The following is a 55,871-nucleotide window of genomic DNA, read 5'->3' as shown; positions in this document are numbered from 1 at the left end:
CGTCCTGAGCCGCCGGATCTCGACGCCTGACGGGCGCTTCGCCGGGGTCGTCGCCGGCTCGATTCGCCTCAGCTATTTCCGCGACCTGTTCGGGAGCCTGACGCTTGGCCCCGGCGACAGCATCACGGTGTTCAGACGCGACGGCACCCTGATCGTCAGCGCACCGTTCGATCCGGACGCGATCGGCCGCAACCTGGCGCGGGCCCCGGCCGTGACCCGCGCACTGACCGAGCCGACGGGATGGTCCAGCAGCTACGGCGCGCTCGACGATCTGCCGCGGCTGCTGGTCTGGCGCAACGGCACCGAGCCGCTCGTGGTGGTGGCCAGCAAGACTTGGGAGAGCGTCTACGCCTATTGGCGCCACGAGGCCATGCAGATCGGCGCGATGATGCTGGCGCTGATCGTGTTCGTTCTGGCGGCCACGCAGGTTGCCGCGCGCGAGATCCAGCTGCGCACCAAGGTCGAGGCCCGGCTGGAGCAACTCGCCACGACCGATCCGCTGACCGGCCTGAAGAACCGGCGCAAGTTCGACGAGACGATCGAGATCGAATGGCGGCGGGCGCTGCGACACCGGGCGCCGCCGGGGCTGCTGATGATCGATGCCGACCACTTCAAGAGCTACAACGACAATCATGGGCACCAGGCGGGCGATCAGGTGCTGGTCGGCATCGCCGTCTGCATTTCCGATTCGGTCCGCCGGGCCGGAGATTGCGCGGCGCGCTATGGCGGCGAGGAGTTCGCCGTCCTGCTGCCCGGGACATCGGACGCCGATGCCCTTCACGTCGCCGAGACGATCCGCAGCAAGGTCGCGATCTGGGCGGGCGAGGCAGGCAACACCTCGGTCAGCATCGGCGTTGCCAGCATGACGCCATCGCGCGATGCCGACTGGACCGCGCTGATGAACGCGGCCGACAGAGCGCTGTACATGGCCAAGGCCGCGGGCCGGAACCGCTGCGTCGCCGTGGCGGTGCCCGGCGTGTCGTCAGCAGCCTCGCTGGCGGCGTGACGCCGCCAACCGCTGCGATGCATGCGCCCGATCCCTGACGGCGTCGGTCAGCTCTTGCCTTCGAGGTACCGCTTCATGTCCGCGCGCAGGCCGTCGCGCAGATCCGCACGGGCCATGGCGAAGGCGATGTTGGCCTTCAGGAAGCCGGACTTCGAGCCGCAATCATGCCGCTCGCCGTCGAAGTCGACGCCATAGAACTTCTGATTCTTCGACAGGCCGATCATCGCGTCGGTGAGCTGGATCTCGCCGCCGGCGCCACGCTCCTGCGTCGCCAGGATCTTGAAGATCTCCGGCTGCAGAATGTAGCGCCCGGTGATCGAGAAGTTCGACGGCGCCGTGCCCTTGGCGGGCTTCTCGACCATGCCGTCGACCTCGAAGATCTTGCCGTCGCGCTTGCCGACGCCGCAAATGCCGTATTGATGGGTCTGGTCGGCCGGCACCTCCTGCACCGCGAGCAGATTGCTCTTCTCAGGCAGTTTGTTCGCCGCAGCGATCATCTGCGCGAGACAGCCGGGCGTGTTCAGCACCAGCTCGTCCGGCAGCACCACCGCGAACGGCTCGTCGCCGACGATGTCGCGCGCGCACCACACCGCGTGGCCGAGGCCGAGCGGTGCCTGCTGACGGGTGAAGCTGACGGCTCCGGCCTCCGGCTGGTCCCGGGCCAGGATCTCCATCTCGGTCTTCTTGCCGCGCGCCGCGAGCGTCGCGTCGAGCTCATACATGCGGTCGAAATGGTCCTCGATCGCGGTCTTGTTGCGCCCGGTCACGAAGACGAAATGCTCGATGCCGGCTTCCTTGGCTTCGTCGAAGACGTACTGGATGAGCGGCTTGTCGACGATCGTCAGCATCTCCTTCGGCATCGCCTTGGTGGCAGGAAGGACGCGGGTACCGAGACCGGCGACCGGAAATACGGCTTTGCGGATCTTCATGGGGGATGACTAAACCTTGTGACGAATGAATGCGAAATCGATCGCATGTTGGTAGCTCGTTTGCAGCCGAGAACAAAGGCGGATGTTGGTCGAGCGTTCCCTCCGACCCGGTCAGGATCGCCATATTTCGCTGCCGAGAAATCGTTAACCTTGTTAATCTTGCGTTAAGCCGGAGCGGGCCTCCTGGTGCCCTTTCCTGCGATGGACGAGATCACGATGCGACGGAACGTCATGCTTGCAGCTTTGAGGACCGGGACGAGGGCCGCGATTGTCGCATCCGCCCTGGCGGTGTCGGGTTCCGCCGAGGCCCAATCCGGCAATCCGCTGAACTTCCTCGACAGCCTGTTCACGGGCACGCTCAGCAATGGCAACCCAGGCTCGTCCGCGCCGGCGCAGGCCCCCTCGGCCGCCGGTCCGCAACCCTGGAGCGGCGAGGACGGCGCCTCGGGCCACCCCTTGATGACCGCCGCCGCGATCCGCGAGGCCGCCGGCAATTTCGACGGCTGCGTCGCTGCGATGTGGCCAGATGCCGCACGCCGCAACATCACCCAGGACAATTTCCAGCGCTTCACCGCGGGCTTGACGCCGGATTTGCGCATCATGGACCTGCTCGATGCGCAGCCGGAGTTCACCAAATCGATCTGGGACTATCTCGACATCCTGGTGAACGACAATCGGCTCGCCAAGGGTCGCGAGGTGCTGGCGAAATACAAGGCGCAGTTCGATGCCACCGAGCGCTCTTATGGCGTCGATCGCTACATTATTGCGGCGATCTGGGGCATCGAATCCAATTATTCCACCCAGATCGGCGATCGCAGCGTGCTGCAATCGACCGCAACGCTCGCCTGCATCGGCCGGCGCCAAGCCTATTTCAAGGACGAGTTCCTGTCGGCGCTGGAAATTCTCAACCGCGGCGATCTCCGTCCCGAGCAGTTGCGCGGCTCCTGGGCCGGCGCGTTCGGACCGACCCAGTTCATGCCGACCGCGTTCAAGCGCTTCGCGGTCGACGCCGATGGCGACGGCCGCCGCGACGTCGTCGACAACCCGGCCGACCTGATCGCCTCGACGGCCAACAATCTGAAGAAGGACGGCTGGCAGAGCGGCCAGAGCTGGGGCTACGAGGTCGTGCTGCCGCAAGGCTTCAACTTCATGCTGGCCGACCGCTCCAAGACCATGAGCTTCGGCCAGTGGGAGCAGCTCGGGCTGAGGCGGGCCAACGGCCAGCCGTTCCCGGCCACGGCCGAGAAGGCCTATCTGCTGGCGCCCGCAGGCGCCCAAGGGCCGGGCTTCCTGATGCTGCAGAATTTCCGGGTCATCATGAAATACAACCCGGCCGAGGCCTATGCGCTGGCGATCGGGCATTTTGCGGACCGACTGCGCGGCGCGCCACCTTTCGTGCAGGCCTGGCCGCGCGAGGAACGCACCTTGTCGCGGGCCGAGCGGCTCGAGCTGCAGCAGCTGCTCGCCGAGCGCGGATTCTACCGCGGCACGCCGGATGGCCAGTTCGGCGGCCAGACCCGGGAGGCGCTGCGGAACTTCCAGGCCTCGATCGGCGCCCCCGCCGACGGCTTCGCAACCACCGACGTCCTGGAACGGCTACGCAGCCGCTGAGCAGCGGCATTTTGAGCCGTCCCGGTAACCTTCTGTGGCGTTTGGCGACGGACATCAACACCATCCAGTGAATGCCCGTTTGCGGCCTGATTCGGCTCCTATTATATGGACGGTCACGATTTCGCCGCGCGACGGGTGCGGACGGGTGCGCATGTCAAAGCTGAAGTCCCTCCTCAAGCTGTTGAACGAACCCGGGCCGATGGTGGTGCTGGCGGTCGTCATCGCCATGCTCGTCGGGATTGCCGGACCGGCCTCGGCCCAGTTCTTCAATTTCAACCCGTTCGGCTCGCCCCGTCCCGCCCCACGCGGCGGCGGAGGTGGCGGTGGTGGCTGGTTCGGCGGCGACTTCTTCGCTCCGTTCCAGCCGCAGCAGCCCAAGCGCGCGCCCCAGGATTACTCCAAGGCGCCGCCGCCGGAGAAGCGCGACGGCACGCCAGAGCGCTATGTGCTGGTGCTCGGTGACGGCATGGCCGACTGGCTCGCCTACGGCCTAGAAGACGCCTATTCCGAGCAGCCCGACATGGGCGTCACCCGCAAGATCAAGACCAATTCGGGTCTCATCAAGTACCAGCCCAAGGGCGAGCCGTCCGATTGGGCCGCCGCCGCCAAGGGCATCCTGGCCACCGAGCGGGCCGACGCGATCGTGATCATGCTCGGCCTCAACGACCGTCTCCCGCTGCGCGAGCCGGCCGTGGACAAGACCAAGGACGACAAGGCCAAGAAGGACGCCAAAACCAAGCCAGGCGAGACCAAGCCGGGAGACGCCAAGGCGGGAGACGCCAAGCCTGGCGACACCAAGCCTGGCGAGGCCAAACCGGGGGACGCCAAGACCGCTGACGGCAAGGCCGCCGACCCCAAAGCGGCCGAGTCCAAGCCGGACGGCAAACCCGACGCCAAGACCGACACAGCCGCCAAGCCCGCCGACAGCGATTTGCCGCAGGACGAGGTCGACAACGACACGCCCGCGACCGGGGCACCGGAAAAGACCGCGCGATCGCCCAACGGTATCTACGACTTCCGCGACGAACGCTGGATCGAGCTCTATTCGAAAAAGATCGAGGAGATGATCATGGTCGCCAAGAGCAAGGGCGTGCCCGTGCTCTGGGTCGGCCTGCCCGCGGTCCGCGGCCCGAAGGGCACCGCGGACACGCTGTTCCTGGATTCGCTTTATCGAGATGTCGCCGGCAAGGCCGGCATCACCTATGTCGACGTCTGGGACGGTTTCGTCGACGAAGCCGGGCGCTTCCTGCAGAAGGGCCCAGACTTCGAAGGCCAGATCCGCCAGCTGCGGTCCTATGACGGCGTCTATTTCACCAAGGCCGGCGCGCGAAAGCTCGCCCATTACGCCGAGCGCGAGATCAACCGCCTGCTCGCCGCCCGCTCGTCGCCGCTGGAGCTCCCGACCGAGCCGGCGACGCCAGACGCCAATGCAGTCCCGGGTCAGCCCGCGCCGCGACCGATGGCCGGGCCGATTCTGCCGCTCGTCGCGTCCTCGGTCGGCACCGATCAGCTGCTCGGAGGCCCTGGCTCGCGGCCTGCGGCCGTCGATCCGCTGGCGGCAAGAACGCTGGTCAAGGGCGAGGCCCTGAGCCCGCCGGCAGGGCGCGCCGACGATTACGTCTGGCCACGCCGCGAGATCGGCCGCGAGCAGGCCAAGGAGCCGCCGAAAGAGCAGTCGAAACCTGATACGCCCATGGCCGCGACGACCCCGGGCACGGCGCCTGGCGAGCCGGCCGCCGGTGCGCCTGCGGCTCCGCAGCGGCCGAAACGGCTGACCACGCCAAGCGCGACGTCGCCCACCCAGGCACCGCAACAGCCGAGCCAAGGGCCGCGCGACTTCTTCGGCTTCGGGGCGCCGCAGCAGGCGCAGCCGCCGAGGCCGCCGGCCGCGCGCAATCCCAACGCCCCGCCACGGCCACCGGCGCCGGTCGGCCGCGCCGCAGCGGTGCTCGATTCGCCCTGGCGCTGACGCGATCAGCCGCTCGCGGCGCAGCCATCAGCGAGCGGCGATCCGAAGAGTCGACAGCAATGAGAGTCAAAAGCAATGAGGCCCGCACCGATCAACGGATGCGGGCCTCATTTTATTCGGTCTTATTCAGTGATCCGGAGAGGCCGGATCACTGGAGTCCCGTCTCAGGAGCGCCAGCGCTGCGGCTGAGGGCGGCTCGACGGACGCATCAGCATCGCCAGCAGGAAGCCGATGCCGCCGGCGACCAGCAGCGCGCCCACCGGATTGTCCTGGACCCGCTTGGTGAGGGCCTGGGTGCCGTCGCGCAGCGTGTCGGTGCTGCCGCCGAACGTATCCTTGGCATAGTCCATCGCGGCATCGCCGGCCTCGCGCGCGGCGTCCTTGGCCTGGCCGTAGAGATTCTGAACCACGCTGGAGGCCTCGCGCGCACGGCCCGAGGCCTGCGTGCTCTTGTCGCCGGTCATCTCACCGATGCCGCCTTCGACCTTGCCTGCGACATCCTTCGCCGTTCCGGTCAATCGATCCGTATCCATCGCCGCCTCTCCTTGTCTCGCGTTTGCGGGCTTTCCGCTGTGCTAACCGGCTGAGGCGGCGCCGGTTCCGACGAACTACAAAATCAAGCCGCCATCGACGACGATGGTCTGGCCGATGATGTAGGACGACAGCGGCGAGGCCAGGAACAGCGCCGCGCCGGCCATGTCCTGCGGCGTCCCCAGGCGCTTCAGCGGGATGCGCTGCAGGGCACCTTCGAGGCGCTTGGGATTGGCCGTCGTCACCTTCGTCATCTTGGTATCGACGAGACCGGGCGCGATCCCGTTGACACGGATGCCATCCTCGGCCCAGGCTTCGGCGAGCGTCCGCGTCAGCCCGACGGCGCCGGTCTTGGAGGCATTATAGGCCGGGTTGCCCATGGTCGAATGATAGGCTGCCGTCGACGAGACGATGATCAGCGCGCCCCTGGCACCCCGCAAGAGACCGTGAAATTTCGTCGCACAGGCCATCAGGCTGATGAGGTTGATCTCCACGACCTTGCGAAAGCCGTCCATGGCGAATTCACCGCGCCGATACAGCACCGCCCCCTGGGCCAGCACCAGAATGTCGAGCCGCTCGAAGCGCGGCACGAACGCCTCAATGGAAGCGGCATTGCCGACGTCGAGTTGCTGATAGTCCAGCCCGGTGAGATCGCAGCCTTCCTCGATGGAATAATCTGCTGCCGTCACGCGCGTGCCGCAGACCGCGACGCGCGCGCCCTGGGCGCGAAACGACTGGGCGATGCCGTTGCCGATGCCGCTGGAGCCGCCGATCACCAGCACCTGCCGTCCCGAAAAATCGAGCGCGTTCATCTCCCCTCCTCCTGTCGTTGTTTGTTTGACCTGTGTGCGGATCGGTGCCAGCGTTGTCAACGGCGCGACACAGCGCGCATTTTTCGCAGGCCGCAATATGCAGAGCTACAAACAACTGAGCCGCTCGGTGAAAGACCTGACCGTCCTGGTCACGGGCGCGGCCTCGGGCATGGGGCGTGCCACGGCGCGGCTGTTTGCTGACGAAGGGGCGCAGGTCGCCGTCACCGACATCGATGAGGATGGCGTGCGTGCCGTGGCCGCGGACATCGTGGCGGCGGGCGGAACCGCACAGGCCTGGCGGCTGGACCTGTCTGATCGCGATGCGATCGCCGCCGTCGTCGGCACGGCGGCCACGCAATTCGGCGGTCTCGACATCGTCGTCAACAATGCCGGCATCTCGGTGCGGGTGGCAATCGACGACGCAAGCTATGATGAGGCCTGGGCCAAGGCTCTGGCAGTGATGCTGACGGCGCAGCAGCGCGTGATCCGCGCTGCGCTGCCGCATCTGCGCCGCTCGCAAAGCCCCCGCATCGTCAACATCGCCTCGACCGAAGCGCTCGGCGCCACCGCGCTGCACAGTGCGTATTCCGCGGCCAAGGCCGGCGTGACCGGGCTGACGCGCTCGCTCGCCGTCGAGCTCGGGCGCGACCGCATCACCGTGAATTGCATCTGCCCAGGGCCGATCGCGACCGCGATGACCGCGCGCATTCCCGACGAGCAGAAGGCGATCTACGCCAGGCGGCGCACCGCGCTCGGACGTTACGGCGATCCCGAGGAGGTCGCGCATATGACGTTGAGCCTGTGCCTGCCGGCGGCCTCGTTCGTCACCGGCGCCGTGATCCCCGTCGACGGCGGCCTGATGGCGCGCAACGCGTGACGTCTGCCACACGGGAATGACAGCCGTGCGGGCCGCGCTTCCCAGCGCGCGTTGACTTCGCCTTGCGGCAGCGTAGCTTCGACACCGACAAGCGGACGAGCGGGCCGCGACGATGAGGACATCAAGGAGGACGCCATGGCGATCGCCATCCGGCAGCTGCATCCTTTTTTCGTTGGCGAAGTCTCAGGCGTCGATCTGCGCAAGCCGCTGACGCGCGATGAGACCGCGGAGCTGCAGACCGCGATCGATCACTACGCGGTCCTGGTGTTCCACGACCAGGACATCACCGACGAACAGCAGCTCGCTTTCGCGCTCAGTTTCGGCGAGCGAGAACAGGCCCGTGGCGGCACCGTCACCAAGCAGGAGGACTACCGTCTCGCCACCGGCCTCAACGACGTCTCCAATCTCGGCAAGGACGGCAGACCGCTGCCGCGCGATCACCGCACCCATCTGTTCAATCTCGGCAATTGCCTGTGGCACTCCGACAGCTCGTTCCGGCCGATCCCGGCGAAATACTCGATCCTGTCGGCGCGAATCGTAAATCCGAAGGGCGGCAACACCGAGTTTGCCGACATGCGCGCCGCCTATGATTCGCTCGATCCGGAGACGAAGGCCGAGATCGAGGATCTCGTCTGCGAACATTCGCTGATGTATTCGCGCGGCGCGCTCGGCTTCCTCGACTACAGCGACGAGGAAAAAGAGATGTTCAAGCCGGTCAGGCAGCGGCTGGTGCGCACCCATCCCGCGCATGGCCGCAAGTCGCTGTACCTGTCGTCGCATGCCGGGGCTGTGGTCGGCATGAGCATGCCGGAGGGACGGCTGCTGCTGCGCGACCTCACCGAGCACGCCACGCAGCGGGAATTCGTCCATGTGCACAAATGGGCGCTCCACGACCTGATCATGTGGGACAATCGCCAGACCATGCATCGCGTGCGCCGCTACGATCAGTCGCAGCCGCGCGACATGCGCCGCGCCACCGTCGCCGGCACCGAGCCCACCATCGCGCAGCAGGCGGCGGAGTAGATCGGCGCTCGCGCGTCGAACCGCTTGCTGGATGCCGGAGACACGGAATCCAGAGACACGAATGGCCGGGACGAAGCCCGGCCATGGCGAAGTGGAGCGATGGCGGCGGAAGAGCCGGTGGCATCAAGACCGCCTGGTCAAAACCGCCTAAGCGTGACCCGCAGCGTTGGAGAGCATCCCGGGATCGATGCCGATCTTGCGCAGTGCCAGATCATATTTGTCCTCGACATTGTCGCCGAAGATCAGCTCGGGATCGGCATCGCAATGCAGCCAGCCATTGTCCTGGATCTCTTCCTCCAGCTGGCCGGCTCGCCAGCCGGCATAGCCGAGCGCGAGCAGCGCGTGCTTCGGACCATTGCCTTTGGCGATCGCCTTGAGGATGTCGATGGTCGTGGTCAGGCAGACGCCATCATTGATCTTGAGCGTCGCATTGGCGATGAAGTAGTCGCTCGAATGCAGCACGAAGCCGCGCCCGGTATCGACCGGGCCGCCGCTCAGCACCTTCATGGTCTCGGCGCTGTCCGGCAGGCTGATCTGATCGCCCTTCTCGATGATGTTCAGTTGCATCAGGAGCTGCGGAAAATCGATGCTGCCGGCCGGCCGGTTCACCATGATACCCATGGCTCCCTCGGCTGAGTGCGCGCAGAGATAGATCACGGAGCGTTCGAACCGCGAATCCCCCATGACGGGCATGGCGACCAGCAATTGGCCATCGAGATAACCGCCGTGAGAGGTGTGATCCCCGATCCCGGTCACTTTGCGGCGAACGTCGCCGAGCCGTTTTGCGTCAGGATTCATCCGCGAGGACTCTCATGATGGTTGATATCCTGATATTGGGATGAGCATCTGTCAATCAAGGTTCAGGCCTCCGCCGCGGAATCCGCTCACAAGCAATTCAATGGTTTGCGCCCCAACCAAACTTTAAAGACGTCTCATGTCCGCCTTGGTTCCTCGTCCCTCCGCCACACTTCTCACCGCGGCGTTGCTGTGGTCCTGCGCCTCGCTCGGCGCCTGGGCGCAGGACTCTTCGCCCTGGCAGCGTGATGGCCATTCCGCGGTCCGCCTGCTCGCCGGATCGCGCAGCGGACCGGTTGTTCTCGGCGGTGTCGCGTTTCAGCTCCAGCCGGGTTGGAAAACCTATTGGCGCACCCCGGGCGACTCCGGCGTGCCGCCGCGATTCGACTTTTCCCGGTCCGAAAATGTCGACGCGGTGACCGTCCTGTGGCCGGCTCCGACGAAGTTCGACGACGGCGCCGGCGGACACTCGCTGGGCTATCACGATCAAGTCGTGCTGCCGCTGCGCATCGTTGCCAAGAGCGCCGACAAGCCGATGACCTTGCGCGCCGACATCAGCTACGCGGTGTGCGAGAAGATCTGCATCCCCGTCGAAGCGAAGGTCGAGCTCGCCTTCACCAGCGTGGCAAGCACCGAGGACACCTCGCTGTCGGCGGCGCTTGACACCGTGCCGACGCCCGCCAATGTCGGCGATCCCAATCCGTTCACAATCCGCGACATCAAGCGCGACGGCAAGAAGGATGTCATCGTCGACGTCGTCGCGCCCGATAAACGCGGCGTTCATCTTTACGTCGAGGGTCCGACACCGGACTGGTCGCTGCCGATCCCGAGCCAGCGTGACAGCGGGACGCCTGGCATCGCGCGCTTCGCCTTCGAGCTCGACGGTGTCCCGCCGGGCGTCAAGCCCGACGGCGCGGCGCTGAAATTGACGCTGGTCGGCCCCGACAAGGCCTATGAGTTCAACGCCAACCTGCCGTAAGCGGGGCCGACCCAACCGATTCTTAACGTTGCGTTGATAGGAGGGCATGACGGCCGCCCTCCGCGCGGCCCGAGAGCCGGACTTGCCCCGTGGCCGTGATGGATGCCCGCAACGACACCACATCGACAGGCCTCGCAGCCCGGCTGAAGGCGCGCGTCGCGGCGCTCGCGGGCGGCGGTGAAGCATCGCTGACGCAGCGGCTGGCGGCGCTGATCTTCCTCATCCGCGTGCTCAGCGCCGGCCTTGCCTATCTCAGCCAGATCCTGCTCGCGCGCTGGATGGGCGGCTCGGATTACGGCGTCTATGTCTATGTCTGGACCTGGGTGCTGCTGCTCGGCAGCATGCTCGATTTCGGCATCGCCTCGTCGGCGCAGAAGATCATCCCCGACTATCGCACGTCCGGCCAGCACGCGCTGCTGCGCGGCTTCCTGTCGGGCGGCCGCTGGCTGAGCCTGGCCACCTCCGGCATCGCCGCCCTGCTGCTCGCCGGACTGATCGCGCTGCTGGCGCCATGGATCGAGGAGAGCGAGCGCCTGCCGCTCTATATCGGTTGCCTGACCTTGCCCGCTTTCGTGGTCGCCAACACCCAGGACGGCATCGCGCGCTCGCATGATTGGATGACGCTCGGACTGATGCCGCAATTCATCATCCGCCAGGGACTGATCATCGGCTTCACCGCAGGCGCCCTGGTGCTCGGCTTTCAGCTCGGCGCCAGCGCCGCGATGGCCGCCAGCGCCGCCGCGGTGTGGATTGCGATGCTCGGCCAGATGCTGGTGCTGAACCGGCGGCTCGATCGCCACGTCGAGGTCGGGCCGAAGCAATATGATCTGCGCGGCTGGCTCGCGGTGTCGCTGCCGATCCTGCTGGTCGAGAGCTTCTATCTGCTGTTGTCCTACACCGATGTCCTGGTGCTGCAGCAGTTCCGCTCCTCCGAGGAGGTCGGCGTCTATTTCGCGGTGGTGAAGACGCTTGCGCTGGTGTCGTTCATCCACTACGCGATGTCGGCGACCACGGCGCATCGCTTCGCCGAATATCACGCGCTCGGCGACAAGGCACGGCTGTCGGCCTATGTCGCGCATGCGATCCAATGGACGTTCTGGCCGTCGCTCGCGGCGACCCTGGTCCTGCTTGCGCTCGGCAGGCCGCTGCTGTGGCTGTTCGGCGCTCAGTTCACCGCGGGTTACGACATCATGTTCATCGCAGCCATCGGCCTTGTCGTGCGCGCCGCGATCGGCCCGGTCGAGCGCCTCTTGAACATGCTGGGCCAGCAGCGCGCCTGCGCCTCCGCCTATGCGGCTGCCTTCGTCATGAACCTCGTGCTGTGCATCGTGCTGGTGCCGCGCTTCGGCGGCCACGGCGCCGCGGCGGCGACCTCGCTGTCGCTGGTGTTCGAGACGGTGCTTTTGTTCCGCATCGTCAAGCGACGGCTCGGCCTGCACGTTCTCGCCTTCGGCAAGGCGTCCTGACGCAGGTTCCGTGACGGACCCGCGACATCAGATGTTCATGCTCGAACCGGCGCGCTGCCGTCGCCTCTCGCTCGCGTAGCGATCACGCAAGTGTTGAGTGCAGTGCCATGATTTGGGCGCGATCCTCCGGACACATGGTTCCATCGCGCGGGGGAGATGAAGATGTCGAGACTGGGGCTCGCACTATCGCTGGCTGGATCATTGCTGCTGTCCGGCTGCATGGAAGCGACGCTGTCGCCGACGACTGATGCCGCCCTGACACCCCGCGACAAGCAGTTGCTGGCGCGCGCGCCCTATGCCGAAGCGCAGATCCCGGAACAGTTCCAGCGCCACATCGTCGACTTCTCGCGTCAGGAGCAACCGGGCACGATCATCGTCGATACCGATGCGCGCTTCCTCTATTATGTCCTGCCCGACGGCAAGGCGGTCCGCTACGGCGTCGCCGTCGGCGAGGAAGCGATGGCGTTCTCCGGCGTCGCCACCGTCGGCAAGCTGGCGGAATGGCCCGACTGGGTTCCGACCGCCGATATCCAGGCCCGCCTCGGCCCCTATCCGAAGCGCGTACCAGGCGGTCCGGCTAACCCGCTCGGTGCCCGCGCGATCTATCTCTACGAGGGCAACAAGGACACGCTGTATCGGATCCACGGCACCAACCAGCCGGAATATATCGGCCAGGCCATCTCGTCCGGCTGCATCCGCATGACCAATACCGACGTCGCTGACCTCTACAACCGCGTGCAGATGGGATCGACCGTGGTCGTGCTGCCGCCCGGCCAGAGCGTCGCCTCCACCAATGCCAACATCTTCGCGCGCCGCAGCTGATTCTAGCCGTAGCGCAGCTTCAGGCCGAGGATCGTCGCCACCAGGGCCAGGGTGATCAGGTTGGCGACGACCAGCGGCAGGTCGCTGATCAGCGCCCCGTAGAGCAGCCACATCGCGTTGCCGGTCGTCAGCAGCACGAACATGCCGGCCGAGATGTCCTGGGTCGAGCGCGACCGCCAGGCCTTGATGACCTGGGGCAGGAACGAGCATGTGGTGCAGGTGGCGGCGCCGAGGCCGATGATGGTGGTCAACAAGATGGAAGGTCCGTGCCGCTGGTCGTGGAAACGCACGCTTGTAGAATGGCGCGCGCCGAAGCGAAACCCGCTTCGGCGCAAAACTGGCCATTTGCTTGAGCGCACAGCGTTGCCACATCCTGCGTCATTCCCCGCGAACGCGCGGATCCAGTACGCCGCGGCCTCTCGACCCATCACAGGCGCCGGTGGTTACCGGATCGCCCGGTCGAGCCGGGCGATGACAGCGGGATGATCGGCGGGCGACGTCTTACGCGGCGGTCCAGCCGCCGTCGATCGAGAGGTTGGTGCCGGTGATCTGTGACGCCTCGTCGCTGCACAGGAACAGCGCCAGCGCTGCGACCTGATCGACCGTCACGAACTCCTTGGTCGGCTGCGCCGCCAGCAGCACGTCGTTGATGACCTGCTCCTTGGTGAGATTGCGCGCCTTCATGGTGTCGGGGATCTGCTTCTCGACCAGCGGCGTCCAGACATAGCCCGGCGAGATGCAATTGCAGGTGATCTTGAAGGTCGCGAGTTCCAGCGCCACGGTCTTGGTGAGACCGGCGATGCCGTGCTTGGCCGAGACATAGGCCGACTTGAACGGCGAGGCGACCAGCGAGTGCGCCGACGCGGTGTTGATGATGCGGCCCCAGCCGCGCTTCTTCATGCCGGGCACGGCGGCGTGGATGCCGTAGAACGCCGAGGACAGATTGATCGCGATGATCTGCTCCCATTTCTCCGGCGGGAAGTCCTCGACCGGCGAGACGAACTGGATGCCGGCATTGTTGACCAGGATGTCGACCGAGCCGAACGTGCTCTCGCCGAGCGCGATCATGCCGGCGATCTCGGCCGGCTTGCTCATGTCGGCCGGCGAATGCACGGCCTTGACCTTGAACTCGCTCTCGATGGCGGCGCGCTCCTTCTCGATGTCGGCGGCAGCGCCAAAGCCGTTGAGCACGATGTTCGCCCCGGCACTGGCAAAGCCGCGCGCAATGGCGAGTCCGATGCCGCTGGTCGAGCCGGTCACCACGGCGGTCTTGCCCTTCAAGTTCGTCGTCATTGCTTCACTCCTTCTTGGCGGCTGCGAGGCTGCCATCCTGCGTGAGATCGTAGGTGACCATGGTCTCGCCGGACTGCGGCCGCTCCAGCCAGTCCTTGTGGCGCATCGACTGGTGGACGTCGCGCACGCCCGCGTCCCAATGCTCGACCATCGCGACATGGGAAAAGTCGTAGTCCTTCGAGGAGGTCTCGTAGGTCTTGCTACGGTAGATCAGGTGCACCACCGTCACGGTGTTCTCCTGCGCCGCCTTGCACAGGATTTCGAGCGCGGGATCATTGCGCAGCTCCTCCGGCAGCTTGGCATAGAGCTCGCGGAACGCCTTGCGCGTGTTGTGGATCATGCGGTTCTTGTCGGTATTCATCCGCGTCCGGCTAGAATAGCGGATGTCCTTCTCGCGCTCGGCCGCCTCCAGCAAGGTGCGCGGCAGCTCGCCGCGCGCGGAGAACAGATCGACCTGGAAGATCAGCAGGTCACGATCGGTCTCGGTGTCGAGCACGTAGTCGAGCGGCGTGTTCGAAGCGATGCCGCCGTCCCAATAATGCTCGCCGTCGATCTCGACCGGCGGAAAGCCCGGCGGCAGCGCGCCTGAGGCCATGATGTGCTCGGGGCCGATGCGCTTGCCCTGCTTCTTGAATTCGACATTGTCGAAATAGGTGAAATTGCCGGTGGTGACGCCGACGGCGCCGACCGACAGCCGCGTCTTCAGGTCGTTGATGCGATCGAAATCGACCAACCGCTCCAGGGTCCGCTTCAGCGGCGCGGTGTCGTAATAGCTGACGGATTGCAGGCTGCCGGCCGGCCACAGCGGCGCCGGCGGAAAGCGTGGCGTGAAGAAGCCGGGCACGCCGAACGCGGCGATCAGCGCCGCGCTGGCCTCGTTGAACGCCGAGCGGTGATGGTCGCCATTGAGCAGCGGCTTCCATGGCACCGGGGAGGACACCATCTCCCAGAATTCCTTGAGCCGGCCGACGCGCTTGTCGCGGTCATTGCCCGCGATGATCGCGGCGTTGATGGCGCCGATCGAGATACCCGCCACCCACTCCGGCTCGAAGTCGAAGTGACATAGCGCCTGATAGGCGCCGGCTTGATAGGAGCCGAGCGCGCCGCCGCCCTGCAGGACGAGGACTCGTTGCGACTGGGTGGGAGTGGCCGGCTGCGGGGGAAATGGATGTTGCGTCATTTACGGCGGTCATTAGCAAAACATGGCGCCAGCGTGGCGTCACTTCGCGGTGACGTCAATCCATCCCAAGGAGAGGTTCCTGCTCCGGACGATCGCTGCGCAAGGCGGCAGCGAACTTGCCTGTCAGGAGGGCCTTTTACCATCGGGCGCGGCCAGGATCATGGTCCAGAAGACCTTGTACTTGGTATTCGGAGCATAGCTCGCCGCGATGCCTATTTTTGTGACACCCGTCTTCAGCATGTTGGCCCGATGCGGTGGCGAGTCGCGCCAGCCGGAAAACGCTTCCGCCAAGGTGTGGTAGCCGGCCGAGACGTTCTCCACCGCCACCGTCGCATCATAGCCCACATTGTTCAGCCGCTTGGCCAGCGGGGCCCGGACGTCGTGATCGAGCTTGTTCTTGTCGGCCATCGCCTGCGACTGCGACTCCGCCAGCCGCATCAGTTCCGGATCGACCTCGACCATGCCGAGCCCGTTGTTCTGACGGTATTGCGAGATCATCGTCGCCGCAGCGGCCGCGTCGAGCTTGGCCCCGGCGACCGCCATGTCGGCATACATGGTCGGCGCCTGCACGACGGGCGTTTCAGCCGCGCAGCCGGCGAGCAGCGATGCGATGGAAAGAGCGAGAGCCAGACGCTTCAATGAACCAGTCCCTGTGCGGAGAAGAGAGGCGGGTTGTTGCACATCAACCGTGGCTGAAAGGTGAATCGACGGTAAGTTCCATTGGTGCAATTCGAGCCATTTCGGCCGGCAACGGCTCGTCACCCCTATGGGCGGGGCGGTCAAGCAGGCTTGGACGATGGCGATCCTCAGTCCGATCCGCGGTCCCATCGCGCTCGCTTAGGCTGGGTGCCGGGCACGACATCCAGCAAACGGTGTCGTCCCGGCCCCGCGCCGGGACCCATACGCCGCGGCGGTCGTGGTGAAGCACGGTGCCGACAGAACGGGCTCAACAATCAACGTCACGGCGTATGGGTCCCGGATCGGCGTCCGCCAACGCTTTCGCGTTAGCGGACTTGTCCGGGACAACACCGGTGTCCTGATCGGCAATATTGGCCAGCGACCTGTCTTCGAGCCTGAGCTCGGCCCGCCACTAACCGCCCGCAAAGATCCGATAATGCCGCGGCTTGAGGCCGATGCGGTCGCCGATCTTGAGTTCGCGGTCGCGCGGGGCGTCGATCTCGATCGTGGAACCTTCGGTCAGCGCGATCTCGGCGCGCTGCACCGGGCCAAAGCTGCGGACATGGGTGATGGCGCCATGCAGGGTGCCGCTGTCAGCCGGGCCGATCACCATGTCGTGACGGCGCACGAACAGCGTCGATGCCCCGGCTGCATCGCCGGGCGCAGCCAGATCCAGCGGCCGGCCGTTGAGATGCACGGCGCCGCCGGAGACCTCCACCGGCAGCATGATCGACTCACCGATGAAGCCATGCACAAAGGCCGTGGCCGGAGCGTCATAGACGTCGTTCGGCGAGCCGACCTGTTCGATGCGCCCCTTGTCCATCACCACAACCCGATGGGCGACCTCGAGCGCCTCCTCCTGGTCATGCGTGACGAAGATTGAGGTGACGTTGATCGAGTGATGCAAGGTGCGCAGCCATTGCCGCAGCTCCTTGCGCACCTTGGCGTCGAGCGCGCCGAACGGCTCGTCGAGCAACAGGATGCGCGGCTCGATGGCGAGCGCACGCGCCAGCGCAATGCGCTGGCGCTGGCCGCCGGAGAGCTGGCTCGGATAGCGGTCGGCGAGCCAGTCGAGCTGCACGAGGTCGAGCAGCTCCTTCACGCGGGCACGGATCTGCGCCTCGCTCTTGCGGATGCGGCGCGGCTGCACGCGCAGGCCGAAGGCGACGTTCTCGAACACGCTCATGTGTCGGAACAGCGCATAGTGCTGGAACACGAAGCCGACATGGCGCTCGCGCGCGCCGCGGTCGAGCGCGTTCTCGCCGTCGAACAGGATCTCGCCGGCATCCGGCCATTCCAGCCCGGCGATGATCCGCAACAGGGTCGTCTTGCCGGAGCCGGACGGGCCGAGCAGCGCCAACAGTTCGCCATTGGCGACCTTCAGGTCGACGCCGTCGAGCGCCTTGAAGGTGCCGAAGGTCTTGACGACGCCCCTCGCTTCAATGGTCATGAGGCAGGTCCCCGTCGATGTTGCGTTCGAGAATGGTCTTGGCGACCAGCGTGATCAGCGCGAGCATGGCGAGCAGCGAGGCGATCGCGAACGAGGCGACCATCTGGTACTCGTTGTAGAGGATCTCGACCAAGAGCGGCATCGTGTTGGTCTCGCCGCGGATGTGGCCGGAGACCACGGAAACCGCGCCGAACTCGCCCATCGCACGCGCATTGCAGAGCAGCACGCCGTACAGCACGCCCCATTTGATGTTGGGCAAGGTGACGCGGAAGAAGGTCTGCAGGCCGGAGGCGCCGAGCGAGATCGCGGCCTCCTCCTCCTGCGTGCCCTGCTCCTGCATCAACGGGATCAAAGCGCGGGCGACGAACGGGAAGGTCACGAACACGGTGGCCAGCGCAATGCCTGGGAAGGCGAACAGGATCTGCAGACCGTGGCTCTGCAGCCAGGGCCCGAAGAAACCTTGCGCGCCGAACAGCAGCACGAAGACGAGACCCGAGATCACCGGGCTCACCGAGAACGGCAGGTCGATCAGCGTGATCAGGAAGGTCTTGCCGGGAAAGTCGAATTTCGCGATCGCCCAGGCGGCCGCGAGGCCGAACACCAGATTGGTGCCGACCGAGACCGCGGCGACGGCGAGGGTGAGGCGGATGGCGGACCACGCCTCGGGGTCGGCCAGTGCGGACAGATAGGCGGCGATGCCCTTGCCGAACGCCTCCACGAATACGACCACCAGCGGCAGCACGACGAACACCGACAGGAAGCCGATCGCCAAGGTGATGAGGGCGATGCGAACCACGGTCGGCTCGGCGCGCGGATCACGCCGGGCGGCAATCTCGACATGGCTGGGCTGCGCCGGCCGGTCCGGCGCCCGTTGCAGGGTCATCTCGATGCTCATGGCGCGGCCTCAACTGGACGCCTGGGCCTGCGCCCAGCGCTGCAAGCGATTCACCGCGAAGATGATCACGAATGCCACCACAAGCATGACCACCGCAATGGCCGTCGCGTCGGCGTAGCGGAACTCGGACAGGCGGATCACGATCAGGAGCGGCGCGATCTCCGACATGTTCGGCAGATTGCCGGCGATGAAGATCACCGAGCCGTACTCGCCGACGGCGCGGGCGAAGGCGAGCGCGAAGCCGGTCAAAAGCGCCGGCATCAGGCTGGGCAGGATCACCTTGGTGACGATGTGCCAGCGGTTGGCGCCGAGGCTGGCGGCGGCCTCCTCGATCTCAGGGTCGAGATCGATCAGCACCGGCTGCACGGTGCGGACCACGAAGGGAATGCCGATGAAGATCATCGCGATGAAGATGCCCAGCGGCGTGAACGCCACCTTGATCCCCATCGCCGCCAAGGGCGCGCCGAGCCAGCCCTTTTGCGCAAACAGCGCGGTCAGCGCCACGCCGGCGACCGCCGTCGGCAGCGCGAACGGCACGTCGACAATGGCGTCGAACAGCCGGCGGCCCGGGAAGCGGTAGCGCACCAGCGCCCAGACCACGATCATGCCCATCACCAGGTTGACGAGAGCCGCGGCAAAGGACAGTCCGAAGGAGATCTTGAGTGCGCTCAAGGTGCGCCGGCTGGTGACGATGCCCCAGAACTGATCGAGGCTGAGCTCGGTCGAGCGCACGAACAGCCCGGCCAGCGGAATGAGCACGATGAGAGACAGCCAGGTCAGCGTCAGCCCCATGGTGAGACCAAAGCCCGGCAAGGTGCTGCGTCGTGGTGCGAGAACGCTCAAGAAGCCACCTGGCTCATTCCCACCTGGCTCATTTCCATGGGGCTCATTCCCTTATTGTCCGCCTCGGTCCTCAAATCAGTTCTTGTAGATCTGATCGAAAATCCCGCCTTCGCCGAAGTGATCCTTCTGCGCTTTGGTCCAGCCGCCGAACACGTCGTCGATCGTGAACAGGTCAACCTTGGCAAACGCCTCGCTGTACTTCTTGGCGACGTCCGGATCGCGCGGACGGTAGAAGTTGCGTGCGGCGATTTCCTGGCCTTCCTTCGTATACCAGTACTTCAAATAGGCCTCGGCGACGGCCTGAGTGCCCTTTTTGGCCACGACGCTATCGACGATGGCAACTGGCGGTTCAGCCAGGATCGACAGCGACGGCGAGATGATCTCGAACTTTTCCTTACCGAATTCTTTCAGCGCCAGATAGGCCTCGTTCTCCCAGGCCAGCAGCACGTCGCCCACCCCCCGCTCGACGAAGGTGACGGTCGCGCCCCGGGCGCCGGTGTCGAGCACGGGAACGTGCTTATAGAGGTCCGCCACGAACTGCTTGGCCTTGTCGGCCGAGCCGGTCTTCTTCAGCGCATAGCCCCAGGCGGCGAGATAGTTCCAGCGGGCGCCGCCGGACGTCTTCGGATTCGGCGTGATGACATCGACGCCGGACTTCAACAGATCGTCCCAATCCTTGATGCCCTTTGGATTGCCCTTGCGGACCAGGAACACGATCGTCGACGTGTAGGGTGAGGCGTTCTGCGGCAGGCGCTTCTGCCACTCCTTGTCGAGCAGCCCCTTGCCCGCGATCGCGTCGATGTCGTAGGCCAGCGCCAGGGTGACGACATCGGCCTGCAGGCCATCGATCACGCTTCGCGCCTGGGCGCCGGAGCCGCCATGCGACTGCTTGATCTCGACGCTCTTGCCGCTCTCCTTCTTGTAGGCCTCGGCAAACGACTTGTTGAACTCGACATAGAGCTCACGGGTGGGATCGTAGGACACATTGAGCAAATTCACATCGGCAGCAACGGCCGATCCCACCCACGCCAGGCCCGCGACAACCGCCAGAACACGCCGCATCATCCAAGCTCTCCATTTCCAGGCCCGCAATGTTGCAGGCGCGCACCGCAGATCGCCGCATGTGCCGTTCAGAGTCAACGAAACCGGATTTTCTTGTTTCCGACCGGACGTGGGCATTTTGCTACGAAGCGCCCGGCATTGGGATAGCTGTTCTTTGCCGCGACACTATGCCGTCTTGGGCGTCCAAGCAGCCGGCAGGCGACGTCCCAACTACACCGACGACGTCGCCACCGTATGGATGCCGCACTCGGTCTTGCCGCGGCCGCGCCAGCGGCCGGCGCGATCATCCTCGCTCTCATCCGAGCGGCTGGTGCAGGGCATGCAGCCGATCGAGCGGAAGCCGGAGGCCACCAGCGGATGCTGCGGCAGATTGGCCGAACGATAGATCTCGGCGATGTCCTCGCGGGCGACATTGGCGAACGGGTTGAACTTCACCCGGGCGCCATCCTGCTCGACGACCGGAATCGCCGCACGCAAGCCGCCCTGGAAACGCTTGCGGCCGTTGATCCAGGCGGTGAAGGGCGCGAGCGCACGCGCCAGCGGCTCGACCTTGCGGATGCGGCAGCAGGCGTCGGGGTCCGAGAACCACAGATCGTTGTCGGCATCTTCGCGCGCGAGCGCCGTGGCGTCGGGCGCGACCGAGCGCACGTCGCGCAGGCCGAGGATCTCGATCAGCTGGTCGCGATAGGCCAGCGTCTCCGCGAACATGTGCCCGGTGTCGAGGAAGATCACGGGGATCGCGGGATCGACATCGGCCGTGACCTTGAGCAATGCCGCCGATTCCGTGCCGAAGGACGACACCACCGCAAGCCGCTCGCGGCCGATCGCCTGCAACGCGGCGGCGATGACCTGTTGCGGCGAGGCCGTCCGCAGCGTGGCGTCGAGCGCCGCGACCGGCGTGTGCCCGACCGAAGGTGATACAGCCAGCGTGCTCACAGCCCGGCACTCTCCGAATGACGCAGTTGCAGGCGCTGATGCAGCGCCGAGATCCGGCCGTCGCCAGCCGGCTGATAGAACACCGAATAGCGCTTCACGGTCTCGCTGAACGCCTCGGCATCGGCCTGCTTCTTGACATCGAAGGCGTCGAAGCCGGCCCGCAGCATGAACACGAACTGGTCGCGCAGCACCTGTCCGGCGGCGCGCAGCTCGCCGCGGAAGCCGTAGCGTTCGCGCAGCAGGCGCGCCTGGGTGTAGGCACGGCCGTCGCGGAAGCTCGGAAACACCAGAGCGATCAGCGCCAACCGGTCGAGATAGGGGACGAGATCGTCGACGTCACGATTGTTCGGCCAGGTCACGCCGAGCTTGCCGCTCGCGCGGCTCACCAGCGCATCGGGACCTGCGAGGAACCGCGTCTCGGAGACGAGGATCGCGCCCTGCGCCGGCAGATCGGCATCGTCGGTGATACGGACGAACTCGTCCGTGATGATGTGTCCGCCCTTAACGAGTGGCATAAACCCGCTCCCTGAATGGTTCGACCCCGAGCCGCGTCACCGTGTCGACGAACAGCTCCTCGGGGCTCGCGCGCAGCGCAAGATAGGCCTCGACGATGTCCTCGACGACATCGGCGACTTCGGCATAGGGCACCGCGGGTCCGATCAGAGTGCCGAGCACGGCGCCCTCGTCGGCGCGGCCGCCGATGGTGATCTGATAGAATTCCTCGTTGTTCTTCTCGACGCCGAGGATGCCGATATGGCCGACATGGTGGTGGCCGCAGGCGTTGATGCAGCCGGAGATGTTGATGTGCAGCCGGCCGATCAGATTCGCCGTGTCGTGATTGGCGAAGCGGCGGGTGATCTCCTGCGCGATCGGGATCGAGCGCGCATTGGCGAGCGAGCAGTAATCGAGCCCCGGGCAGGCAATGATGTCGGAGACCAGGTTGACGTTGGGGATGGCGAGCCCGATGGCGTCGAGCGCCTTCCACACCGCCGGCAGATCGCGCTTGCGGACATGCGGCAGCGCCAGATTCTGCTCGTGGCCGACGCGGATCTCGCCGAACGAATATTTGTCGGCGATATCGGCGAGCGCATCCATCTGGTCGGCGGTCGCATCGCCGGGCGGCTTGCCGATCGGCTTCAGCGACACGACCACGATCGCATAGCCCTGCACCTTGTGGGCGAACACCGAGTTCTTGCGCCAGGCCTCGAACTTCGGATCATGCGCGGCCTGCCGCAGCTCGTCCGGCATGTGCGGCAGCGTCTCATAGGCCGGATAGAAGAAGCGCGACCGGATGTCCTCGACGATGCCATCGTCAAGCTTGAGCACGCCGTCGCGGATCTGCTGCCACTCCTCCTCGACCTCGGCGGCGAACGTCTCGATCCCGAGCTCGTGGACCAGGATCTTGATGCGCGCCTTGTAGATGTTGTCGCGGCGGCCATACTGGTTGTAGACGCGCAGGATCGCCTCGACATAGCTCAGGATGTCGTGGCCATGGACGAACGGCTTGATCGTCTTGGCGATGAAGGGCGAGCGGCCCAGGCCACCACCGACCAGTACCTCGAAGCCGGTCTCGCCCTGCTCATTCTTCAGCAGACGAAGGCCGATGTCGTGGATCTTGATCGCGGCGCGGTCGTGCGCGGACGCCGTGATCGCGATCTTGAACTTGCGCGGCAGGAACGAGAATTCCGGATGCAAGGTCGTGAACTGGCGCAGCAGCTCGGCCCAGATGCGCGGGTCCTCGACCTCGCCCGGGGCGACGCCGGCCCACTGGTCGGAGGTGACGTTGCGCATGTTGTTGCCGGAGGTCTGCATCGACTGGATGCCGACCTCGGCGAGGTCGGCCATCGCATCCGGCAGCTCGGCGAGCTTGATCCAGTTGAACTGGATGTTCTGCCGGGTCGTGAAGTGGCCGTAGCCGCGATCATAGCGCCGCGCGACATGCGCCAGCCGGCGCAGCTGCTCGGACGACAGCGTGCCGTAGGGAATGGCGATGCGGTACATGTAGGCGTGGAGCTGCAGATACACGCCGTTCTGCAGCCGCAGGATCTTGAACTCGTCCTCGGTGAGCTCGCCGGACAGGCGGCGCTTCACCTGGTCGCGGAATTCGGCGACGCGCTCATTGACCAGGGTGCGATCGATGTCGTCATAAGCATACATGAGAGGGCCTTCAGGCTTGAGCCGGGAGCGCGATGGTGGTGCCCGTCAGCCGGATGTGTTCGCGCATATTGCCGGGCTTGACCGCGCCATCCGCCGCGACCTCGACCGGAGCGATATAGGGGCCGATCGCGTTGAGATCATCGGCGACCGCTTCCGACAGCAGCGCGCGCGCGTCGTCGGCGGTGCGGACGATCGCCGCATCGGTCAATTCGTCGGACCAGCTCTTGGTGCCGGTGCGGTAGATCACGGCGCCGTCCCAGGTCCGGTTCGCGGTGATGATCGAGGGACCGGTGATCTTGATCTTCTGTTGCAGCGGGGAGGTCATTCAGACGGGTTCCAGGAGTTTTGCAATCACGCCACTGAGGTTCTGCTGACGCCACGGCGCTGAATGCGCCACGACGTCACCGATGATGAGGATGGCCGGGCCGCCATCGATCTGGCCGACCAGATCCGGCAGCTGATCCAAGGTGCCGACCGCCGCCTGCGCATCCGGCCGCGTCACGCGCGCGAACACGCCGACCGGCGTCTGCGGCGAGCGGCCGGCCGCGAGCAGGCCGGCACGCACGGCGGGCGCCGCCGTCATGCCCATGTAGACGACGACCGTCATCTTGGTATCGGTCAGCGCCGACCAATCGACCGCCTCGGCGTCGCGCTCCTTGTGCGCGGTGAGGAAGGTGATGCGCAGCGCCTTGCTGCGGAACGTCAAGGGCACCTCGAACTGCGCGGCGGCGCCGATGCCGGCGGTGATGCCGGGCACGATGGTGTAGGCAACGCCGGCGTTGCGCAGCGCGTCGACCTCCTCGCCGCCGCGGCCGAACACGAAGGAGTCGCCGCCCTTCAGCCGGACGGCGCGCTTGCCCTCGCGCGCGGCATCAATGAGCAGCTTGTTGACGGCGTCCTGGCCGATGCCGGGCTTGCCGACGCGGCGGCCGACCGGCACGCGCGTGGCGTCGCGGCGGATGCGGTCGAGAATCTCGGGCGTCACCAGTTCGTCATAGTACACGACGTCGGCGTCCTGCAGCGCGCGCAGCGCCTTGATGGTGAGAAGATCGGGATCGCCGGGACCGGCGCCGACCAGGGTCACATGACCGTCGCTGCGGCCGGCATGATCGGCGCCCGCGAACGCGACGGGATCGGCGATGCCGTGCAGCGCCGCCTCGGCTTCGTGCTTCCGCCCCGCCAGCACCAGCGCGCCGATCGGGCCGTCGACGATGCGCTCCCAGAAGCGGCGGCGCAGCGGCATCTCGGGGATGCGCGGATTGATGGTCTTGCGGAAGTCGCCGATGAAGCTCGCGAGCTCGCCGATCCGCGCCGGCAGCAGCGCCTCGATGCGCTCGCGCACGCGGCGCGCCACGACCGGCGACGAGCCGCCGGTGCCGATCGCGACCACGACATCGCCGCGATCGACGATCGCAGGGAAGATGAAGCTGGAATGCGCCAGATCGTCCATCACATTGACGGGCAGACCGACCGCGCGCGCCCGCGCCGACATCGCCACGCCGATATCGCCAGCGCCCGCGCACAGCACTGCAATGACTCCAGAGAGATCCGCGCTCAGCGGATCGCCCTCGGCGCGCGCGATCTGGCCATGATCATCGCGCAGCCCGCCGAGTTCGAAATCACCATCGGTCGCGAACCAGCGGATGCGAGCGCCCGCCGCCAACAACACCCGAAGCTTGGCGCGCACGAGCTCGCCCGCGCCGATCAGCAGCACGGGGCCGGTCTTCAGATCGAGAAACACCGGCAGATATTGCATTGCGCTCTTCGGTTTCGACTCTTCGGGGTTGACTGGAATTATTTTCTATATAAGTGTCCCCGTCGGAACGTAAAGAGAAAAATATTCCTTGGCTTCGCCATAGAATTTTCTCCCAAGTAGGCGAAGGCTCGCAGCATGCACATTCTCACAAACGACGTTTCGAGAGATCGGTTGCCCTCCTCTGAGCTCGACCAGGCATCTTCCATGCCGCGCGCCCTCAGCACCGCGCCGACGATGGATCATCTCGACCAGCTGGAGGCGCAGAGCATTTACATTCTCCGCGAGGCCTTTGCACGGCTGAAGAAGCTCGCTTTGCTGTGGTCGCTGGGAAAAGATTCCAATGTGATGATCTGGCTCGCGCGCAAGGCCTTCTTCGGCCGCGTGCCGTTTCCGGCCATGCATGTCGATACCGGCAAGAAGTTTCCGGAGATGTACGCCTTCCGCGACACTTATGCGCAGGAATGGGGCCTCGATCTCCGCGTCGAGCCGTGCCCGCCGATCGACGCCGTCGATCCGACATTGCCGCCCGCGGCGCGCTCGGCCGCCCGGAAGACCGAGGGCCTGAAGATGGCGCTCGCCAAGCACGGGTTCGACGGCCTGATCGCCGGCATCCGGCGCGACGAGGAGGCGACCCGCGCCAAGGAGCGCGTGTTCTCGCCGCGCGGCGCCGAGGGCCATTGGGACGTGCGCGACCAGCCGCCGGAATTCTGGGACCATTTCAACGCCTCGCCGCCGCCGGGCGCGCATCTGCGCATCCATCCGATCCTGCATTGGACCGAGGCCGACATCTGGGCCTACACCGCGCGCGAGAACATTCCGATCATCCCGCTGTATCTCTCCAAGAACGGCAAGCGTTATCGCTCGCTCGGCGACCAGGACATCACCTTCCCCGTCGCCTCCCACGCCTCGACCATCACCGAGATTCTGGCCGAGCTCGAAAGCACCAAAGTGCCGGAGCGCGCGGGACGTGCGCTCGACCACGAGACCGAGGACGCGTTCGAGCGGCTTCGCGTCGCCGGCTATCTGTGAGCGGAGTGAGGCAATGAACATGCGCGTCCCCGCCGCTGCCCCCGCCACGCCGAACGGCACCACCCGTCCGCAGGTCAGCATCGTCATCGTCGGCCATGTCGACCACGGCAAGTCGACCCTGGTCGGCCGCCTGCTGCATGAGACCGGCAGCCTGCCCGACGGCAAGCTGGAGATGCTGCAGGCCGTCTCCGCCCGCCGCGGCATGCCGTTCGAATGGTCGTTCCTGCTCGACGCGCTGCAGACCGAGCGCGACCAGGGCATCACCATCGACACCACCCAGATCCGCTTCCGCACCAATGCACGCGAGGTCGTGCTGATCGACGCGCCCGGCCACGCCGAATTCCTGCGCAACATGATCACCGGCGCCTCGCAGGCCGACGGCGCGGTGCTGATCATCGACGCGCTCGAAGGCGTGCGCGACCAGACCCGCCGCCACGGCTATCTCTTGCATCTGCTCGGCGTGAAGCAGGTCGCCGTCGTCGTCAACAAGATGGACCGCGTCGATTTCGGCCAGGACCGTTTCAACGAGATCAAGACCGAGATCTCCGCCCACCTCGAAGGTCTCGGCGTCAAGCCGGTCGCCGTGATCCCGATCTCGGCGCGCGACGGCGATGGCGTCGCCCAGCACACCTCGCGCATCCGCTGGTATGACGGCCCGACCGTGGTCGAGGCCCTCGACGGCCTGGAGCCAGCCAAGCCGCTGTCGAGCCTGCCGCTGCGCCTGCCGGTGCAGGCGATCTACAAGTTCGACGACCGCCGCATCGTCGCCGGCCGCGTCGAGGCCGGCGAGCTCCAGACCGGCGACGAGATCGTGATCATGCCGGCCGGCAAGATCGCCAAGATCAAGACCGTCGAGGGCTGGCCGCAGACCCCGGTCACCACGGCACAAGGCGCGGGCCGGTCGGTCGGCATCACGCTCGACCGCGAGCTGTTCATCGAGCGCGGCGACGTCATCGCCCATGTCGGCCGCGAGCCGCAGGCGGCGCGCCGGCTGCACGCCCGCATCTTCTGGCTGCACGACCAGCCGCTCGCCAAGGGCGACAACATACTGGTGCGGCTCGGCACCCGCGAGGCGCGCGGCAGCGTGGTCGCGATCGAGAAGGCGGTCGACCCGGGCTCGCTGTCCAATGAGGAGAACGCCGCGATCGCGCGCAACCATGTCGGGGAGATCGAGATCGCGCTGACCCAGCCGGTCGCTGTCGATCCCTACACCGAGAACGCGCGCACCGGCCGCCTCGTCATCGAGGTCCAGGGCCGAATCGCCGGCGGCGGGCTGGTGCTGTCGATCGCGGCCGGCAAACGCGCCGCGCCGGTCGACATCATGCCGGTGGAGTCGGCGCTGCAGCCGCAGGAGCGCGCCGACCGCTATCGCCACAAGGGCGCCGTGGTGTGGATGACCGGGCTGCCCGGCGCCGGTAAGTCGACCTTGGCACGTGCGCTGGAGCGGCGGCTGTTCAGCCGTGGCGGCAACCCGGTGCTGCTCGACGGCGACACCCTGCGCGCCGGCCTCAACAAGGATCTCGGCTTCACGCCGGAGGACCGCGCTGAGAACATCCGCCGCCTCGCCGAGGTCGCGACCCATCTCGCCCGCAACGGCCAGATTGCGATCGTCGCCGCCGTGTCGCCGGCGCGCGACGACCGCGCCGCGGCCCGCCGCATCGCCGGCGATCTGTTCCGCGAGGTCCACGTCGCAACACCGGCCGAGATCTGCGAAAGCCGCGACCCCAAGGGCCATTACGCCAAGGCGCGCGCCGGCGCCTTGCAGAACTTCACCGGCATCGGCACCGACTATGAGCCGCCGCTCGACGCCGAACTCGTGATCGACACCGCCACGCGCGGAATCGCCGACGCCACCGACGAACTCGAGGCGCTGCTGTCGCGGACCGGCGTCCTGTTCGACGACATCGCCGATCTCGGCGCCAACATCTGAACGCGACCAGCGTCTCCCCCGGAAATGGGGATTGTTTCCGGGGTGAGCTCTCGCCGTCTCCACTGCTGTCATGCTCCGCGAAGGCGAAGGCGGAGCATCCAGTACTCCGCGGCAGAAGACATTGAACCGAGATGTCGCGCGGCGTACTGGATCGTCCGCCGGAGCCTGTCCTCGGGCTCGCCAGAGGCGAAACCCGGGGGCAGACGACGACAGCAGAGGCGAAAATCTCCAGATCAGCTTCACCACGACCTTGGAGCCGGTCGTGCAGGACTTTGCTTCTGTGTCGCCGCGTCAGAGCGCGCCGACATAGGCGGTGAGGTCGTCGAGCTCGGCGTCGGTCGGCTGCCGCGATTCCATCTTCTTGGCGTAGACCTCCCACATCATCTTCACCGCCTCGCGCAGTGAGCTGGTGCGGCCGTCGTGGAAATACGGCGCGGTCGACGCCACCGCGCGCAGCGCCGGCACCTTGAACTTGCCGCCGGTGCCGATGTCGTCGCGGCTCTTCTTGTCGAAGCTCGTCAGTTGATGGCAGGTGCCGCAGCCGCCATCGCCGAGATAGAGCTCGTAGCCGCGCTTCACCGCCGCGCTGGCCTCCGCCGTCGGCGTGCCATCCTCCTTGAGCTGCCAATTCGCCGGATATTTCAAGGTGCGCACATAGGCGACCAGGGCCGCCAAGGTCTCCTTCGACGGCTCCGGTCCCTTCATACGGTTGACGATGATGCCACGAATGCTGTCCTCCAAGGTCGCAGCCTGGCCGGCCCAGCCGAACACCGAGCGCTCGCCGACGCCCCAGAGCGTCGGCGTGTTGCGGCCATTGGGATCGCCATCGGCGACCACGTCGAGCCCGACATAGGTCTTGTTGTTGGTATGCCCGGTCGAGAAATGGCAGGTCGCGCAGGACGCCTTGCTGCCGCCTGAGAGGCTGGCGTCGTTGAACAGTTGCAGTCCCTTGGCGGCAAGCTCCGTCTCGGACAGCGGCGCTGGCGGTGTCTCGGCGGCAGCAGCGACATGCGGCGCCGCCTTCGGCTTCTCCGTCGCCGCAGCCGCATGCGGCGGCTGATGCGGAGCCCGGTGTGGATCCCGATTCGCGTCCTTGGGCTTTTGCCCTATCGCCGCAGCGAGCAGCGACAAGGGCTTCCCCACAATGGCAGCAAAATGCGGCGGCGTCGGCTTCGGCTCTGCCGCAGCAAGGTATGGCGCAACGGACTTGTCGGCCGCTAGTGCGGGCAGAGCGAGCAGGCCAAGACACAACACGACCGACCGCACTCCAGTCACCGACATGACTCGCCTCCCCCAACCCTCTACATGCAAATCATTGTTGATAGCTTTTACGTCCGAAGTGGGACTGTGCGGCGGCGATGAATCGACGCGCGAGTGCCGGCCGGCGCACAACCGATAGAAGTCGGCCTCAATCGCGCTTAGCCATCGGCGCGACTGCGGTCAGCGTCGCATCCGTGTGATGGGCGTCACGGTCAATGCAGGCGGGGCGTCCTAACGATACGCGCACGGCCAGCGCGCTGAGCAAGCCGCGCAGCGGACACGTCGTCCAGGCCGACGGCCATCCATCCTCGGCGCTCATTCACACACTCAAGAAGAGGTCACCATGTCGCGCTCCACCGTCACCAAGATCGGTTTCGCTCTGTCTCTCATCATCACCAGCCTCGGCGCGAAGTCGCAGGCGCAGGCCGGCGGCGCCTACGGACCCGACACCTGCAAGGTCGGCTATGTCTGGCGCGAAGCCTATCCCGGCGACCACACCTGCGTGACACCGGAGCAGCGCGCCCGCGCCGCGCTCGACAACCGCCAGGCCGGCAACCGCGTCAGCGCCACCGACCGCACCTATGGCTCCAGGACCTGCCGTCAGGGCTATGTCTGGCGCGAGGCCTATGTCGGCGACACCACCTGCGTCACCCCCGAGCAGCGCACCCGCGTGAAGTACGACAACGCCCGCGCCAACGGGCGATATCAATAAGGTCGTTCGAGACTGCTGGCAGGGCGGATGAGGAACGCGTCACCCGCCCTTTTCAGCTGCTGCACCGACGCCGCATGCATAGGCGTTGTGAGATTGACGAAATTTGGGGCGAGCTAGGCCGCACCGGAAGTCGACGCGTCTTTGCCATCGCATGAGCTGTTCACGCCGGCTCCGTCCGCGGCCTAAGTCCAAACATCGTGCCGCGTCGATCCATCGACGGCAGGCGAAGCGACGTTGCCGCGGCGGTTGCCAGCACGGCAACGACGATCCCGGCGATCACATCGATGAAGTAATGCCCTCCCACCAGCGGCGTGACCACCAGCATGCCACCATTGGTGACGATCGCGATCGGCCGGCTCCACCACACGCTCCAGCATCCCCACAGCGCCAGCGCCGCCGCCGCTGCATGGAAGCTCGGGAAAGTCACGATGCCTCCCAATTGCGTCACGTTGAGCGCCCGCAGCGATCCGTCGCGCACGAACGGCAGACGATCGAGCTGCACCAGATAGCCCGTCGCCCGGAAGTCCGCCGTCTCCGGTGGCAGGCCGTAATGCTGGTAGGTGCCGACAGCCGGAAACAGCGCCGACACCAGCGCGGTCACGAATACCGCAATCACGCAGGCCAGCGTGAACTGCTGAAGACGGAGAGGGTTCTTCGTCAACCCGAGCAACAGCGGGACGCCGAGGCCGAGCCAGCCGATCATCGCATAGAACATCGGAACGTAGCGCAGCAGCTCCGGTTGCGAGACGAAGTAGCGATAGTAGCCCGGCCAATCCAATCCGAGCAGCTCGTCGAGCCGGGCAAGGCTGTGGTCCTGCAGCGGCAGAGCCGCCGATGCCGCGATGTAGGAGAGCGGCGTGCCGCAGAGGAAGAGGATGTTGAGCTGGGCCAGCGCGAGCAGCACGAAGGCCGGCCGCAGGCCCCACGACCACCTGGAGATGATATAGCCGACCGCAGCAAACGCGGCCGCCGTTTCGACCGAGGCCAGCAGGCCACTCTCGACGACAAACGAGAACCGCGAGCCCGCCATGCAAAGTGCCACGATCAGATAGATCGCAACGAGTGCCAACCAGGTGGCGACATGCAGGCGCCGCGCGTGATTCAGCTCCGTATCAGCGTTCATCATCCCCACCCCGGTGACATCCGTAATTATACGGTAACAATCTAAGGTGAGGTTAATTGCAGTTGCACAACTCTATGCAACGCACGTTAGGGCTGAGAATATGCGATCGCGCGCAATGGGCGCGGCGCTGCTGCTTCGGCCTGGCATCCGTCGTGAAAGACAGCACACGGGTGGCATGACGCACCTGGGCGATGCGCGGACGCCGTTTCTCACCCTACGAACTACGAACTAATGACGAAGCACAGGCGTGCGTTCGTAGAGATCGGCGATACGGCAGCCGCGGTGAGGCTCAGACGATCCGTCGGCCCGGCGAAGCCGCCCACGCGGAAGAACCGAATTCTCTCGCCTGATCAAGCTGATTTGCCCTGTCCAGTCCCGCGACTAAAAATATTCCAGTTTCTTTTTTTCGGAAATCATGGTCTTCTCTCCGCATCCCGTCCCACACGAGGGACGTTTCGCGACCGTCACGGACGTCGGGTGCGGGATGCGGTGGGCGCCTTGGGCCGCGGCGTGAGCGATCATGCTGGCGGACAGCCTTAAGGCGCACGGCCAAGCCGTGGGGTCCTGGCATCCCGATGCTGATGCCACGCAAGCGACGACGCTGGCGCGTCGCGCAGGCAACGGTGACCAGAAAGCCCGGCGCACCGGGGAGACCACGGAGCAACCGTTAAAGCCATCGCGCAGGGAAGGCCGGATGTCCGGCTCGTACCTGTGGCGACTGCCGCCTGCTTTTTTGTCTGCAGGCGGGCCATGGGTGCAGCCTGCACCCGGCCTTCCCTGCGCCTCTCGTGTTCGAGAGGCGGCAAGCAGCAAAGCTCGGACGCGATCAGGCGTCGCGAGACCGAAGTCGCATGAGCCACGTCAATGTGTTGGACAGCGCATTCCCCACTCACCGCCGTCATCGCCCGGTCCGCGGGTGATGACACCGTCTTTGTTACAGTTGTCTTGAACAACTCGGCGATCAACGCCGCATGGAAGCGGAGCATCACCCGCCAGCCCGAGCAGGACGCTTGCGAGAGCCATTTCGCGTAAGGGGAACACCATTTGTTTCAAACCGCTCGCTGTCCACCCTCCCCTGGAGGGGGAGGGTCGGCGCGCGTCGCGACAGCGAGGCGCGCCGGGGTGGGGTGGCGCCACGGGCACCGGCGCCTGCGGAGAGATCACCCCACCCCGCCTCGCATCTCGCTTCGCTCGTTGCGAGCCGACCCTCCCCCTCTAGGGGAGGGTGGCAGCGGGGCGCGCGAACCGAAGCGTCTTGCATGGTCAAGGCTCGGCCCAAGCTGCACTCTTCACAGCGGCCTCCTTGCTCGGAGTCCGCCCGATCGCCCGCCCGGAACCACCTCGGCCCCAGACCAACGGCGATACCCCTCCCCCCCTTCCTTGGACCCCGCTTTGGCGCTAAATGCACTGCACGCGCCGCCCCCGAGGTGGCCATTTCAGCACGCCCAAAACACGCGCAACGTCGCTTTGACCCGAGAGAAACGTCTCATCATGACCCGTATCGACGCCCATGGACTGAAGATCGCCCCGGTTTTGTTCGACTTCATCGCCAAGGAGGCGGCACCCAAGACGGGGATCGATCCGGACGCGTTCTGGGCCGGCGTTGCCGCCATCCTGCGCGATCTCGCCCCGAAGAACCGCGCGCTACTTGCCTACCGTGACGCCCTGCAGGACAAGATCGACGCTTGGCACCTCGCCAACAAGGGCAAGGCCTTCGACCTCGGCGCCTATACGGCGTTTTTGAAGGAGATCGGGTATCTCCTGCCGGAGCCGGCGACCCACAAGGTCGAGACCGGCAATGTGGACGAGGAGATCGGCAAGATCTGCGGCCCGCAACTGGTGGTGCCGCTGACCAACGCCCGCTACGCGCTGAACGCCGCGAACGCACGCTGGGGCTCGCTGTACGACGCCTTCTACGGCACCGATGCCATCCCGCATGATCCGAGCGAGGGCGGAAAGGGCTACAACAAAGCGCGCGGCGACAAGGTGATCGCCAAGGCCAAGGCGTTCCTCGACGCGGCTGTGCCGCTCGCCACTGGCAGCCATACCGACGTGACCGCCTATAGCGTGATCGCGGGGCAGCTCTCGGCCAAGCTGAAGAGCGGCAACGCCACGGCGCTGAAGGATGCCGCGCAGTTCGCGGGCTACCAGGGCTCGGCGGAAGCGCCCAGCGTGATCCTGCTCGCCAATAACGGCCTGCACATCGAGGTGGTGATCGATCGCAGCCACGTCATCGGCAAGGACGATGCGGCCGGCGTCTCCGACATGATCCTGGAGGCCGCGGTCTCCACCATTCTCGACATGGAGGACTCGGTCGCCGCGGTCGATGCCGAGGACAAGGTGCTGGTCTATCGCAACACGCTCGGCCTGATGAACGGCACGCTGTCGGCCGATTTCGAGAAGGGCGGCAAGACGCTGACCCGCGCGCTGAACAGCGACCGCAGCTACACAACGCCGTCGGGCGGCACGCTCACCCTCCACGGCCGCAGCCTGCTGCTGATCCGCAATTGCGGGCATCACATGTTCACCGACGCGGTGCTCGACGACAAGGGCGAGGAGGTGCCGGAAGGTATTCTCGACGCTGCCGTGACCGGCCTGCTGGCGATCCACGACCTCAAGGGCCATTCCAAGGTCAAGAACAGCCGCACCGGCTCGATCTACATCGTCAAGCCGAAGATGCACGGCCCGGACGAGGTCGCGCTCACGGTCGAACTGTTCGCGCGCGTCGAGAAGCTGCTCGGCCTGCCCGAGAACAGCATGAAGGTCGGCATCATGGACGAGGAACGCCGCACCACGGTGAACCTCAAGGCCTGCATCCAGCAGGCCTCCAAGCGCATCGTGTTCATCAATACCGGCTTCCTCGACCGCACCGGCGACGAGATCCACACCTCGATGGAAGCGGGTCCGATGATCCGCAAGAACGAGATGAAGGCGCAAGCGTGGATCAAGTCCTATGAGGATTGGAACGTCGACATGGGCCTGACCTGCGGCCTCCCCGGCCATGCCCAGATCGGCAAGGGCATGTGGGCCGCGCCGGACAAGATGGCGGACATGCTGGCGCAGAAGATCGGCCACCCGCAGGCGGGCGCGACCACCGCCTGGGTGCCGTCGCCGACTGCGGCGACACTGCATGCCCTGCACTATCATCAGGTCAACGTGCACACCCGCCAGGCCGAGCTCGCCAAGGGCGGCCCGCGCGCCAAGCTCGACGACATCCTCACCATCCCGGTGTCGCAGTCGAACTGGGCGCCCGACGACGTCCGCCAGGAGATCGACAACAACTGCCAGGGCATTCTCGGCTATGTCGTGCGCTGGATCGACCAGGGCGTCGGCTGCTCCAAGGTGCCGGACATTCACGATGTCGGCCTGATGGAGGATCGTGCGACCTTGCGCATCTCCAGCCAGCATCTCGCCAACTGGCTGCATCATGGCGTCGTCACCAAGGACCAGGTGATGGACTCGCTGAAGCGCATGGCAGTGGTGGTCGACAAGCAGAATGCCGGCGATCCGCTCTACAGGCCGATGGCGCCGTCATTCGATGGCGTCGCGTTCAAGGCGGCGTGCGATCTGGTGTTCGAAGGTCGCACCCAGCCCAACGGCTACACCGAGTACATTCTCACCGCGCGGCGGCGCGAGGCGAAGGCCCAGGCCTGACGAAAAAGCCCCGGCTCGGCCGGGGCTTTTTTTATCCGCGATGAGGTATCATGATCCGCATCATATCACCGCGATGTAGCGCAGCAGCGAGATCACCCCGAGCACGATCACGATGACCCGGCAGATCTGTTTGGCCCGTCCGTCGAGCGGCAGCAGATTGATCAGGTAAAGGATCAGAATGACGACGAGGAAGGTGACGAGAGCACTGATGAGCATGAATGAGCCCCTGAAACGAGAGGAGGATGCGCTGGCGGTGATCAGCTAACCCGCTCGACGGCTGGCAGTTCCATTGTCGGAACCTGAGCGCTCAACGGTGCATCCGTAATTCCACGGAGCCAACCCTGATCCAGATTTTTACGGGTTTGCGGTCGAATGCCGAGAATCGGAGATCAACATGCTGAACCGCCTGACCATTTCCACGACGCTGAAGAGCATCATCCTGGTGACGGCATGCCTGTTTGTCGCGCTGTTCGCCTCGCGGGCCTACAATTCGTGGCAGCAGCTCAAGCTGACCGCGCGCATCGCCTCGATCGTCGATGCCTCCGAAAGCATGTTCAAGGCGATGGACAAGCTGCGGGCCGACCGCTCGACCTCGAACCGCATGGTCACCGTGGACGAGAAGGTCGAACCCGAGACCGAGCGATACGTCCGCGCGCTGCGGGACGTCGCCATGCCGTCCATGGGCCGCGCCCTGAACATCCTGCCGGGCATCGACTTTGCCGACAAGGCGGCGCTGCTCTCGCAGTTCCAGCAATTGCTGACGACGCTGAGCGATCAGCAGAAGGAATTCTGGCAGGAGGTCGCCAAACCGAAGGCGTCACGCCGGTTGGCGCTCGGCAAGGAATACATGCAGACCGAGGACAGGCTGCTGGAGACGCTCGAGAAGATCCAGGCCATTCTCGCTGCCGAGGTCAACCATGCGGATCCGACTATCGATCAGTTGCTGCAGATCAAGCAGATCGCATGGTTGCTGCGCAACACGGCCGGCGACGCCTCCTTCCTGGTTTCGAACGGGCTCGCGGCAGGCAAGATCACGCCCGAGGCGCGGCTGAACTATACCAAGGCGGTCGGCGGCGCCGAGGCCGCGTGGAAGGCGCTGGAACTGGTGACGACCGGCGCAAAATGGCCGGCGGCGATGACGACTGCGCTGGAAGCCACGCGCAAGGCCTATTTCGACGCGGAATACACCGCGCTGCGGGATCGCCTCGTCAACGCGGTCGCAAATGGCGAGACGCCGGAGATGGTGGCCAACAAATGGAGCCCGTTCACGGTTGGGCGCCTCAATGCCGCGGTTGCGGTCGCCGAGACCGCGCTTGAAACCGCAAGGACCTATATTGAGGAGCAGCATGCGGCAGCCTTGCGGACCCTCGGCGTCGAACTCTGCCTCCTGATCGCGGCAACCGTGATCGGCGGTGCCGCCCTGACGCTGGTGAGCCGTCGGGTGATCCGGCCCCTCAACAGAATGCGAGATGCCATGCTGGCGGTTGCTGGCGGCGACCTCAACGTCGAGACCGGCTACGTGCAGCGCCAGGACGAGATCGGTGCGCTGGCAGGCGCGCTCGAAACGTTCAAGCAGCAGGCCAAGGACAAGCTCGCGATCGAGGCCCAGGAGCGCCAACGCAACGAAACGACGGTCGCGCGCCAGCGGGCGATCGAAAGCTATGTGAGCGAGTTCGAGGGGCTGGTGCGCGAGTCGCTCGAACAGCTCGGTCGCGCTTCCACCGACATGCAGGCGACGTCGTCGGGCCTGACCAATGTCTCGCGGCAGACCAATGCCCGCGCCGAGGTGGCCGAGAAGGCCTCGAACGATGCTTCGATGAGCGTACAGACGGTCGCCTCCGCGGCGGAGGAACTCAACGCCTCGATTGCCGACATCAGCAAGCAGGCTTCGCATGCCGCCGGCATCGCCAGCCGCGCGGTGGAGCAGGCGCGCATGACCGACGGCACCGTGCAGGGCCTGTCGCAATCGGCCAACCGCATCGGCGAGGTGGTGGGCCTGATCAACAGCATCGCCTCACAGACCAATCTGCTGGCGCTGAACGCCACCATCGAGGCGGCGCGTGCCGGCGAGGCCGGCAAGGGCTTTGCCGTCGTTGCCTCCGAGGTCAAGACCTTGGCGAGCCAGACCGCCAAGGCGACCGACGAGATCTCCGAGCAGATCGCCGACATTCAGCGCGTCGCCAATGATGCGATCGATGCTATCCAGCGCATCGGCGGCATCATCGGCGAGGTCAACGAGGTCGCCACCGCGATCGCCGCCGCCGTGCAGGAGCAGGGCGCGGCAACGCAGGAGATTTCGCGCAGCACCCAGTTTGCCGCCGACGGCACCAAGAATGTCTCCGACAACATCACCGGGGTGAAGTCTGACGCCGACGCCGCAGCCGCCGCGGCCGAGAACGTCCGGCACGCCTCCGAGACGCTGGAGAACCAGAGCCGAAATCTCGGTCACCAGGTCACGGACTTCCTCAGCAAGATCCGAGCGGCATGAGGCGCCGGGTCAGTCGGCCGCCATCACCGGGGCCCGCTCATACTTCGCGCGCAGCGACGCCGGCGCCGGCGCCGGCGAGAAGTTGAGCTCCGCGCTCTTACGGCCGGCGCCGCGGTTTGCCACCTTGAGGCCGTCGTCGCTGGCCACGACGTCGCCCTTGCGCAAGGTCGGGTCGTTGTCGATCGACACCTGCGCGAGGCCGAAATGGTCCTTGCCGTTGCAGGTGCAGCTGTCGACCACCTCGGTGCGATAGCGGAAGGCGTTGGGCAGCGCCGAATAGGGCTTGCCGCTCTCGGTCTCGGCGCCGTCGATCGAACTGCCATAGACGATCTCGGTCTTGGCGGCCGGGCAGAAGCTGTTGCAGGCCGCTTCCTTGCTCTGGTCGCCGGTGGCGCCGAGCGGGAAGTAGCGGCCATCACAGGTCCGGACGCACCATGCGACACTGCCGCCGCCACCGCGGTAGGTGACCTCGCCGCGCGGCGCGGGGCGCGGCGCAGGTGCCTCATCGGCGAACGGCATTCGGACATAAGGCTGCGGCGCCTGCCGGGCATTGAAGCCGCCGAACAGCGCCGAGAAAAAGTCCTGCGCATGCGCCGCACTCGTCCCGGACAGCGCGGCTGCCGTCGCCATGGTTGCGATCGCGATGGCCGCGAATGTGCTTCGACTGGTCATGGCTCAGCTCTCCGATCAGTTCACGGCCGCCACCGGCAGCGACATCGCCTGCCGCCCGGACGGCAGCGGGGTCCCGCGCGCCGGTGTCGTGCGAGCCTGCAGCGACGCGTTCTTCGGCAGCACGACGACCTTGCTGCCCAGCTGCACCCGGCTGAACAGGTCGGTGACGTCCTCATTGGTGAGGCGAATGCAGCCCGACGAGACGAACTTGCCGATCGTGGTCGGGTCGTTGGTGCCGTGGATGCGGTATTCGCTGGAGCCGAGATACATCGCGCGCGCACCAAGCGGATTGCCGGGACCGCCGGCCATGAAGCGCGGCAGGTAGGGTTGGCGCGCGATCATTTGGGCCGGCGGATGCCAATCCGGCCATTCCGCCTTGCGGGTGATGGTCTGCACGCCCGTCCAGGTAAAGCCTTCCCGGCCGACACCCACGCCGTAGCGCAACGCCCGGCCACCGCCGAGCACGTAGTACAGATAGGTGTTGCCGGTATCGATGATGATCGTCCCCGGCGCCTCCCGCGTATCCAGGTTGACGATCGTGCGGCGCAGCCGGTCCGGCAGCAGGCTGTCCTCGTCCTGCGCGGTGTTGGGCGCTGTCGACTCATCGGGCGGAAAGGCTTGCTGCTCAAGCGGCGCATAACCGAGGCTTTGTGCGCGAGCATCTGTCACGGCAGGCCCGAGCAGGAGAGCGACAGTACCGGCCATCACGATGGCGGTCCGCCGCGAGAAGCGACGCGCGCCGGAAACAAGCTGTGTCATGGAGTGCCCCTGTCAAACGAGCATCGCGGTGCGACGCATGATTGTTTCTCCAACGCCCATCGGCGCGCCGCAGTTCCGGCCCGATGTGGCTCCTCTACATCAGTCAAGCCAGCAGGCCCTCACGTTCACGCGACGGAACCCGATGCCACCTTCGTGTGTTGGCGCAGGACAGAACGTCGCCGGCGGGAGAGCTGCGCGCGAGAGCTCCATCGGGGGAAACAATGGTGCGTGTACTTCCCACCGAGCGGGTGATCGCTGGCGGCAACGACAGCTCAGCCCTGAGCGAGAGCCGTCACGAGATCCCTCCCGTCATCAAGCGCGCCGAAATCGTCGCCGTTGCCCTGGTCATTCTGACGGCGATCTGCGTCACCGGCGTCCTCTACATCGCCAAGGGTTTTTTTCTTCCGATCGTCATGGCATTCGTGGTCGGAACGATGCTGTCGCCATCGGCCAACTTCCTCGAGCGCCATCGTGTGCCGCGCGGGGTCGGCGCGGTGCTCATCGTGATCGCGGTCGCTGCCGGACTTGCCTTCATCATCGGCCTGATCTCGGCACCGGTGCTCGACTGGACCAACCGACTTCCTGAACTCGCCACCCAGCTCAAGGCCAAGCTGCACGTATTCGACCGACCGCTCGCGATGTGGCACGAGATGCAAGTGGCGATTGGCGGCGGCAGCGCGCAGGCGCCACCGAGCCTCGAGCTGCCGAAATTCGACTGGGTGCAGCCGACCATCGAGTTCCTGTCGCCGACCTTCACGGAATTCCTGCTGTTCTTCGCGACGCTTGTCCTGTTCATCGCGAGTTGGCGCGATCTGCGGCGCACCCTGATCATGACCTTCGGCGACCATGATGCGCGGCTGCGGACGCTGCGCATCCTCAATGAGCTCGAACTGCATCTCGGCAATTATCTGCTGACCGTTACACTCATCAATACGGGCGTTGGCGTCGCGACCGGCCTCGCCTGCGCGCTCACGGGCATGCCCAATCCGGCCGGCCTCGGCGCGCTCGCCGCCACGTTGAACTTCATTCCGATCATCGGGCCCATCGCGATGTTCTGCGTCCTGATTCTGGTCGGCTTGATCGCATTCCCCACCTTGAGCGGCGGGATGGTCGCGCCCCTCATCTTCGCCGCGATCACCTTCATGGAGGGGCATTTTGTGACGCCGACGATCATCGGCAGACGCCTGGCACTCAATGCGCTCGCCGTATTCATCGCGCTCGCCTTCTGGACGTGGCTATGGGGACCGATGGGCGCCTTCCTTGCCTCGCCGCTGCTCATCGTGGCGCTCATCGTGAAGGAGCATCTGCTGCCGGACACTTCGCCGCAACTACCCGCGGACTAATTCGGTTTCATTCAAGGAACTTCGACTGACACACCGCGTTTGTCGAGCTGATGTACACCGCTTTGCTCCAGGAGCTGCCAATGCCGCCAACCCATGGTGACACCGCGCCAAATGATCTTGCCGACAAAGCGAATTATGAACGCCTGCAGAAGGATGTCCACGCCGTGAAGAACGATATCGCAGCCCTCACCGACCAGATCACCGACGTGCTCAACGCCTTTGCCGGTCAGGCCGGCAAGCAGGCGCGCAGCGGCTATCGCCAGGCGCGCGAGAACATGGACCAGACGATCGACGACATGTCCGAGCGCGGTGGCGCCATGTTCAGCGCTGCGCAGGACGCGGCGAACTCAATCGAAGAGCGGCTGGAAGACGTGATCTCGCAGCGCCCCCTCGCGACCGTGGGCCTCGCGCTCGGCCTCGGCTTTCTCATCGGGGTGACCTGGAAGCGCTGACTTGGCGCAAGCCATGCAGCACATCCAAACAGCGACAACATCGGCGCCGCCCCCGGCGCCGATTTGACTTCAATTGAACACCATCGGCTGAATAGGGAGAAGGCTCATGCTTGAGCGCATGGTCGCAAGCCTCAAGGAATCGACCGGGCACACGATCCGACTGACATCCCTGGCGCTGGTCGCGGGGGCCGGCTTGTTCGTCACGACGTCCTTCCTCTGTGCTGCCGCCTTCGTCGCAGTGTTCGAACGCCATGGCTTGGTCGCGGCGTGTCTCACGGGGGCGGCGATCTTCTTTGTCGTCACGTTGATTGCTATGCTGATCTATATGGTTGGTAAGCGGTCGCGCACGGCAAACGCAGCACGTCCCGCAGAGGCTGCGCGGAGCGCTGCCCAGTCGACCCTTGCCGATCCCATACTGCTGGCCAGCGGCCTGCAGCTGATGCAGATGATCGGAGTGAAGCGCCTCATACCCATTCTTGCGATCGGAGGGATAGCTCTCGGCCTTCTGGCCCGCGGCCAGATGGCGGACAATCCTGATCCGGCAGAGTAAGGACTGAGGTGTCGGCCTCAATCCTGATTGCTCAATTCTGGATGCTAATCATCAGGCGATTTAGATCCCGTGATCACATCAGCAAGCTGACTGCGGAAACGAGCCCGCGAGGCCTGCAGGGCTTCCACTTCGTGGCAGGACCGTCAGGTTACGCACCGTCCGGGCTGAAGGCGCTTCGCGATCTCGGTCAGAACCGACACTGACGGCTCACACGCGACCGGCCGCTGGGCTTCCCGCCGCTCGGTTTCGGTCGTGATGAGCTGTGATCCCTGCGGCCGAGCCCCCTGCCCGTCGCGCAGGCCTTTGGTGGTGAGCGGCAACCGCAACAGGAACGAAGTATCTGCAAACGCGGCGAGCTTGATCGAGACCGTCTGAGTCGGTGCGGCCTCCGCAATCGAGGCGGCCCGATCTGTCTTGCTTGCGCGGTTCACGTTGGTCGCAACAGACGCCAGGGCCTTCTCAGGCGCTTGGGCCGGCAGTTCGGAAGCGAGATCATGCCCCGATGCCAATTGCATCGCGCCTGCCAGCAGCGCGGAAGCTGTGACCGCGCCCAAAACAACCAGTTTTCCTGTCAGCGACATGTCTGTGCTCCCTCACCTCGCGGGCGATCAGCATCTCAACGTGGGTCGCGGGAACTGGGTTCTCGGACGGGCAAATCACTTAAGCGTGTATGAACAAAGACGAGCCGTCGGCAAAAAAGTTGGGCGCGCTGGGAACGATTTCGCGCGGCGGGAGTCATCATGACAGCCGGTTATTCCCCCTGCCCCATTGACCGGCGATGCGGGGCACCGCCGTGGTGATGCCGGCGGTGCCTCGCTTCCTTTTGTGCTGCTGGTTCCCGCGCGCATTCCGTCAGGCTTGATGACGGAGTATATTGCCGGCCTCCTCGAGACGAGGCCTATTTCGGAATCCCTCATGAACAAGAGATTTGTCGACGGCGCGTTCGCCTCGGCTGTTGCATTGCTGAGCCTGCTCCCGCTCCTCGCAGCGGCGGAGAACGCCAAGCCCCCCCTAAACGGCACTTGGGCGCAGGAGATCGTGACACGTTTGAGGGCCGCACGCCGATATCCCTTGCAGGCTTCAAGCCAGGGCGGTCATGCCAGGGTGATTGTCCATTTGGATGGTACGGGACATCTCATCTCCGTCGCGCTGATTGAAAGCACCGGCGACGCCCTCCTCGACCGTGAAGCTCTGGCCATGGTTGAACGCGCTCAACCCTTCCCTCCCCCACCTGGATTGGTTGTGGATGATGACGGTCCGACATTTGTGGTTCCGGTTTTCTTCGCTCCACGCCCCCTTTCGACCGTCCTGGACTTCGAGGAGGCGAAGCGAAACGATGCCCTCCTCAGAGCGCGGCTCAACGGCATCTGCCGCGACTGCTGAAGGCGATCTTTCCTGCGTGCAAAAAAACGGCGCGCTCCGCTCGGAACGCGCCGGAAATAGCTAAATCCAAACAGCGTCTCAGGCAGCCGGCTTGGGCATCCTGTTGCGCGAATTGCGCTGGAAGAACAGAGCCTGGCTCGCAACAGCGGACACCATTGCCGGCTGGAAGGGCTTGGAAATGAGGAACGCCGGCTCCGGTCGCTCGCCGGTGAGGAACCGCTCCGGATAGGCGGTGATGAAAACCACCGGCACCTCGAAGGTCCGCAGCAACTCGTTCACGGCATCGAGCCCCGAGGAACCGTCTGCAAGCTGAATATCTGCCAGGATCAGGCCTGGCTTCTTGTTCTTTGCGAGCGCGACCGCGTCTGCATGCGTCCGCGCGACACCGATGACGTTGTGCCCGAGATTCTTGATCAGGCTCTCGAGGTCCATGGCGATAAAGGTTTCGTCCTCGATGATGAGAACGTCGGTCGCGATCTCTGCAGCAAGCTCCCGGCCGGCCGCATCCGCGAGTCGCCGCGTCTCCGCGACGTCGATGTCGAGGATGAAAGCCACTTCCTCCTCGGGGAAGCCCTCGAGCGACAACAACAGGAACGCCTGGCGCGGTAACGGAGTGATATTGGAGAGCCGCCGCTCTGGCGGCATCGGCAAGGTCGCGACCTCCGCGTCATCGTTCAGGGCGACCGAGTTCCAGATCTGAGTAAACAGTCGGAAAAGACCCGCGCGCGCGCCGTACCGCTCGTCGAGCAGGGCCGGGTCCTGGATCAGAGCCTCCAGCATCGCGCCGACATAAGCATCCCCGGACCCCTGGCTACCGGTGAGGGCACGGGCATACCGGCGCAACAGCGGCAAATGTTCAGCAACTAGCTGTGATCGGCTCATCCCCACTCCATTCGGTATTCTGGGCTTCCGCCCCGGTTCCATGATGAGCTGATTACGCCTGAAACGAAGAAAAGTTCCCAAAACGCGTGGAACTTTTGTGGGCCGGTCGCATTAGTTCCCGACAGCCCCCCTCGATGGCGAGGATAATTCTTGAAGCTTCAGGGACTTAACTCTCGGGGAAACGTGGAAAAGGTCATGAAAGATGTAAAGTCTCAAGCCAGCAAGAATGCGGCACCGCGCAAGCCCGGCGGACTGAACGCGGAGATCCAATCGAGAATTGGTCATCAACTTCGCGCGATGTACGACGATGTCGTCCGTCAGGGGGTACCTGACCGGTTCACGGATCTGATCCGCAAGCTTGATGTACCGGCAGCACAGTCCCACGTGGAGAACGGCGGGGGATCCACCGACCAAAACGACGGGAGGGAGTGAATGCCTCTCACTGATTCCTTGCGGGACGATATCCTCGCGGCCGTCCCAAGCCTCCGCGCATTTGCGATTTCCTTAAGTGGCAACAGCGATCGCGCCGATGACCTCGTGCAGGAAACCCTGCTGAGAGCCTTGGCGAACATCGACTCATTCCAACCGGGCTCCAATCTGCCCGCGTGGCTGTTTACGATTTTGCGCAATCTGTTCCGCTCTGATTACCGCAAACGCCGGCGCGAGGTGGAAGATGCCGAGGGCAACTACGCCAAGACGCTGAAGACGCATCCGTCGCAAGGTGCTCACCTCGAATTCGAGGAATTCCGCGCGGCGCTCGAGAAGCTGCCACAGGACCAGCGCGAAGCGCTCATCCTGGTGGGAGCGTCGGGCTTCTCTTACGAGGACGCCGCCGCGATCTGCGGCTGCGCCGTGGGCACCATCAAGAGCCGCGTCAACCGCGCGCGCTCGAAGCTCGCGGCGCTGCTGTATGTCGAAGGTGCAGAGGATTTCGGCCCGGACGAGACCGTCCGCGCAGTGATCGGCGGCAGCGGCGGCTGACCCGTCTGAACGGACTCATCAAACACAAACGGCGGCCCCCTGTGGGGCCGCCGTTTGATTTTGACAACCAATCACGATGACACATCGCGTTCGTGAAGACAGCGGCGTCGGTCTAACGAGACGGATGCACGGGCGCTGAGAACTGCTCGGTGCGATCGCGCTCAGTGATGTCGACGACCGTTTCCATCGGAGCGGTCAGTTCATAGACATAGCTGGCCTCGGTGAAGAACCGCTTCGACGTGCCACCCAGCGCTTCCGGCGCAACGCGATCGAGCAGGATCAGACCGAAATCACTATCCGGCCGCCGGGTCGCTTCGCTGGTGTTGAACTCCTCCCAGCGGAACTGGAAGACGGCATTCGGCTCCTCGCCGGTCACATCCCATTTCGCAGTGATGTGCGGGTGCTTGCCCACCAGCGACAGCCCCTCGTCGGAGTGGGAGGCCAGTTCGAAGAACAGCAGCGACAGGCTCTGCGCCGCCCGCGCGCTCACGGTGATGTCGGGACCGGTGACGGCGATCCGATCCGCATGCGGAATGGCGCGCGACTCGAACAGGCCGCGCAGCTGGACCCCCTGCCACTGGCTCTCGCTCAGCAGCGTGACGACGTTGGACATGGCGTGGATGCGCCCGATCAGGAGTTCTCGCGCCACATCGATATCGCTGCCATGGCGCAACGTGCGCGTCACGATCGACTGGATCACCGCCAGGATGTTCTTGACCCGATGATTCAGCTCGTCGATGACGGCCGTCAGGCGGCGTTCAAAGCCGATCCGCACCTGGATCTCGCGGCTCAGGCGTAAATTGTTATAAGCGACGTAGCCGAACAGGCCGCAGATGATACCGGTCAGCGCGATCCCGATCACGCCGACGATCGCGGCGGTCTGCTGGGCTCGCCGAACCGAATTGCTCTTGGCGTAATAGACCAGCGACCAATCATGATTGCCAAAGGTGACGGTTCGCGTTGACGACGGCGCCGGCGCGTCCGCCCCGCGGGTCCTGCCGGACACGGCGCCCTGATCATTGGCGACCAGCTCATCGGAGGCGTTGCGAGGATCCTTGAGCGCCACCGAGAACAGAGAAAGATCGTCATTGGTCAGGAGCAGCGGACCGATCTCGTAGGAGAACGTGACGAATCCGGCCGGTGCCGTCGCCCCCTGCGGGACGACCGGGGCCGCCAGCACAATCCCGATCGGTCCATTCGCGCGCAACAGGGGCGTCGGGTCGGACGCGACCGGCTTGCCCTCGGCCATGGCGCGCGCCAGCATGGGTCCGACGATCGGCTGCCGATCCAGAGCCACGCCGGGAAGCTTCAAGGTATCGGCGTTGCGCGGCTCAAGATCCATCAAGACGTCGATTGGACCCGTCAGAGTCGCTGCATCCAACATCTTATCGTCATAATTGCGAATAGTCGGGTTGGGGAAGCCCGCTTGGCGCAGCTCCGCCTGCGCGATCGGGAGCTCATCGGGCCGCAGCCGTGCGATCCAAGACGCCACGACGAAATCGGTCTTGAAGGCGTAGATCGAGGAGCGCAGCGGCTCCAGCATGTTCGCCTTGATGACGGACGGAGCCCGGAACAGCCCGGAGGCCACCCGGGCCAGTAATTCACGCTCGGTCAGACGGTCCTGGACAAGGCTTGCATGCACGTCGATGGCGCGTGCCAGCGCGATGCGATCGATCGCCAGCTCCTGATCGTGAACCCGGTAAGCCGCCAAGCCGGATAACGCCGTTCCAATTAGCGCAATCACACCGATGATGACACCCAGCCGGAGCACTCGTTTACTCTGTAATCAAGGGTTGTGGGAGGAGGACACGAGACATCCAATAAATGGGCCTGCTACTCTTTAAACGAGCGCCTCGTTACGAGCAAAAATTGATCGGGAAGACGACCCCCGGGGTCAAGCAGAACCACCACGCTTGGCATACGCGTTTTCGGCCAGCCACACTCCGGGCTCAGGAAACCTCGGGCAGATCAAGTTGTTCCGGCCCGGTAAGGCTTTTTTGCGTCTCGCCGCTTCGGATCGTTAAGGCCCGGAACGCCCGGTCGCTGCGGTTGGATCAGCTCCATGCTCCGGGCGACCGTTCAAGCAGGGACTGCCGCGGCGCCGGCCCCGATCATGCAAGTTCGAAGCACGCCGCCGAAGACGGCTGGCCGGCACATCTCAGATCCTCTGCCGGATGCAGAGTTCAAGCGGTCGCTGTCAGCCCACCCTTCGCTTCGATGAAGCTGATGATCCGGTCGAGCCCCTGACTCTTCTTCATGTTGGTCATGACGAAGGGACGCTCGCCGCGCATGCGCTTGGCGTCCGTCTCCATCTTCTCGAGAGAGGCGCCCACATGCGGCGCCAGGTCGATCTTGTTGATCACCAGAAGGTCGGACCGCGTGATGCCGGGGCCGCCCTTCGAGGGGATCTTGTCGCCGGCCGCGACGTCGATGACGTAGATGGTGATGTCGGCCAGCTCCGGCGAGAAGGTTGCAGCGAGGTTGTCACCGCCCGACTCGATCAGAACGAGATCGAGTCCGGGAAACTTCGCCCGCATGTCGGCGACCGCTGCGAGATTCATGGACGCATCCTCGCGGATCGCCGTATGCGGACAGCCGCCGGTCTCCACGCCCGCAATGCGGTCCGGTGTCAACGAGCCCGAGCGGACCAGGTATTCAGCGTCCCATTTGGTGTAGATGTCGTTCGTGATCGCCGCGATGTCATAGCGTCCTCGCATCGACTTGCAGAGGAGATCCATCAGCGCGGTCTTGCCGGATCCGACCGGACCACCAACCCCCACGCGAAGCGGCCCATGCGACGTAGCCATATCAAATGTCCTCTTGTCATCCCCGTGGAATGGGGATCGATAACCCATCAGGCCCGTTCCGCCGCCGTACAAGTCTCGTCCTGCCGCCGCTCATGACAACGACTCGCGTTGACAATCGGGCCGAGATGACGATCCAGGCAGCTCACGAACGGAACAGCCTCGTATACTGTGTTTCGTGACGCAGACTGGCAATATCGGCCCTGAAGGTCGTACTGCCGATGTCATCGAGCGAAGCCGAGATCGCCCGCGCCGCGGTGGCGGTCACGATTGGCTCGAGCGCGGCCAGCACGCGCTGGCTGTCGGTCTGCCCCAGTGGAATCAATCGGCTTCCCGCCGAAATCCAATTCGACGTCACCGCGTGAAGGAAAGCGTGCAGCAGCAGGCGTGACGGAATGCCATGGGCAGCGCCCACCACGCCGACGGCGGCGGGATACACCATAGTCTCGCATTGCGACACGGCGTCGTCGAGACCCGGGGAATTCCACGCCGAACGCGCGATCTCGATGAAGGCACGGCCTTGCGCGGTCGTCTCCAATTGCCGCTCCCGCGACGGCACGAAAGCAGCGGCAAGCTCCGCAACCTCGCGCAGGCGGTCGATGTCGCCGAGCTCCATTGCGCGATGCGCATGCACGAGAAAAACCGCATCGCAGAAGCCGGAGCCGTCGGCCAGCATCGCCGAGAGCCAGCCGCGAAGCGAACCGGCATCGTCGACGTCGCCGGCTTCGACGGCCCACTCGATGCCGCTCGAATAGGCGAAGCCGCCCACCGGGAAAGCGGGCGACAACCACGTCATCAAACGGTAGAGCGCCGAATGATCCAGCTCGGTCACCGCCGCCGAGGCGTGCGGCCGCTCACTTGCGGTCATGAGCATGGGCATGGCCGTGATGATGATGGCCGTGGCCGCAGTGCTCGTCATGCACATGGTCATCATGTGCGTGACCGTGGTCATGGCCGTGATGCGCATGCTCGTGCCCGCCATGATCGTGATGATGATCGTGGCCATGATGGTGATCGTGTTCGTCATGGCCCTGCGCATGGCTGGGCTCGGCATAGGCGCCGCCTTCCGGATCGAACGGCGCCTCGATCTCGATGACCCGCGCGCCGAGACCCTTCACCATCGCCTCGATGACATGGTCACGGCGGATGCGCAGGCTCTTGGCCATGATCTGGGTCGGCAGATGCCGGTTGCCGAGATGCCAGGCGAGCCGCACCAGATGGTGCGGATCGCTGGCGCGGATCTCCAGCAGCGGCTCCGCCGCGGCCACGACCTCGACCAGCCGGCCGTCCTCCAGCACCAGGGCATCGCCGCCGCGAAGCGCGGTGGCGTGCTCGAGGTCGAGCAGGAATGCGAGCCCGCGCGTGCCGGTCATCGCCAGCCTTCGCCGATGCCGATCGTCGAAATCGAGCAGGACGGAATCGGCAGCCGCCTCTGTCCAACGATGCTGCCCGAGCACGCGCGTGGCGCGGATCATGCTGACTTCCTCATCTTGTAATTCCGCTCAGCGGACATCGACCCTCTCGGGCGTAATGATCTCGATCTTCGGCGGCGCCGCCATGCACTTCACGGCCACCCGCCCGAACGTCTTCATGTGTTCGGTCGCGCGGTGCGGCACCAAAGCCTCGGCGTTTTCCCACTGCTCGACAAAGACCATCCGGCTCGGATCGGTGACGCTTTCGTGCAAGTCATAGGCGATATTGCCGGGTTCCTTGCGGGTCCCCGCGATACAGGCGGTCGCCGCGGCAATGAATTCCGCGCGGGTTTCAGGCTTGATGGTCAAGGTGGCAACGACATAGATCACGAAGCAGTCCTCCCGGTACGTTTCTGGTTCTGGGTACCGGGAGCAAGTTTAGAACATGAAATAGCGCTGCGCCATGGGCAGCACCTCGGCAGGCTCGCAGGTCAGGAGCTCGCCATCTGCGCGCACCTCATAGGTCTCCGGATCGACCTCGATGTCCGGCGTCGCATCATTGTGAATCATGCTTTTCTTCGAGATCTTGCCGCGGGTGTTCTGCACCGCGTAGAGCTTCTTGGAGAGGCCGAGCTTGCGCGCAAGGCCGCCCGCGACCGCCGCCTTCGAGGTGAAGATCACCGAGGACGCCGTCAGCGACTTGCCGAAGGCGCCGAACATCGGCTGGTAATGCACCGGCTGCGGCGTCGGGATCGAGGCATTGGGGTCGCCCATCGGCGCAGCGACGATCGTGCCGCCCTTGATGACGCAGTCGGGCTTGACGCCGAAGAAGGCGGGCGACCACAGCACGAGGTCGGCAAGCTTGCCCTTCTCGACCGAACCGATCAGCTTCGACACGCCATGCGCGATCGCCGGGTTGATCGTGTATTTGGCGATGTAGCGCTTGACGCGGAAATTGTCGTTGTCCTTGCCCTTGTCTTGCGGCAAGGCGCCGCGCTGCTTCTTCATCTTGTCCGCGGTCTGCCAGGTGCGGATGATGACCTCGCCGAGCCGGCCCATCGCCTGCGAATCCGATGACATCATCGAGAGCGCGCCGAGATCGTGCAGGATGTCCTCGGCCGCGATCGTCTCCTTGCGGATGCGGCTTTCTGCAAAAGCGAGATCCTCGGCGATCGACGGATCGAGATGATGGCACACCATCAGCATGTCCAGATGCTCGTCGATGGTGTTGCGCGTGAACGGCCGGGTCGGATTGGTCGAGGACGGCAGCACGTTCTTCAGCCCCGCGACCTTGATGATATCGGGCGCATGACCGCCGCCGGCGCCCTCGGTGTGGAAGGCGTGGATGGTGCGGCCCTTGAACGCCTTGATCGTATCCTCGACGAAGCCCGACTCGTTCAGCGTGTCCGAGTGCAGCATGACCTGGATGTCGTGGTCGTCGGCGACCGAGAGGCAGTTGTCGATCGCGGCCGGCGTCGTGCCCCAATCCTCGTGCAGCTTCAGCGCGCAGGCGCCGGCCTTGATCATCTCGACCAGCGCCGCCGGGCGTGACGCATTGCCCTTGCCGGAAATGCCGAGATTCACCGGGAACGCGTCGAACGACTGCATCATCCGGCCGATGTGCCACGGGCCGGGCGTGCAGGTGGTGGCGAAGGTGCCGTGCGAGGGGCCGGTACCGCCGCCGAGCAGCGAGGTGACGCCAGACATCAGCGCATGCTCGATCTGCTGCGGGCAGATGAAATGGATGTGGCTGTCGAAGCCGCCGGCGGTGAGGATCTTGCCCTCGCCCGCGATCACGTCGGTGCCCGGGCCGATCACGATGGTCACGCCGGGCTGGATGTCGGGATTGCCGGCCTTGCCGATCGCGCTGATCATGCCGTCCTTGATCGCGACGTCGGCCTTCACGACCCCCCAATGATCGACGATCAGGGCGTTGGTGATCACGGTGTCGGCGGCGCCCTGCCTGTTGGTCGCCTGCGACTGCCCCATGCCATCACGGATCACCTTGCCGCCGCCGAACTTTACCTCCTCGCCATAAATGGTGAAATCTTTCTCCACCTCGATGATCAGGTCGGTGTCGGCCAGCCGGACTTTGTCACCGGTGGTCGGGCCGAACATGTCGGCATAGACGGAACGCTTGATCTTGACGGACATCGTTGGCCCCCAATTAGCTCTGCTTGTCGTGATGGCGAGACGCCGGCCGTTTGCTCACAGCGAGCCCCGCGCATTCGCAACGGTCTCATCGAACAGCGTATCCAGCCGCGGGTTCACGCCGCGGCAGCCGGCGACGACCTGTTCGGCCCAGCCGAGATACTCCATCAACTCGAGCTGCTGCTCCAGGTCAGGCTCGAAGAAGATACGGGCGCGGATGTTGCTGATCTTGTCGGCGATCTTGATCTGCTTGGCGCCTGCAGACTTGCCGGGAGCGGCAATGACCTGCACGGCGCGGCGCTCGCTCTTCGGCAAGGTCATATCGTCCGTCACCTCCTCGACGAGGCCAGCGACGCGCGCGCCGAAGCGCTGCGTCAGCTCGTCGGCGGTGGTGTCGGTGTCCTCGATGCTGTCATGCAGCCAGCCGGCGGCGACCAGCTCGGCGTCGGCGCCATCGCTGGTCGCCGCGAGGATGCTCGCGACCTCGGCGAGATGATTGACGTAAGGCTCCTCGTCGCGGCCCTTGCGCTGCTGGCCAGCATGGCGGCGGGCCGCGAGCTCGGCGGCTTCGGAGACGAGGCGTAACCCGGTCGGCATCGTCTTACAACTTGCCCATGACGTCGCCGCGGAAGCCATAGACCATGCGCTTGCCGGCGAGCGCCACCAGCTGCACGTCGCGGGTCTGGCCGGGCTCGAAGCGCACCGCGGTGCCGGCGGCGATATCGAGCCGCATGCCGCGCGCTTTCTTGCGGTCGAATTTCAGCGCCGGATTGGTCTCGAAGAAATGGTAGTGCGAGCCGACCTGGATCGGCCGGTCGCCGGTGTTGGCGACCGAGAGCGTCACCGTCTTGCGGCCGGCATTGAGCTCGATCTCGCCGTCCTGAATAAAGAGTTCGCCGGGGATCATGTGTTACCTCTCAGGTTTCCACTGCGTCATGGCCGGGCTTGTCCCGGCCATCCACGTCTTTCCATTCAGGTCGAACAGCGTGGATGCCCGGGCCTTCGCCGCGCCGAAGCGGCTACGGCCGCGCAGGCGGGTCAAGCCCGGGCATGACGACCGAAAGAGTTGGGCTCGCTTCACCGGATCGGCTCGTGCACCGTGACGAGCTTGGTGCCGTCCGGGAATGTCGCCTCGACCTGGATGTCGTGGATCATCTCAGGGATGCCCGGCATCACCTGGTCGCGGGTCAGGACCTGGGCGCCGGCCTGCATCAGCTCGGCGACGGTGCGGCCATCGCGCGCGCCTTCCAGGATGAAGTCGGAGATGATCGCGACCGCCTCGGGATGGTTGAGCTTGACGCCGCGCTCGAGCCTGCGGCGGGCCACGATGGCGGCCATCGAGATCAGGAGCTTGTCCTTTTCGCGGGGAGACAGGTTCATGCGGACTCTCTGGTGATCGTCTTCTGGTCAACGTCTTCTGGTAATCGTCAGTTGGTCAACGTCTAATTAAGCCATAGCCGCGGGAGCGGCACGGCGGAGGCACAGCCGAGCACGGCCATCATGTCGGCGCGCAGGCTCGCGGCATCTTGGGCACAGAAGCGCGCCATTGCAAATCCATTCCAGGCCGACAGCCCGGCCTCGCCTCGGAAGGCCGGCAGGCTCTCCCGGATGCGTTCGACCAGCGCTGCGTCGCCCGGCACGATCAGCGCCGTTCCGATCGCCGCGGCGCCCTTGGCGATCGCCGGCTGCGCCAGCTTGGCACCGATGTCGCCGTCGAGGCAGACCGTCTCGGCGAACACCAGCCTGCCGCCGCGCCGCAGCCGCCAGCGATCGACGAACTCGCCCTCGCGCATACGTTCGCCCATGGCGGTGCGGCCGAACACGACGATCTCGCACAGCAGGAGAGAAGCGGTTGCGGCGAGATCGATGTCGATGCGGCGGTGGATACGGGCGCGGTCGAACAGGATGGTCTCCTGCGGCAGCCACGAAATATGCGCGCCCGCCGCGGCGGTCAGCGCAATGTCGAGCTCGGCCGGCTTGCCCGGGGCGCGATACACCTTCTCGGCGGCGGCGCTCGACAGCGTCACGCGGCAGCCTTCACCGGCCGCGACCTCGACCGCGAAGTGATCACCGCCGGCGATGCCGCCGGCCGTGTTGACGAACATCGCCGATAGGCCGTCATCCTCGGGCGAGGGAAAGCGCACGCGCAGCGAGCCGGATTCATGCAGATGATGACGCCGCGTCATGCCATCCTGCAGCCGCACATCGAAACGCACCGCGCCGCGGGCGCGGTTGGCCTCGAAGAGGTCGGCAGCGGCGCTGGCGGGATCGGCCCGCATCGATCCCCTCCCCTGGGACCGGACGCGGGCGAGACCGCGTCCACGAAGCTAAATGACGATCACAGCGCCATCTGGCGGCTGATCTCGGCCGGATCAAGATTGGCGCGGGTGCAGGTGAATTTCACCGCGCCGCGATCCATGACGGCGAAGTTGTCGCCGAGTTCGCAGGCAAAGTCGAGATATTGCTCAACCAGGACGATGGCGATGTTGCCGAGATTGCGCAAGTAAGAGATGGCCCTTCCAATGTCCTTGATGATCGACGGCTGGATGCCCTCGGTCGGCTCGTCGAGCAGCAGGACCTTCGGCCGCATCACCATGGCGCGGCCGATCGCGAGCTGCTGCTGCTGGCCACCGGAGAGATCGCCGCCGCGGCGGCCGAGCATCGACTGCAGCACCGGAAACAGCGAGAACACGTCGTCCGGGATGCTGCGATCGCTGCGCTTAAGCGGGCCGAAGCCGGTCTTGAGGTTCTCCTCGACCGTCAGCAGCGGAAAGATCTCGCGGCCCTGCGGCACGAAGCCGATGCCCTTGCGCGCCCGCTCATAGGGCTTGAGATGGGTGATGTCAGCGCCGTCGAAGGTGATGCTGCCGGAGGCCAGCGGATATTGCCCGACCAGCGCCCGCAAGAGCGAGGTCTTGCCGACGCCGTTGCGGCCGAGCACGCAGGTGACCTTGCCGGTTTCAGCCGCGATCGAGACGCCGCGCAACGCCTGGGCGGCGCCGTAATAGAGGTTGATGTTGTCGACGCTCAGCATTAGCGGCCTCCGGCCGGAAGGGGGCGAATGGCGAATAGCGAATAGCGAATAGAAATTCCTGTCCCGTTCATGCTTCCCTGCGCTCTTCCCAATTCGCTACTCGCCATTCGCTATTCGCGGGCCGATTAGCGGCCCAGATAGACCTCGATCACCCGGTCGTTCGACGACACCTGATCGATGGTGCCTTCGGCCAGCACCGTGCCTTCATGCAGGCAGGTGACCTTGACGCCGAGCTCGCGAACGAACGTCATGTCGTGCTCGACGACCATGACGGTGTGATCCCGATTGATTTCCTTGAGCAGTTCGGCGGTCTGATGCGTCTCGACGTCGGTCATGCCGGCCACCGGCTCGTCGACCAGCAGCAGCTTCGGGTCCTGCGCCAGCAGCATGCCGATCTCGAGCCACTGCTTCTGGCCGTGCGACAGGCTGCCGGCGAGCTTGCGCCTGAGATCCTTGAGCCGCACCGTCTCCAGCACCCTGTCGATCTGCTCGGCCTCGCCCTTCGAGCCGCGCCAGAACAGCGTGCCCTTGACGCTGTGATCGACGTTGAGCGCGAGCCGCAGATTGTCCTCGACCGACTGGCTCTCGAACACGGTCGGCTTCTGAAACTTGCGGCCGATGCCGAGCTCGGCAATCCGGGTCTCGTCGAGGCGGGTGAGGTCCGTCTTGCCGTCGAACAGCACCGTGCCCTCGTCGGGCTTGGTCTTGCCGGTGATGATGTCCATCATCGTGGTCTTGCCGGCGCCGTTGGGGCCGATGATGGCGCGCATCTCGCCGGGCTCCAGCGCCAGCGAGAGATTGTTGATGGCGTGGAAGCCGTCGAAGGAGACGTGCACGGCGTCGAGGTAGAGCAGCGCGGAGGTCGATCTCGTATCCATCACGTTCATGCCGCTCACTCCGCCATCTTGGGTTCAGTGACGCCGTCCTCGCGCGCGGCGCTGTCGGCGTTCGGCGTCTTGCTGCTGACATGATCCCACCAGCTGTTGAAGGTGCCGAGGATGCCCTTGGGCAGCAGCAGGGTGACCAGGACGAACAACGCGCCGAGCATGAACAGCCAGTAGGGCGCGAGCACGCCTGACGTGAAGAAGGTCTTGGCGTAGTTGACGACGACGGCGCCGAGCGCCGCGCCGACCAACGTGCCGCGGCCGCCGACCGCGACCCAGATCACCGCCTCGATCGAATTGCCCGGCGCGAACTCCGAGGGGTTGATGATACCGACCTGCGGCACGTAAAGGGCACCGGCCACGCCGGCCATGCAAGCCGACAGCGTGAACACGAACAGCTTGTAGGACTCGACGCGATAGCCGAGGAAGCGCGTCCGCGACTCGGCGTCGCGGATCGCGATCAGCACCTTGCCGAGCTTGGACGACACCACGGCCCGGCAGATCAGGAAGGCCAGAATGAGCGCGAGGCAGCTCAGCGCGAACAAGGCGGCGCGGGTGCCCTCCGCCTGGACGTTGAAGCCGAGAATATCCTTGAAGTCGGTCAGACCGTTGTTGCCGCCGAAGCCGAAATCGTTGCGGAAGAAAGCGAGCAGCAACGCATAGGTCATCGCCTGGGTGATGATCGACAGATACACGCCAGTCACACGCGAGCGGAACGCCAGCCAGCCGAAGCAGAAGGCGAGCAGGCCCGGTACGAACAGGACCATCAGCGCGGCGAACCAGAACATGTCGAAGCCGTGCCAGTACCAGGGCAGCTTGGAGTAGTTCAGGAACACCATGAAGTCCGGCAGGATCGGGTTGCCATAGACGCCGCGAGTGCCGATCTGACGCATCAGATACATGCCCATCGCATAGCCGCCGAGCGCAAAGAACGCGCCGTGGCCGAGCGAGAGGATGCCGCAATAGCCCCAGATCAGATCGATCGAGAGCGCGAGGATGGCGTAGCAGACATATTTGCCCCACAACGCGACCAGATAGGTCGGCACCTGCAGTGCCGAGCCGGCCGGCAGCAGCAGGTTCGACAGCGGGATCAGGACGCCGCAGGCGGCCACGATCAGCACGAAGATGGTCGCGGCTCGGTCCAGGGACCGGGTGAGCAAATGCGGCATCATGCTTCCACCGCCCGGCCCTTGAGCGCGAACAGGCCGCGCGGGCGCTTCTGAATGAACAGGATGATCAGCACCAGGATGGCGATCTTGCCGAGCACGGCACCGGCCACCGGCTCCAGGAACTTGTTG

Annotated in this window: 57 protein-coding genes (2 of these 57 cut by a window edge); 19 read left to right on the top strand and 38 right to left on the bottom strand. The window is 65.2% G+C overall.

Going from position 1 to position 55,871, the window contains the following annotated elements; translation table 11 throughout:
* On the top strand, positions 1-1,006 hold the 3' portion of the coding sequence (locus tag ACVIJ6_RS15375; protein WP_456773382.1) for a diguanylate cyclase. Its footprint begins 503 nt before the window's first position; only the last 1,006 of its 1,509 coding nucleotides appear in the window; the start codon falls outside the window, past its left edge; its stop codon occupies positions 1,004-1,006.
* Between the two features lie 47 nt (positions 1,007-1,053).
* Here the strand turns inward: ACVIJ6_RS15375 and galU are convergent, their stop codons facing one another.
* Complete coding sequence (gene galU, locus ACVIJ6_RS15370) at positions 1,054-1,935, bottom strand: UTP--glucose-1-phosphate uridylyltransferase GalU (RefSeq protein ID WP_456773381.1); 882 nt, start codon at positions 1,933-1,935, stop codon at positions 1,054-1,056.
* Between the two features lie 216 nt (positions 1,936-2,151).
* On the opposite strand from galU, the gene ACVIJ6_RS15365 reads away from it, so the two are divergent.
* Both ACVIJ6_RS15365 and ACVIJ6_RS15360 read left to right on the top strand, forming a co-directional pair.
* Positions 2,152-3,546, top strand: a complete 1,395-nt coding sequence (locus ACVIJ6_RS15365; protein WP_456773380.1) for a lytic murein transglycosylase — start codon at positions 2,152-2,154, stop codon at positions 3,544-3,546.
* A 151-nt stretch (positions 3,547-3,697) separates the two neighbouring features.
* Positions 3,698-5,515: an SGNH/GDSL hydrolase family protein gene (locus ACVIJ6_RS15360; RefSeq protein ID WP_456773379.1), complete on the top strand. Its 1,818-nt coding sequence runs from the start codon at positions 3,698-3,700 to the stop codon at positions 5,513-5,515.
* A gap of 164 nt (positions 5,516-5,679) precedes the next feature.
* Here ACVIJ6_RS15360 and ACVIJ6_RS15355 read toward each other — a convergent pair whose 3' ends face one another.
* Positions 5,680-6,048: a CsbD family protein gene (locus tag ACVIJ6_RS15355; protein ID WP_456773378.1), complete on the bottom strand. Its 369-nt coding sequence runs from the start codon at positions 6,046-6,048 to the stop codon at positions 5,680-5,682.
* A gap of 75 nt (positions 6,049-6,123) precedes the next feature.
* Positions 6,124-6,858, bottom strand: coding sequence for an SDR family NAD(P)-dependent oxidoreductase (locus ACVIJ6_RS15350; protein ID WP_456773377.1), 735 nt, complete (start codon positions 6,856-6,858; stop codon positions 6,124-6,126).
* Between the two features lie 97 nt (positions 6,859-6,955).
* On the opposite strand from ACVIJ6_RS15350, the gene ACVIJ6_RS15345 reads away from it, so the two are divergent.
* Together ACVIJ6_RS15345 and ACVIJ6_RS15340 are read left to right on the top strand one after the other, a co-directional pair.
* A complete protein-coding gene (locus ACVIJ6_RS15345; RefSeq protein WP_456773376.1) occupies positions 6,956-7,735 on the top strand; it encodes an SDR family NAD(P)-dependent oxidoreductase in 780 nt (259 codons plus the stop codon).
* Between the two features lie 135 nt (positions 7,736-7,870).
* The gene (locus tag ACVIJ6_RS15340; RefSeq protein WP_456773375.1) at positions 7,871-8,758 is read left to right on the top strand and encodes a TauD/TfdA dioxygenase family protein; all 888 of its coding nucleotides are present in this window, start codon (positions 7,871-7,873) and stop codon (positions 8,756-8,758) included.
* Positions 8,759-8,905: 147 nt separating this feature from the next.
* Here ACVIJ6_RS15340 and ACVIJ6_RS15335 read toward each other — a convergent pair whose 3' ends face one another.
* Complete coding sequence (locus ACVIJ6_RS15335) at positions 8,906-9,556, bottom strand: YqgE/AlgH family protein (protein ID WP_012046785.1); 651 nt, start codon at positions 9,554-9,556, stop codon at positions 8,906-8,908.
* Positions 9,557-9,692: 136 nt separating this feature from the next.
* On the opposite strand from ACVIJ6_RS15335, the gene ACVIJ6_RS15330 reads away from it, so the two are divergent.
* From ACVIJ6_RS15330 to ACVIJ6_RS15320, 3 genes are all read left to right on the top strand, one after another.
* Positions 9,693-10,532: a protein-disulfide reductase DsbD domain-containing protein gene (locus ACVIJ6_RS15330; RefSeq protein ID WP_456773374.1), complete on the top strand. Its 840-nt coding sequence runs from the start codon at positions 9,693-9,695 to the stop codon at positions 10,530-10,532.
* A gap of 89 nt (positions 10,533-10,621) precedes the next feature.
* Positions 10,622-11,998, top strand: coding sequence for a lipopolysaccharide biosynthesis protein (locus ACVIJ6_RS15325; protein ID WP_456773373.1), 1,377 nt, complete (start codon positions 10,622-10,624; stop codon positions 11,996-11,998).
* 162 nt (positions 11,999-12,160) lie between these two features.
* A complete protein-coding gene (locus ACVIJ6_RS15320; protein WP_172236037.1) occupies positions 12,161-12,820 on the top strand; it encodes a L,D-transpeptidase in 660 nt (219 codons plus the stop codon).
* Between the two features lie 2 nt (positions 12,821-12,822).
* Here the strand turns inward: ACVIJ6_RS15320 and ACVIJ6_RS15315 are convergent, their stop codons facing one another.
* From ACVIJ6_RS15315 to cysG, 13 genes are all read right to left on the bottom strand, one after another.
* A complete protein-coding gene (locus ACVIJ6_RS15315; protein ID WP_456773372.1) occupies positions 12,823-13,074 on the bottom strand; it encodes a SemiSWEET transporter in 252 nt (83 codons plus the stop codon).
* Between the two features lie 247 nt (positions 13,075-13,321).
* Positions 13,322-14,113, bottom strand: coding sequence for a 3-hydroxybutyrate dehydrogenase (locus tag ACVIJ6_RS15310; protein ID WP_456773371.1), 792 nt, complete (start codon positions 14,111-14,113; stop codon positions 13,322-13,324).
* 4 nt (positions 14,114-14,117) lie between these two features.
* Positions 14,118-15,293, bottom strand: a complete 1,176-nt coding sequence (locus ACVIJ6_RS15305; protein ID WP_456773370.1) for a DUF3734 domain-containing protein — start codon at positions 15,291-15,293, stop codon at positions 14,118-14,120.
* Between the two features lie 123 nt (positions 15,294-15,416).
* Positions 15,417-15,932 (bottom strand): CAP domain-containing protein, encoded by a 516-nt coding sequence (locus ACVIJ6_RS15300; protein WP_456776994.1) that lies wholly within the window; start codon positions 15,930-15,932, stop codon positions 15,417-15,419.
* 451 nt (positions 15,933-16,383) lie between these two features.
* A complete protein-coding gene (locus ACVIJ6_RS15295; RefSeq protein ID WP_456773369.1) occupies positions 16,384-17,421 on the bottom strand; it encodes a sulfate/molybdate ABC transporter ATP-binding protein in 1,038 nt (345 codons plus the stop codon).
* On the bottom strand, positions 17,411-18,316 hold the full coding sequence (gene cysW / locus ACVIJ6_RS15290) for a sulfate ABC transporter permease subunit CysW (protein ID WP_456773368.1): 906 nt from the start codon (positions 18,314-18,316) through the stop codon (positions 17,411-17,413). The genes ACVIJ6_RS15295 and cysW overlap by 11 nt, the downstream gene beginning before the upstream one ends.
* A 9-nt stretch (positions 18,317-18,325) precedes the next feature.
* Positions 18,326-19,159 (bottom strand): sulfate ABC transporter permease subunit CysT, encoded by an 834-nt coding sequence (cysT, locus tag ACVIJ6_RS15285; protein ID WP_456773367.1) that lies wholly within the window; start codon positions 19,157-19,159, stop codon positions 18,326-18,328.
* Between the two features lie 75 nt (positions 19,160-19,234).
* Positions 19,235-20,224 (bottom strand): sulfate ABC transporter substrate-binding protein, encoded by a 990-nt coding sequence (locus tag ACVIJ6_RS15280; RefSeq protein WP_456773366.1) that lies wholly within the window; start codon positions 20,222-20,224, stop codon positions 19,235-19,237.
* A 207-nt stretch (positions 20,225-20,431) separates the two neighbouring features.
* On the bottom strand, positions 20,432-21,157 hold the full coding sequence (locus ACVIJ6_RS15275; protein WP_456773365.1) for a phosphoadenylyl-sulfate reductase: 726 nt from the start codon (positions 21,155-21,157) through the stop codon (positions 20,432-20,434).
* Positions 21,154-21,672: a DUF934 domain-containing protein gene (locus ACVIJ6_RS15270; protein ID WP_456773364.1), complete on the bottom strand. Its 519-nt coding sequence runs from the start codon at positions 21,670-21,672 to the stop codon at positions 21,154-21,156. The genes ACVIJ6_RS15275 and ACVIJ6_RS15270 overlap by 4 nt, the downstream gene beginning before the upstream one ends.
* A complete protein-coding gene (locus ACVIJ6_RS15265; RefSeq protein WP_456773363.1) occupies positions 21,659-23,314 on the bottom strand; it encodes a nitrite/sulfite reductase in 1,656 nt (551 codons plus the stop codon). Before ACVIJ6_RS15265 ends, ACVIJ6_RS15270 begins: the two co-directional genes overlap by 14 nt.
* Positions 23,315-23,324: 10 nt before the next feature.
* The gene (locus tag ACVIJ6_RS15260) at positions 23,325-23,639 is read right to left on the bottom strand and encodes a DUF2849 domain-containing protein (RefSeq protein ID WP_456773362.1); all 315 of its coding nucleotides are present in this window, start codon (positions 23,637-23,639) and stop codon (positions 23,325-23,327) included.
* On the bottom strand, positions 23,640-25,070 hold the full coding sequence (cysG, locus tag ACVIJ6_RS15255) for a siroheme synthase CysG (RefSeq protein ID WP_456773361.1): 1,431 nt from the start codon (positions 25,068-25,070) through the stop codon (positions 23,640-23,642).
* Between the two features lie 234 nt (positions 25,071-25,304).
* Here cysG and cysD point away from each other — a divergent pair, with 234 nt between their 5' ends.
* The gene (cysD, locus tag ACVIJ6_RS15250) at positions 25,305-26,099 is read left to right on the top strand and encodes a sulfate adenylyltransferase subunit CysD (RefSeq protein ID WP_456776993.1); all 795 of its coding nucleotides are present in this window, start codon (positions 25,305-25,307) and stop codon (positions 26,097-26,099) included.
* A 13-nt stretch (positions 26,100-26,112) separates the two neighbouring features.
* A complete protein-coding gene (gene cysC / locus ACVIJ6_RS15245) occupies positions 26,113-28,029 on the top strand; it encodes an adenylyl-sulfate kinase (protein WP_456773360.1) in 1,917 nt (638 codons plus the stop codon).
* Positions 28,030-28,320: 291 nt separating this feature from the next.
* On the opposite strand, the gene ACVIJ6_RS15240 is transcribed toward cysC, so the two are convergent.
* The gene (locus ACVIJ6_RS15240; RefSeq protein ID WP_456773359.1) at positions 28,321-29,310 is read right to left on the bottom strand and encodes a cytochrome-c peroxidase; all 990 of its coding nucleotides are present in this window, start codon (positions 29,308-29,310) and stop codon (positions 28,321-28,323) included.
* A gap of 322 nt (positions 29,311-29,632) precedes the next feature.
* Here ACVIJ6_RS15240 and ACVIJ6_RS15235 point away from each other — a divergent pair, with 322 nt between their 5' ends.
* Positions 29,633-30,001, top strand: a complete 369-nt coding sequence (locus tag ACVIJ6_RS15235; protein ID WP_456773358.1) for a hypothetical protein — start codon at positions 29,633-29,635, stop codon at positions 29,999-30,001.
* Between the two features lie 160 nt (positions 30,002-30,161).
* Here the strand turns inward: ACVIJ6_RS15235 and ACVIJ6_RS15230 are convergent, their stop codons facing one another.
* A complete protein-coding gene (locus ACVIJ6_RS15230; RefSeq protein WP_456773357.1) occupies positions 30,162-31,124 on the bottom strand; it encodes a phosphatase PAP2 family protein in 963 nt (320 codons plus the stop codon).
* Between the two features lie 1,491 nt (positions 31,125-32,615).
* Here ACVIJ6_RS15230 and ACVIJ6_RS15225 point away from each other — a divergent pair.
* Entirely contained in the window at positions 32,616-34,778 is a 2,163-nt protein-coding gene (locus ACVIJ6_RS15225; RefSeq protein ID WP_456773356.1) for a malate synthase G, read from the top strand.
* A 60-nt stretch (positions 34,779-34,838) separates the two neighbouring features.
* On the opposite strand, the gene ACVIJ6_RS15220 is transcribed toward ACVIJ6_RS15225, so the two are convergent.
* A complete protein-coding gene (locus ACVIJ6_RS15220) occupies positions 34,839-34,994 on the bottom strand; it encodes a Thivi_2564 family membrane protein (RefSeq protein ID WP_172110058.1) in 156 nt (51 codons plus the stop codon).
* Positions 34,995-35,172: 178 nt separating this feature from the next.
* Here ACVIJ6_RS15220 and ACVIJ6_RS15215 point away from each other — a divergent pair, with 178 nt between their 5' ends.
* A complete protein-coding gene (locus ACVIJ6_RS15215) occupies positions 35,173-37,266 on the top strand; it encodes a methyl-accepting chemotaxis protein (RefSeq protein WP_456773355.1) in 2,094 nt (697 codons plus the stop codon).
* Between the two features lie 9 nt (positions 37,267-37,275).
* On the opposite strand, the gene ACVIJ6_RS15210 is transcribed toward ACVIJ6_RS15215, so the two are convergent.
* Complete coding sequence (locus tag ACVIJ6_RS15210) at positions 37,276-37,938, bottom strand: DUF2865 domain-containing protein (protein ID WP_456773354.1); 663 nt, start codon at positions 37,936-37,938, stop codon at positions 37,276-37,278.
* A gap of 15 nt (positions 37,939-37,953) precedes the next feature.
* Positions 37,954-38,697 carry a L,D-transpeptidase gene (locus tag ACVIJ6_RS15205; protein WP_456773353.1) on the bottom strand — a complete coding sequence of 248 codons (744 nt, stop codon included), beginning with the start codon at positions 38,695-38,697 and terminating at the stop codon, positions 37,954-37,956.
* A gap of 224 nt (positions 38,698-38,921) precedes the next feature.
* Between ACVIJ6_RS15205 and ACVIJ6_RS15200 the strand changes: the two genes are divergently transcribed.
* The 3 genes from ACVIJ6_RS15200 (at position 38,922) to ACVIJ6_RS15190 (ending at position 41,042) form a co-directional block, all read left to right on the top strand.
* On the top strand, positions 38,922-40,040 hold the full coding sequence (locus ACVIJ6_RS15200) for an AI-2E family transporter (protein WP_456773352.1): 1,119 nt from the start codon (positions 38,922-38,924) through the stop codon (positions 40,038-40,040).
* Between the two features lie 80 nt (positions 40,041-40,120).
* Positions 40,121-40,492 carry a DUF883 family protein gene (locus ACVIJ6_RS15195; protein WP_456773351.1) on the top strand — a complete coding sequence of 124 codons (372 nt, stop codon included), beginning with the start codon at positions 40,121-40,123 and terminating at the stop codon, positions 40,490-40,492.
* A 106-nt stretch (positions 40,493-40,598) separates the two neighbouring features.
* Positions 40,599-41,042: a hypothetical protein gene (locus ACVIJ6_RS15190; protein WP_456773350.1), complete on the top strand. Its 444-nt coding sequence runs from the start codon at positions 40,599-40,601 to the stop codon at positions 41,040-41,042.
* A 143-nt stretch (positions 41,043-41,185) separates the two neighbouring features.
* On the opposite strand, the gene ACVIJ6_RS15185 is transcribed toward ACVIJ6_RS15190, so the two are convergent.
* Positions 41,186-41,623, bottom strand: a complete 438-nt coding sequence (locus ACVIJ6_RS15185; protein WP_456773349.1) for a hypothetical protein — start codon at positions 41,621-41,623, stop codon at positions 41,186-41,188.
* A 334-nt stretch (positions 41,624-41,957) separates the two neighbouring features.
* On the opposite strand from ACVIJ6_RS15185, the gene ACVIJ6_RS15180 reads away from it, so the two are divergent.
* Positions 41,958-42,425, top strand: coding sequence for an energy transducer TonB family protein (locus ACVIJ6_RS15180; RefSeq protein WP_456773348.1), 468 nt, complete (start codon positions 41,958-41,960; stop codon positions 42,423-42,425).
* Between the two features lie 78 nt (positions 42,426-42,503).
* On the opposite strand, the gene ACVIJ6_RS15175 is transcribed toward ACVIJ6_RS15180, so the two are convergent.
* Positions 42,504-43,307 carry a response regulator gene (locus tag ACVIJ6_RS15175; protein ID WP_041751727.1) on the bottom strand — a complete coding sequence of 268 codons (804 nt, stop codon included), beginning with the start codon at positions 43,305-43,307 and terminating at the stop codon, positions 42,504-42,506.
* Between the two features lie 195 nt (positions 43,308-43,502).
* Between ACVIJ6_RS15175 and ACVIJ6_RS15170 the strand changes: the two genes are divergently transcribed.
* Both ACVIJ6_RS15170 and ACVIJ6_RS15165 read left to right on the top strand, forming a co-directional pair.
* Positions 43,503-43,739, top strand: coding sequence for a NepR family anti-sigma factor (locus tag ACVIJ6_RS15170; protein ID WP_012046819.1), 237 nt, complete (start codon positions 43,503-43,505; stop codon positions 43,737-43,739).
* Positions 43,740-44,288 (top strand): sigma-70 family RNA polymerase sigma factor, encoded by a 549-nt coding sequence (locus tag ACVIJ6_RS15165; protein ID WP_006612137.1) that lies wholly within the window; start codon positions 43,740-43,742, stop codon positions 44,286-44,288. It abuts the gene before it with no gap.
* A gap of 112 nt (positions 44,289-44,400) precedes the next feature.
* On the opposite strand, the gene ACVIJ6_RS15160 is transcribed toward ACVIJ6_RS15165, so the two are convergent.
* The 14 genes from ACVIJ6_RS15160 to urtB all read right to left on the bottom strand — a co-directional run.
* Positions 44,401-46,059: a CHASE domain-containing protein gene (locus ACVIJ6_RS15160; protein WP_456773347.1), complete on the bottom strand. Its 1,659-nt coding sequence runs from the start codon at positions 46,057-46,059 to the stop codon at positions 44,401-44,403.
* A gap of 412 nt (positions 46,060-46,471) precedes the next feature.
* Complete coding sequence (ureG, locus tag ACVIJ6_RS15155) at positions 46,472-47,095, bottom strand: urease accessory protein UreG (protein ID WP_456773346.1); 624 nt, start codon at positions 47,093-47,095, stop codon at positions 46,472-46,474.
* Between the two features lie 142 nt (positions 47,096-47,237).
* Positions 47,238-47,960 carry an urease accessory protein UreF gene (locus ACVIJ6_RS15150; protein ID WP_456776992.1) on the bottom strand — a complete coding sequence of 241 codons (723 nt, stop codon included), beginning with the start codon at positions 47,958-47,960 and terminating at the stop codon, positions 47,238-47,240.
* On the bottom strand, positions 47,947-48,567 hold the full coding sequence (locus ACVIJ6_RS15145; RefSeq protein WP_456773345.1) for an urease accessory protein UreE: 621 nt from the start codon (positions 48,565-48,567) through the stop codon (positions 47,947-47,949). The genes ACVIJ6_RS15150 and ACVIJ6_RS15145 overlap by 14 nt, the downstream gene beginning before the upstream one ends.
* A gap of 27 nt (positions 48,568-48,594) precedes the next feature.
* On the bottom strand, positions 48,595-48,894 hold the full coding sequence (locus tag ACVIJ6_RS15140) for a putative quinol monooxygenase (protein ID WP_456773344.1): 300 nt from the start codon (positions 48,892-48,894) through the stop codon (positions 48,595-48,597).
* A 48-nt stretch (positions 48,895-48,942) separates the two neighbouring features.
* Positions 48,943-50,658 (bottom strand): urease subunit alpha, encoded by a 1,716-nt coding sequence (gene ureC, locus ACVIJ6_RS15135; RefSeq protein WP_456773343.1) that lies wholly within the window; start codon positions 50,656-50,658, stop codon positions 48,943-48,945.
* A 54-nt stretch (positions 50,659-50,712) separates the two neighbouring features.
* Entirely contained in the window at positions 50,713-51,252 is a 540-nt protein-coding gene (locus ACVIJ6_RS15130; protein ID WP_456773342.1) for an HD domain-containing protein, read from the bottom strand.
* 4 nt (positions 51,253-51,256) lie between these two features.
* Positions 51,257-51,562, bottom strand: coding sequence for an urease subunit beta (locus ACVIJ6_RS15125; protein ID WP_006612145.1), 306 nt, complete (start codon positions 51,560-51,562; stop codon positions 51,257-51,259).
* 170 nt (positions 51,563-51,732) lie between these two features.
* A complete protein-coding gene (locus tag ACVIJ6_RS15120) occupies positions 51,733-52,035 on the bottom strand; it encodes an urease subunit gamma (RefSeq protein ID WP_015669637.1) in 303 nt (100 codons plus the stop codon).
* 62 nt (positions 52,036-52,097) lie between these two features.
* On the bottom strand, positions 52,098-52,934 hold the full coding sequence (locus ACVIJ6_RS15115) for an urease accessory protein UreD (RefSeq protein WP_456773341.1): 837 nt from the start codon (positions 52,932-52,934) through the stop codon (positions 52,098-52,100).
* A 59-nt stretch (positions 52,935-52,993) separates the two neighbouring features.
* Positions 52,994-53,689: an urea ABC transporter ATP-binding subunit UrtE gene (gene urtE, locus ACVIJ6_RS15110; protein WP_456773340.1), complete on the bottom strand. Its 696-nt coding sequence runs from the start codon at positions 53,687-53,689 to the stop codon at positions 52,994-52,996.
* A gap of 125 nt (positions 53,690-53,814) precedes the next feature.
* Complete coding sequence (urtD, locus tag ACVIJ6_RS15105) at positions 53,815-54,576, bottom strand: urea ABC transporter ATP-binding protein UrtD (RefSeq protein WP_456773339.1); 762 nt, start codon at positions 54,574-54,576, stop codon at positions 53,815-53,817.
* A gap of 5 nt (positions 54,577-54,581) precedes the next feature.
* Entirely contained in the window at positions 54,582-55,745 is a 1,164-nt protein-coding gene (urtC, locus tag ACVIJ6_RS15100; protein WP_456773338.1) for an urea ABC transporter permease subunit UrtC, read from the bottom strand.
* Positions 55,742-55,871, bottom strand: partial view of an urea ABC transporter permease subunit UrtB gene (gene urtB / locus ACVIJ6_RS15095; protein ID WP_456776991.1) — the final stretch only. 1,433 nt of this gene lie beyond the right edge of the window; 130 of the gene's 1,563 nt are visible here — the last part of the coding sequence; the start codon falls outside the window, past its right edge — the gene reads right to left on this strand; its stop codon occupies positions 55,742-55,744. Before urtB ends, urtC begins: the two co-directional genes overlap by 4 nt.

This window comes from Bradyrhizobium sp. USDA 4369, assembly GCF_054056435.1.
Note: the sequence above shows the minus strand (reverse complement) of the source record. Positions and strands in the feature narration are given on the sequence as shown.

Bases quoted from the DNA above. Each gene is read 5' to 3' on its own strand.
- ACVIJ6_RS15150 (WP_456776992.1), bottom strand. From the start codon at position 47,960: ATGACCGCAAGTGAGCGGCCGCACGCCTCGGCGGCGGTGACCGAGCTG.
- ACVIJ6_RS15270 (WP_456773364.1), bottom strand. From the start codon at position 21,672: ATGCCACTCGTTAAGGGCGGACACATCATCACGGACGAGTTCGTCCGT.
- ACVIJ6_RS15365 (WP_456773380.1), top strand. From the start codon at position 2,152: ATGCGACGGAACGTCATGCTTGCAGCTTTGAGGACCGGGACGAGGGCC.
- ACVIJ6_RS15180 (WP_456773348.1), top strand. From the start codon at position 41,958: ATGAACAAGAGATTTGTCGACGGCGCGTTCGCCTCGGCTGTTGCATTG.
- ACVIJ6_RS15210 (WP_456773354.1), bottom strand. From the start codon at position 37,938: ATGACCAGTCGAAGCACATTCGCGGCCATCGCGATCGCAACCATGGCG.
- cysG (WP_456773361.1), bottom strand. From the start codon at position 25,070: ATGCAATATCTGCCGGTGTTTCTCGATCTGAAGACCGGCCCCGTGCTG.
- cysW (WP_456773368.1), bottom strand. From the start codon at position 18,316: ATGAGCATCGAGATGACCCTGCAACGGGCGCCGGACCGGCCGGCGCAG.
- ACVIJ6_RS15175 (WP_041751727.1), bottom strand. From the start codon at position 43,307: ATGAGCCGATCACAGCTAGTTGCTGAACATTTGCCGCTGTTGCGCCGG.
- ACVIJ6_RS15360 (WP_456773379.1), top strand. From the start codon at position 3,698: ATGTCAAAGCTGAAGTCCCTCCTCAAGCTGTTGAACGAACCCGGGCCG.
- ACVIJ6_RS15190 (WP_456773350.1), top strand. From the start codon at position 40,599: ATGCTTGAGCGCATGGTCGCAAGCCTCAAGGAATCGACCGGGCACACG.
- ACVIJ6_RS15115 (WP_456773341.1), bottom strand. From the start codon at position 52,934: ATGCGGGCCGATCCCGCCAGCGCCGCTGCCGACCTCTTCGAGGCCAAC.
- ACVIJ6_RS15130 (WP_456773342.1), bottom strand. From the start codon at position 51,252: ATGCCGACCGGGTTACGCCTCGTCTCCGAAGCCGCCGAGCTCGCGGCC.
- urtC (WP_456773338.1), bottom strand. From the start codon at position 55,745: ATGATGCCGCATTTGCTCACCCGGTCCCTGGACCGAGCCGCGACCATC.
- ACVIJ6_RS15320 (WP_172236037.1), top strand. From the start codon at position 12,161: ATGTCGAGACTGGGGCTCGCACTATCGCTGGCTGGATCATTGCTGCTG.
- ACVIJ6_RS15120 (WP_015669637.1), bottom strand. From the start codon at position 52,035: ATGAACCTGTCTCCCCGCGAAAAGGACAAGCTCCTGATCTCGATGGCC.
- ACVIJ6_RS15145 (WP_456773345.1), bottom strand. From the start codon at position 48,567: ATGATCCGCGCCACGCGCGTGCTCGGGCAGCATCGTTGGACAGAGGCG.
- ureC (WP_456773343.1), bottom strand. From the start codon at position 50,658: ATGTCCGTCAAGATCAAGCGTTCCGTCTATGCCGACATGTTCGGCCCG.
- ACVIJ6_RS15215 (WP_456773355.1), top strand. From the start codon at position 35,173: ATGCTGAACCGCCTGACCATTTCCACGACGCTGAAGAGCATCATCCTG.
- ACVIJ6_RS15240 (WP_456773359.1), bottom strand. From the start codon at position 29,310: ATGTCGGTGACTGGAGTGCGGTCGGTCGTGTTGTGTCTTGGCCTGCTC.
- ACVIJ6_RS15295 (WP_456773369.1), bottom strand. From the start codon at position 17,421: ATGACCATTGAAGCGAGGGGCGTCGTCAAGACCTTCGGCACCTTCAAG.
- ureG (WP_456773346.1), bottom strand. From the start codon at position 47,095: ATGGCTACGTCGCATGGGCCGCTTCGCGTGGGGGTTGGTGGTCCGGTC.
- ACVIJ6_RS15355 (WP_456773378.1), bottom strand. From the start codon at position 6,048: ATGGATACGGATCGATTGACCGGAACGGCGAAGGATGTCGCAGGCAAG.
- ACVIJ6_RS15230 (WP_456773357.1), bottom strand. From the start codon at position 31,124: ATGAACGCTGATACGGAGCTGAATCACGCGCGGCGCCTGCATGTCGCC.
- cysD (WP_456776993.1), top strand. From the start codon at position 25,305: ATGGATCATCTCGACCAGCTGGAGGCGCAGAGCATTTACATTCTCCGC.
- ACVIJ6_RS15165 (WP_006612137.1), top strand. From the start codon at position 43,740: ATGCCTCTCACTGATTCCTTGCGGGACGATATCCTCGCGGCCGTCCCA.
- ACVIJ6_RS15185 (WP_456773349.1), bottom strand. From the start codon at position 41,623: ATGTCGCTGACAGGAAAACTGGTTGTTTTGGGCGCGGTCACAGCTTCC.
- ACVIJ6_RS15220 (WP_172110058.1), bottom strand. From the start codon at position 34,994: ATGCTCATCAGTGCTCTCGTCACCTTCCTCGTCGTCATTCTGATCCTT.
- cysC (WP_456773360.1), top strand. From the start codon at position 26,113: ATGAACATGCGCGTCCCCGCCGCTGCCCCCGCCACGCCGAACGGCACC.
- ACVIJ6_RS15125 (WP_006612145.1), bottom strand. From the start codon at position 51,562: ATGATCCCCGGCGAACTCTTTATTCAGGACGGCGAGATCGAGCTCAAT.
- ACVIJ6_RS15305 (WP_456773370.1), bottom strand. From the start codon at position 15,293: ATGACGCAACATCCATTTCCCCCGCAGCCGGCCACTCCCACCCAGTCG.
- galU (WP_456773381.1), bottom strand. From the start codon at position 1,935: ATGAAGATCCGCAAAGCCGTATTTCCGGTCGCCGGTCTCGGTACCCGC.
- ACVIJ6_RS15225 (WP_456773356.1), top strand. From the start codon at position 32,616: ATGACCCGTATCGACGCCCATGGACTGAAGATCGCCCCGGTTTTGTTC.
- ACVIJ6_RS15195 (WP_456773351.1), top strand. From the start codon at position 40,121: ATGCCGCCAACCCATGGTGACACCGCGCCAAATGATCTTGCCGACAAA.
- ACVIJ6_RS15340 (WP_456773375.1), top strand. From the start codon at position 7,871: ATGGCGATCGCCATCCGGCAGCTGCATCCTTTTTTCGTTGGCGAAGTC.
- urtD (WP_456773339.1), bottom strand. From the start codon at position 54,576: ATGAACGTGATGGATACGAGATCGACCTCCGCGCTGCTCTACCTCGAC.
- ACVIJ6_RS15170 (WP_012046819.1), top strand. From the start codon at position 43,503: ATGAAAGATGTAAAGTCTCAAGCCAGCAAGAATGCGGCACCGCGCAAG.
- ACVIJ6_RS15330 (WP_456773374.1), top strand. From the start codon at position 9,693: ATGTCCGCCTTGGTTCCTCGTCCCTCCGCCACACTTCTCACCGCGGCG.
- ACVIJ6_RS15205 (WP_456773353.1), bottom strand. From the start codon at position 38,697: ATGACACAGCTTGTTTCCGGCGCGCGTCGCTTCTCGCGGCGGACCGCC.
- ACVIJ6_RS15345 (WP_456773376.1), top strand. From the start codon at position 6,956: ATGCAGAGCTACAAACAACTGAGCCGCTCGGTGAAAGACCTGACCGTC.
- urtE (WP_456773340.1), bottom strand. From the start codon at position 53,689: ATGCTGAGCGTCGACAACATCAACCTCTATTACGGCGCCGCCCAGGCG.
- ACVIJ6_RS15350 (WP_456773377.1), bottom strand. From the start codon at position 6,858: ATGAACGCGCTCGATTTTTCGGGACGGCAGGTGCTGGTGATCGGCGGC.
- ACVIJ6_RS15335 (WP_012046785.1), bottom strand. From the start codon at position 9,556: ATGAATCCTGACGCAAAACGGCTCGGCGACGTTCGCCGCAAAGTGACC.
- ACVIJ6_RS15265 (WP_456773363.1), bottom strand. From the start codon at position 23,314: ATGTATGCTTATGACGACATCGATCGCACCCTGGTCAATGAGCGCGTC.
- ACVIJ6_RS15260 (WP_456773362.1), bottom strand. From the start codon at position 23,639: ATGACCTCCCCGCTGCAACAGAAGATCAAGATCACCGGTCCCTCGATC.
- ACVIJ6_RS15280 (WP_456773366.1), bottom strand. From the start codon at position 20,224: ATGATGCGGCGTGTTCTGGCGGTTGTCGCGGGCCTGGCGTGGGTGGGA.
- ACVIJ6_RS15235 (WP_456773358.1), top strand. From the start codon at position 29,633: ATGTCGCGCTCCACCGTCACCAAGATCGGTTTCGCTCTGTCTCTCATC.
- ACVIJ6_RS15310 (WP_456773371.1), bottom strand. From the start codon at position 14,113: ATGACGACGAACTTGAAGGGCAAGACCGCCGTGGTGACCGGCTCGACC.